Annotated in this window: 35 protein-coding genes, 1 tRNA gene and 1 rRNA gene (1 of these 37 running past the window's edge); 16 read left to right on the top strand and 21 right to left on the bottom strand. The window is 59.1% G+C overall.

Annotated features, from left to right (window positions below):
- Positions 1-321, bottom strand: partial view of a DUF2269 family protein gene (locus LOC68_RS11360; protein ID WP_230218578.1) — the 5' portion only. Its footprint begins 204 nt before the window's first position; 321 of the gene's 525 nt are visible here — the first part of the coding sequence; its start codon is at positions 319-321; its stop codon lies beyond the left edge, outside the window.
- 78 nt (positions 322-399) lie between these two features.
- On the bottom strand, positions 400-1680 hold the full coding sequence (locus tag LOC68_RS11355; RefSeq protein ID WP_230218576.1) for a CCA tRNA nucleotidyltransferase: 1281 nt from the start codon (positions 1678-1680) through the stop codon (positions 400-402).
- A gap of 107 nt (positions 1681-1787) precedes the next feature.
- Here LOC68_RS11355 and LOC68_RS11350 point away from each other — a divergent pair, with 107 nt between their 5' ends.
- Together LOC68_RS11350 and LOC68_RS11345 are read left to right on the top strand one after the other, a co-directional pair.
- Positions 1788-2123 (top strand): rhodanese-like domain-containing protein, encoded by a 336-nt coding sequence (locus tag LOC68_RS11350; RefSeq protein WP_230218575.1) that lies wholly within the window; start codon positions 1788-1790, stop codon positions 2121-2123.
- Between the two features lie 214 nt (positions 2124-2337).
- A tRNA-Leu gene (locus LOC68_RS11345) sits at positions 2338-2422 on the top strand.
- A gap of 69 nt (positions 2423-2491) precedes the next feature.
- Here LOC68_RS11345 and LOC68_RS11340 read toward each other — a convergent pair.
- The 4 genes from LOC68_RS11340 to LOC68_RS11325 all read right to left on the bottom strand — a co-directional run bounded on the left by LOC68_RS11340 (position 2492) and on the right by LOC68_RS11325 (position 9346).
- Positions 2492-5749, bottom strand: coding sequence for an efflux RND transporter permease subunit (locus LOC68_RS11340; RefSeq protein ID WP_230218574.1), 3258 nt, complete (start codon positions 5747-5749; stop codon positions 2492-2494).
- Between the two features lie 5 nt (positions 5750-5754).
- Positions 5755-7197 carry an efflux RND transporter periplasmic adaptor subunit gene (locus LOC68_RS11335; RefSeq protein WP_230218573.1) on the bottom strand — a complete coding sequence of 481 codons (1443 nt, stop codon included), beginning with the start codon at positions 7195-7197 and terminating at the stop codon, positions 5755-5757.
- 1 nt (position 7198) lies between these two features.
- Positions 7199-7885, bottom strand: coding sequence for a CerR family C-terminal domain-containing protein (locus LOC68_RS28525; RefSeq protein WP_230218572.1), 687 nt, complete (start codon positions 7883-7885; stop codon positions 7199-7201).
- A gap of 174 nt (positions 7886-8059) precedes the next feature.
- Positions 8060-9346, bottom strand: a complete 1287-nt coding sequence (locus LOC68_RS11325; RefSeq protein WP_230218571.1) for a PQQ-binding-like beta-propeller repeat protein — start codon at positions 9344-9346, stop codon at positions 8060-8062.
- Positions 9347-9595: 249 nt separating this feature from the next.
- On the opposite strand from LOC68_RS11325, the gene LOC68_RS11320 reads away from it, so the two are divergent.
- Positions 9596-13144: a PVC-type heme-binding CxxCH protein gene (locus LOC68_RS11320; RefSeq protein WP_230218570.1), complete on the top strand. Its 3549-nt coding sequence runs from the start codon at positions 9596-9598 to the stop codon at positions 13142-13144.
- Positions 13145-13663: 519 nt separating this feature from the next.
- The gene (locus tag LOC68_RS11315; protein ID WP_230218569.1) at positions 13664-14485 is read left to right on the top strand and encodes a transglutaminase-like domain-containing protein; all 822 of its coding nucleotides are present in this window, start codon (positions 13664-13666) and stop codon (positions 14483-14485) included.
- A gap of 148 nt (positions 14486-14633) precedes the next feature.
- On the opposite strand, the gene LOC68_RS11310 is transcribed toward LOC68_RS11315, so the two are convergent.
- On the bottom strand, positions 14634-16268 hold the full coding sequence (locus tag LOC68_RS11310; RefSeq protein WP_230218568.1) for an alpha/beta hydrolase: 1635 nt from the start codon (positions 16266-16268) through the stop codon (positions 14634-14636).
- Between the two features lie 314 nt (positions 16269-16582).
- Between LOC68_RS11310 and LOC68_RS11305 the strand changes: the two genes are divergently transcribed.
- Positions 16583-24832: a tetratricopeptide repeat protein gene (locus LOC68_RS11305; RefSeq protein ID WP_230218566.1), complete on the top strand. Its 8250-nt coding sequence runs from the start codon at positions 16583-16585 to the stop codon at positions 24830-24832.
- Positions 24833-24890: 58 nt separating this feature from the next.
- On the opposite strand, the gene LOC68_RS11300 is transcribed toward LOC68_RS11305, so the two are convergent.
- From LOC68_RS11300 to LOC68_RS11290, 3 genes are read right to left on the bottom strand one after another with little or no spacing between them, the layout of a single operon-like run.
- Positions 24891-26105 (bottom strand): hypothetical protein, encoded by a 1215-nt coding sequence (locus LOC68_RS11300; protein ID WP_230218564.1) that lies wholly within the window; start codon positions 26103-26105, stop codon positions 24891-24893.
- A complete protein-coding gene (locus LOC68_RS11295) occupies positions 26092-26604 on the bottom strand; it encodes an anti-sigma factor family protein (protein WP_230218560.1) in 513 nt (170 codons plus the stop codon). The genes LOC68_RS11300 and LOC68_RS11295 overlap by 14 nt, the downstream gene beginning before the upstream one ends.
- Positions 26605-26615: 11 nt before the next feature.
- Positions 26616-27260, bottom strand: coding sequence for an RNA polymerase sigma factor (locus LOC68_RS11290; RefSeq protein ID WP_230218559.1), 645 nt, complete (start codon positions 27258-27260; stop codon positions 26616-26618).
- 684 nt (positions 27261-27944) lie between these two features.
- Between LOC68_RS11290 and LOC68_RS11285 the strand changes: the two genes are divergently transcribed.
- From LOC68_RS11285 to LOC68_RS11275, 3 genes are all read left to right on the top strand, one after another.
- On the top strand, positions 27945-29615 hold the full coding sequence (locus LOC68_RS11285; protein WP_230218557.1) for a DUF1549 domain-containing protein: 1671 nt from the start codon (positions 27945-27947) through the stop codon (positions 29613-29615).
- A gap of 92 nt (positions 29616-29707) precedes the next feature.
- The gene (locus LOC68_RS11280; protein WP_255671282.1) at positions 29708-30955 is read left to right on the top strand and encodes a DUF1501 domain-containing protein; all 1248 of its coding nucleotides are present in this window, start codon (positions 29708-29710) and stop codon (positions 30953-30955) included.
- Positions 30956-31168: 213 nt separating this feature from the next.
- On the top strand, positions 31169-31600 hold the full coding sequence (locus LOC68_RS11275) for a universal stress protein (RefSeq protein WP_230218555.1): 432 nt from the start codon (positions 31169-31171) through the stop codon (positions 31598-31600).
- On the opposite strand, the gene LOC68_RS11270 is transcribed toward LOC68_RS11275, so the two are convergent.
- From LOC68_RS11270 to LOC68_RS11255, 4 genes are all read right to left on the bottom strand, one after another.
- Positions 31597-32337, bottom strand: coding sequence for a DUF1559 family PulG-like putative transporter (locus tag LOC68_RS11270; protein WP_230218554.1), 741 nt, complete (start codon positions 32335-32337; stop codon positions 31597-31599). The two genes, LOC68_RS11275 and LOC68_RS11270, sit on opposite strands and share 4 nt — an antisense overlap.
- A gap of 38 nt (positions 32338-32375) precedes the next feature.
- The gene (locus LOC68_RS11265; protein WP_230218553.1) at positions 32376-33107 is read right to left on the bottom strand and encodes a DUF1559 family PulG-like putative transporter; all 732 of its coding nucleotides are present in this window, start codon (positions 33105-33107) and stop codon (positions 32376-32378) included.
- 21 nt (positions 33108-33128) lie between these two features.
- The gene (locus LOC68_RS11260) at positions 33129-33749 is read right to left on the bottom strand and encodes a DUF1559 family PulG-like putative transporter (RefSeq protein ID WP_255671281.1); all 621 of its coding nucleotides are present in this window, start codon (positions 33747-33749) and stop codon (positions 33129-33131) included.
- Positions 33750-33899: 150 nt separating this feature from the next.
- Positions 33900-34658 (bottom strand): DUF1559 family PulG-like putative transporter, encoded by a 759-nt coding sequence (locus LOC68_RS11255; protein WP_230218551.1) that lies wholly within the window; start codon positions 34656-34658, stop codon positions 33900-33902.
- A gap of 205 nt (positions 34659-34863) precedes the next feature.
- Between LOC68_RS11255 and LOC68_RS11250 the strand changes: the two genes are divergently transcribed.
- The 3 genes from LOC68_RS11250 (at position 34864) to LOC68_RS11240 (ending at position 37250) form a co-directional block, all read left to right on the top strand.
- Positions 34864-35472, top strand: a complete 609-nt coding sequence (locus LOC68_RS11250; RefSeq protein WP_230218550.1) for an RNA polymerase sigma factor — start codon at positions 34864-34866, stop codon at positions 35470-35472.
- Entirely contained in the window at positions 35465-36130 is a 666-nt protein-coding gene (locus LOC68_RS11245) for a hypothetical protein (RefSeq protein ID WP_230218549.1), read from the top strand. The genes LOC68_RS11250 and LOC68_RS11245 overlap by 8 nt, the downstream gene beginning before the upstream one ends.
- Before the next feature lie 247 nt (positions 36131-36377).
- Positions 36378-37250, top strand: a complete 873-nt coding sequence (locus tag LOC68_RS11240; RefSeq protein WP_230218548.1) for a transposase — start codon at positions 36378-36380, stop codon at positions 37248-37250.
- A 52-nt stretch (positions 37251-37302) separates the two neighbouring features.
- Here the strand turns inward: LOC68_RS11240 and LOC68_RS11235 are convergent, their stop codons facing one another.
- The 5 genes from LOC68_RS11235 to LOC68_RS11215 form a co-directional block, all read right to left on the bottom strand.
- On the bottom strand, positions 37303-38415 hold the full coding sequence (locus LOC68_RS11235) for a GNAT family N-acetyltransferase (protein WP_230218546.1): 1113 nt from the start codon (positions 38413-38415) through the stop codon (positions 37303-37305).
- A 289-nt stretch (positions 38416-38704) separates the two neighbouring features.
- Positions 38705-39220 carry a ribosomal protein S18-alanine N-acetyltransferase gene (rimI, locus tag LOC68_RS11230; RefSeq protein WP_230218544.1) on the bottom strand — a complete coding sequence of 172 codons (516 nt, stop codon included), beginning with the start codon at positions 39218-39220 and terminating at the stop codon, positions 38705-38707.
- Positions 39221-39380: 160 nt separating this feature from the next.
- Positions 39381-45743 (bottom strand): hypothetical protein, encoded by a 6363-nt coding sequence (locus LOC68_RS11225; protein WP_230218542.1) that lies wholly within the window; start codon positions 45741-45743, stop codon positions 39381-39383.
- Positions 45744-45746: 3 nt separating this feature from the next.
- Positions 45747-49100 (bottom strand): hypothetical protein, encoded by a 3354-nt coding sequence (locus LOC68_RS11220; RefSeq protein ID WP_230218540.1) that lies wholly within the window; start codon positions 49098-49100, stop codon positions 45747-45749.
- Between the two features lie 601 nt (positions 49101-49701).
- Entirely contained in the window at positions 49702-50133 is a 432-nt protein-coding gene (locus LOC68_RS11215; protein ID WP_230218538.1) for a response regulator, read from the bottom strand.
- A gap of 229 nt (positions 50134-50362) precedes the next feature.
- Here LOC68_RS11215 and LOC68_RS11210 point away from each other — a divergent pair, with 229 nt between their 5' ends.
- The 4 genes from LOC68_RS11210 (at position 50363) to LOC68_RS11195 (ending at position 55352) form a co-directional block, all read left to right on the top strand.
- Positions 50363-51430, top strand: coding sequence for a tetratricopeptide repeat protein (locus tag LOC68_RS11210; protein WP_230218537.1), 1068 nt, complete (start codon positions 50363-50365; stop codon positions 51428-51430).
- 472 nt (positions 51431-51902) lie between these two features.
- Positions 51903-53990 carry an elongation factor G gene (fusA, locus tag LOC68_RS11205; RefSeq protein ID WP_230218536.1) on the top strand — a complete coding sequence of 696 codons (2088 nt, stop codon included), beginning with the start codon at positions 51903-51905 and terminating at the stop codon, positions 53988-53990.
- 171 nt (positions 53991-54161) lie between these two features.
- A complete protein-coding gene (locus LOC68_RS11200; protein WP_230218535.1) occupies positions 54162-54737 on the top strand; it encodes a hypothetical protein in 576 nt (191 codons plus the stop codon).
- A gap of 24 nt (positions 54738-54761) precedes the next feature.
- On the top strand, positions 54762-55352 hold the full coding sequence (locus tag LOC68_RS11195; RefSeq protein WP_230218534.1) for a 5-formyltetrahydrofolate cyclo-ligase: 591 nt from the start codon (positions 54762-54764) through the stop codon (positions 55350-55352).
- Here LOC68_RS11195 and LOC68_RS11190 read toward each other — a convergent pair.
- Together LOC68_RS11190 and aroH are read right to left on the bottom strand one after the other, a co-directional pair.
- Positions 55349-56197 carry a cysteine peptidase family C39 domain-containing protein gene (locus LOC68_RS11190; protein WP_230218533.1) on the bottom strand — a complete coding sequence of 283 codons (849 nt, stop codon included), beginning with the start codon at positions 56195-56197 and terminating at the stop codon, positions 55349-55351. The genes LOC68_RS11195 and LOC68_RS11190 overlap by 4 nt on opposite strands.
- A gap of 441 nt (positions 56198-56638) precedes the next feature.
- Entirely contained in the window at positions 56639-57070 is a 432-nt protein-coding gene (gene aroH, locus LOC68_RS11185) for a chorismate mutase (protein WP_230218532.1), read from the bottom strand.
- 493 nt (positions 57071-57563) lie between these two features.
- On the opposite strand from aroH, the gene LOC68_RS11180 reads away from it, so the two are divergent.
- Positions 57564-57671 (top strand): 16S ribosomal RNA (locus tag LOC68_RS11180); the annotation flags it as partial.

Here is a 57671-nt window from a genome sequence, read left to right as displayed (position 1 = left end):
CATGCTGGCGATGTAGAAGACGACCATTGCCGCCAACATTTTGACGCCGACGACCGGATGGTAGTACTTCTGCGGAAAGTCATACTCCGTCGCGATCAGCACCACGTTGATGATCCCGCTGACCAGCAGCAGAAACGCACAGATCATCACCCACTTCATCCAACGAGCGCGAACGCCGGCTTTCAACAATTCTTTTTGCTCGTCGGCCAGCGGATCGGTCGACGGCGCCAGCGCATATCGAGCGTAAACCGCTCCACCCACCATAATGGTCGCCGGAACGATGTGGGCCCAACGCAGCAGCAGATCGATCGCAAAAGTCATGGGGTCGCCTCGGGTGCGGATAAACGAAAACGTGTCTGTCGACGTCGCTATGATAGTCGCTTCGGGAAAATTGGCCACCTACGCCGGTCGCCAATTGCGGGCCATCTCGAGCGCTTCGTCGAGCGTCCCGATTTGGCCGACCAGCTGCGCATCACGAATCGCTTCCAAGAGTCCTTGGAAGTGGGGCCCCGGTTTCAGCCCGGACCGGATCAAATCGTCCCCGGTCGCAACCGGTTGCGGATTGAGTCGTTCAGCCGACCATTGCAGTCGCTCGCGGACGAACTCCAGATGTTCCATCGACTCCGATCGCGCCACGGTGATCGCTGTCGCCAAGTTCACCAGCTTTTCAATCCGCGGATCGATCAGCAAGCGTTGCAGTCGCGGCCACGGCAGATCTTTCGCGACTCGCAGCAAGTCGACGTGGCGCAACAGCCACTGCAGATCTTTCGTTTCGTCGTTGGTCAGTTTCCACCGCAGGCAAATCTCGACAAGCATCGGAACCGGTTTGCGCGGATCGACGGTTTCCAAGTCGCGAGCGGCGGCGTAGCGCAATAGCGCCGCCAGCCCGGTCGCGAAATCATGTCCCGGCAGGTAGTGCAGCGACCGCAAGGTTTCGGTCCAGCGCGGCGCATGATCAATGATCGGGATGATCTCCGGCAGAACGACCTGAAATAGCCACGAATCGCGCAGGAGCAATACCGCGTCGACCCGCCGCGACGAACAAATCATCTTCCGCATCTCAACGGCGATTCGCTCGGCGCTGACCACGGCGATGTTCCGTGCGTGTCGTTGGATCGCCAGCAGCGTGTTCATCTCGAGATCGAACTGAAACGTCGACGAGAAACGAATCGCCCGCAACATCCGCAACTTGTCTTCGGCGAAGCGTTCGTTCGGGTCGCCGATCGCGCGGACCAGACGTTCTCGCAGGTCGACCTGACCGCCGACGTAGTCGTAGATCACTTCGGCGTCGGGATCGTAGAAGATGCCGTTGATGGTAAAGTCGCGCCGCTTGGCGTCTTCCGCGGCCGAGGTAAAGCGGACCTGGTCGGGACGACGTCCATCGCTGTAACCGAGATCTTCGCGGAAGGTCGCCACTTCAATCTGGCCGCGGCGTTTTCCTCCCTGAACGGTGATCACGCCAAACGAGGCGCCGATCGCCAAGGTTCGCTTCTCACCGAAGATCTCTCGCACCCGTTCGGGAGGCGCATCGGTCGCAACGTCAAAGTCTTTCGGCGTGCGTCCCAGCAACATGTCGCGCACGCACCCTCCGGCCCACAGCGCCTGGTGGCCATGGTGTTTCAGCGTACGGACGACTTCAAGCGAGAAATCGCGTGCGTGATCGGGCGAGGGTACGTTCATGTCGTGCTAATTTTATCAAGTCCAGGGCAGGTCTGGACGGACCTTGGCCGATCCGACTACGATCGGTGTGTCTATTTTTGAGGGAAATCCTAGGAGCTCATCGTCCGATGTCCGACGCCCCGATCGAAATATCTGTGCGAGAAGTGAAAAATCTGCTCGATTCCGGCGACAAGTTTCTGCTGCTCGATTGCCGTCAGCAGAACGAATACGACTTCGCCAAGATCGAGGGCGCCGTCCTGATTCCGATGAACGAGCTGCCGGAGCGGATTTCCGAGCTGGAGCCGTTCCGCGAAACACCGCTGGTCGTCCATTGTCACCTGGGTGGGCGTAGCCTGCGAGTCACCCACTGGTTGCGGCAAAACGGGTTTCCCCAGGCCCAAAATATGACCGGCGGAATCACCCAGTGGAGCGTCGAAATCGACAAGTCGGTGCCGACCTACTAGGAGGTGGCGACCCGCAAAGTCAAGGTTCGCCCGCAAAATCGGCCTATTTTCGCCGCCGCTAGCGGAAGTTGCCCCGCGAACCCGATTCTCTTGGGAGGGGTCCTTTTCGCGAAACGATCGTCGATTATAATTCACCTCTTGCCAACGGCTCTCCGGAGCCAAGTAAAGCGAATTGCGGTCGACTCAGGCGCCAGCCTGAGAGCCACAACAAGCTGCCGAAGTGGCGGAACTGGCAGACGCGCTAGGTTCAGGTCCTAGTGGGGGTAAACCCCGTGGAGGTTCGAGTCCTCTCTTCGGCACTAAGAAAAAAGGCGGCCCAATTCGGGTCGCCTTTTTTGTTTTCTTGCCGCAGTTGCCGACGTCAAGTCTTAGCTCACCTCGACCGGCACTAACTCTTCACGCTTTACCGGCGGCAGATCGTCCAGTTCGTCACCCTCATCGTGATGCAGCTTCTGACCGCCGAGGCAGGCGTAGATCAGATAGAGAACCGGGACCAGGTACAGAACCAGAAAGGTCGACGCCATCAGGCCGAAGCAGAGGCTGACCGCCATCGGGATCAAAACCTGGGCTTGCAGCGAGGTCTCGAACAACAGCGGCGTCAAACCGGCGATCGTCGTGATCGAGGTCAACAACACCGGGCGGAAACGGCGGCGACCAGTGTCGATCAGCGCATCGTAGAGCGGCAGACCATCTCGGAGCCGATGGTTGATAAAGTCGACCAGCACGATCGAGTCGTTCACCACCACCCCGCATAACGCCACCAAGCCGAAGAAGCTGAAGAGCGTGAGCTCGAGCCCCAGCAACAGGTGACCACCGACGGCCCCGATCAAACCGAACGGAATCGCGATCATCACGATCAGCGGCTGGAAGTAGGAGTTGAACTCGATCGTCAGCAGCACGTACATCGCCATCATGGCGACGGCCGAGCCGATGAACAGACTGCCGAGCGATTCCCGCTGCTGTTCCTTCTGACCTTCCCAGCGAATCGTGACGCCGGGGTACTTTTTCATCAACTCCGGAACGTACTCATCCTTCAGGTTTTCAATGATCGCGTTGGAGTTGGCGACTCGCTGGTTCACGTTCGCCGAGACCGTAATCGAGCGTTTTTGATCCAAGCGATTGATTTCGCTCAACGGACGAACGATTTCGACATGAGCCAGCTCGGTAATCGGGCGTTCCGATCCGTCGCCGGTGCGGACCCGGATCTGATCGAACTCGGCCAGCGAGCGGCGATCTTCACGCGGGTAGCGAACCATCAATTTCACTTCGTGCCGTCCACGTTGCAGACGCATCACTTCGTCGCCGTAGTAGGTGGCCCGAATCGTTTCGGCCAGGTCCCGTTCGCTAACGTTCATCGCTTTGGCGCTATCCTTCAAGCGGAGACGCAGCTCCATCTTGCCAGGCGAAGAGTCGTCCTCGATGTCGTAAACGCCGGCCGACTTGGCCAATTCGGTCTTCACGTCTTCGACCGCCGCTTCCAGTCGGGCCATGTTGTCCGGATTGGTCAGCAGCTTGAATTCGATCTGCTTGCCGCCGGGGCCAATTTCCTGCGAGTCGAAGACGAGCGAATCGGAACCGACGATCGGCCCGGTCGCGTCGCGCCATTCGTCGACGATCTGCGAGCTGCTGACCGTCCGCGAACCGGGCGAAGTGAGCCGCACGACCACGGCGCCCAAGTGACTGCCAAACGCGTCGGTCGTCTGCCCGGGCCCTTGCCGGAGCTGAGCGAAGCCGACGTTGCGGCGGATCAACTGGACGACGGTCTCTCCTTCCGCTTCGTGATTCGCGTTGACTTGCCGAATCGCCGCTTCGATCTTTTTGGTCGCTTCGTCCGCCATCATCGCCGGCGTTCCATCCGGAAAAGCGACGTTGCAGACGATCGTTTTGCTGTCGAGCGACGGCATCAGGTTGAGCGGAACGAAGCCGGCGTACACCACCGAGATCGAAACCGCCAAAATCGCGATCGCCAGTGTGACGACGGTCACCGGATTGCCCAGCGAGAACCGGAGCCCCGGCTGATAAACGTGCTCAATAAACCAATCGAGCCGCGCCGAGGTCCAATCCCCCACTTTGTTGAACGCTTTACCAAGCGGGCGGAACGGATAGGCGAAGAAGTCAATCAGGTTGTTGACCAGGTCTTCTGAGTCGTCATCGTGCGCCAAGTGACACGGCAAAATGAAGGCCGCTTCCAGCAGCGAGATCACCAGAATCGCGATCATTGCCAGCGGCATCACCGCCATGAATTTCCCCATCACGCCGGCGACGAAGAACATCGGGATGAAAGCGAGAATGGTGGTCGCGATTGACATCGCCACCGAGGGCAACACTTCCGCCGTTCCGTCGACCGCCGCCCGATGGAAGCTCTTTCCCATCTCGCGGTGCGCGTAGATGTTCTCGCCGATCACGATCGCATCGTCGACCACGATACCGAGCGCCATCAGGAAGGAGAACATCGTCAGCATGTTGAGCGTCTGCCCGAAGTAAAGCAGGATCGCACAAGCGCCGAGCATCGAGATCGGGATCCCCATCGAGACCCAGAACGCGAGCCGCGTATTCATGAAGAGGGCCAGGATGACCAGCACCAGGATCAGCCCTTGCCAGCCGTTGGAGGTCAGCGTGTTCAGACGATCGCGAACTTCTTCCGACTGATCTCCCCAGGTAACCAGGCTATAGCCTTCCGGAATGACGTCGGCATGCTCTTTAACGAACTTCTTCACTTCATCCGTGATGACGAGCAAGTCTTCCTTCGACGTGCGATTGACCGAAATCGCGATCGTCGGGCGACCGTCGACGCGCTGGAACGAGGTGACGTCGTCAAAGTCGTCGCGAACCGTTCCGAGATCGCCAACCGCCAGCACGACGCCATCCGGAGTCTTGATCAGCGGCAGCTTGGCGATTTCGCGGCCGATATCCCGTTTGTTTTCACCGCGGACCAGCACTTCCTGCGAAGCGGTTCGGATCAAACCGCCGGGCATTTCCAAGTTTTCGTCACGGACGATCTCCGACACCTTCTTCAGCGTCAGGCCATAGCGACGGAGCGTCGCTTCCGCGATTTCGATATCAATCTGGTAGCTTTTGGCGCCGGAGATTTCGGCCTGGGAGACGTTCGGCAGCGCCAGCAATTCGACGCGCACCTCTTCGGCCAAGTCGCGCAGTCGCCATTCCATCTCGGCGCTGGGATGATCTGACTCCGGCCCGAGAACGCCGACCGTGATCGCCGATTCGCGCAGCGTGATCTGCTGCACTTCGGGATCTTCGGCCAACAGCGGAAAGCTGGGAATCCGTTCGACATCGCCGCGGATTTCGTTCAGTACCCGCTGGGCGTCGACGTCGGCGTTCAGTTCGAGAATCACCGCGCCGTAGTCGTTGGTCGCCACCGAGGTCATCTTCTTGATGCCGACGGTATCTTTGACCGCTTCTTCGATCTTTTCGCAGATGCCGCTCTCGACTTCTTCCGGGCTGGCGCCAGGATACGGCACGCGGACCAACACGATCTCGAGCTCAAACTCGGGGAAGGTCTCGCGCCGCAGCATGACGAAGCTGAGAACGCCGACCGCGATCACGCTGATCATGATCATATTCATCGCGGGCGTATTGCGAATCGCCCAGCGGACTAAATCACGCATATAGCTTAGCCTTCCACTTTCACCGGGAGACCGACTCGGGGATATCCCATCGGCGTAATCACGATCTGATCATCTTCGCGAAGATCAGCGTTTTCGCCGTTGATGAGCGCGTAGTCTTCTTGAATCACGAGCACTTCGACATGCTCGATCGCCAACTTGCCGTCCCGCACCAGCCACAACACAAACTGCGGACGGGACTCGTCAGTGTGGCCGCTCACCTTCGCCATCTGCTCTTCCGACATCGACTCTTTCAGCGCCTGGGCCGAGTAGAGGGAGAGGGCCGACTCCGGCACGCGCCAAATCGGCATGTCAGGCTGAACTTTGACTTTGACGTCGACGAACATCCCTCGTAGCAGCGCCGACGGACCGCGGGCCTTTACCAGTTGGCCATCAAGCCGGACTTGATCGGGGTTGGAAACGCGAATCAAAACCGGAGCGGTACGCGTCCGCTCATCAAGTCCAAGTCCGTCGAAGCGGGACAATACCCCTTCCCATTGATAGTGACGCCCGCCTAGTTCGTACGAAATGGTGACCGGCGCTTGCGGAAGCCGATAGTCTTCCGAACCGCGAGCGGAAAGAGGATCGACCGTTTTGCCGATCTGCTTGCGCCAGAGCCACGACAGTTCGTCCATTCGCAGGCTGCAGCGAACTTCGGCGGCGCTGGTGTCTTCGATCGTGTAGAGCGCGGAACCGACCGGCACATACGAATCTTGTTCGACGTTGTCGCTAATAATCACGCCGTTGACCGGCGAGACGACTTTCGTATGCTCAAAGTCGAGCTTCGCTTGCTCCAGCCGAGCCTGAGCCAATTCTTTGGCGCGTTCCAGACCTTGCTTGCGCGTCGACATGCTGCGGACCTGGTTTTCCAGTTGCAGCAATTGATTTTGGGCGGTGATCATCGCCTGCTGTTCGTCTTCGACCTGCGACGGCGTGGTCGCATTGCGAGCAAGCAACTGCTCCATCCGCTGGACCTGCTTCTTTTGCAGATCGACGTTCTGCTTTGAGAGGACGATCAGCTCTTGCGTGTTTTCGATTTCGACGTCCGTTTCGCGAATCGCGACGTCGGCCTGTTCGACTTCTTTCGTCAGCCGCTCGACTTCCAACGCATATTTGCGCGGATCGATTTCCAATAGCGGTTGTCCCTTGGCGACATAGGCGCCGGCCCGGAGCGAGTCGTCCCGAAACGTAATGCGTCCGGCGACCTCGGACGACAGATTGATCTCACGATAGGGAACGACGACGCCGTCGACGTGGAAGTTCAAACCTTCCTCGCTTTTGATGATCGGAGAGGTCGTCACCATCAGCAGGGGCCGTTCCACCTCCTGCTTTTTCGGCGGTTGGCGCATCATCACAACCGCGAAAATGATTCCCACCGCCGCGGCGATGATGGCTAGCGGCGTGATGACTCGCGTGATCGTGGATGCCGGCGAACTCGATTGTTCACTCATCTCAGAGATTTCCCTTTACGCTTGTTTCCGCCGAGTCGGACGCCAGTGCCTGACTCTCAAGCGGCGGGCCCCACTCGCCATGTTGTAGCGCGGTGAGGCCAAATCGGTAGATATATTCCGCCAATTCTTCCGTGCCAAAATGCTCATCCAGCATCTGTGGGGGGATGAGCATCTGCAGGACCGGCTGGTTGAACCGGTAAAACAAACATTGGCCGATCATGCTGAACGCCAACTGATGCAGTCGATATTCCGGCACATTCGGCCCGACGATCTCCTGCATGATCTCTACCAGCAGCTTGTGATGCGGCCGGAAAAACTCCTCCACCAACTCTTCCACCACGCCGGTCGGTTGCGAGAACTCGCGCATCATGAGCCGGTGATGGACGTTGGTGTCGGTCTTCGATCGCATCCGGAGAAGCGATACCCGGATGAAGTCCCGCAGGCGATTCTCCGGCGGTTCGTCCGGGCCCCAATTCGGCAGCGGGTACGCATCGTGCGCTCGCAGGTGGGCCTGCTTGAACACGGCCGAATAGAGCTTCTTCTTGTCTCCAAAGTAGTAATTCACGGCCGCCAGGTTCACGCCGGCTTTCGCGCAAATGTCGCGAATCGTCGCCGCTCGAAATCCCTTTTCAGAGAACTCTTCGAGCGCCGCGGCTAAGATCTTGCTGGTTGGGTCGTCGGTTGCCACTGACTAGCTCCGCTAATGGTATCCTTCCTAATTAAAACAAGCGTATGAAACAATTGTTTCAGGAAAAACGTCAACTGGGCAAGATTTACCGATTTATCACCCGAAACCATGAAAAAAGGCCCGGATAAACCGGGCCTTATGGATTTACGGAGGTGATGATGTATCAATTTGACATCACTTCTGAGTCAAATCGTAGATCATCAGCTTGTCTTGTTCTCGCAAGTACAACTTGCCATCCGCCACCACTGGGTGGGCCCAGCTTTCGCGTTCCTGGTACTCTGGCATGAACTTCCCTTTCAGGACGTATTCCTTCGGGGTCGCTTCGACCAGCGCCAGTTCGCCTGATTGATAGCGGAAGATGAAGTTGCCGTCGGCGTACAGAACGGCAGCCGAGCCCTTCCCTTCGCCGCGGATGTTGCCGCCCCACTGCACTTCGCCGGTCTTCATCTCGATGCAGATCGGGAAGCCTTCGTTGTGCTTGGTGCCGGCGTAGATGTAATCGCCCAGCTTCACCATGCCGCCGTGATGGTTCTGGAAGGTCTTCGGTTCGAGGAAGTAAACCTCTTCCGCGGTGACGCCGGCGCCATCCTTCGACAGCTTCACCAAACCGGCGCCGGTTTGATAGCCCGACGAAGCGAAGACGTAGTCGCCGTCGACGATCGGGGTCGGAATCACCGCCACATCGTTGGCGACCGGGTTGTAGTTGTAGAGGAACTTGCCGTCCTTGGCTCGTACGGCGACCAGGCCTTTGCCCGTCATCTGCACGTACTGCTTCACGCCGGCGCCGTTACCGATGACGATCGACGAGTAGCCAGCTTCCGCCTTTCCTTTGTCGCCCAGCTGCGCGTCTTTGGTCGCCCAGACTTCTTTGCCGGTCCGCTTATTCAGGGCCAGCATCAACGCTTGTTCCGATCCAGGGGTGCAAATCAGCAGATTGCCGTCAACCAGCGGCGATTCGGAGAATCCCCAGGCCGGACGCTTGGCGCCATATTCCTTTTCGAAGCTGCGGGTCCAGATCACCTTGCCGCTCTTGCGATCCAAGCAAGCGACCGTGCCGTCCGACAATACGACGTACAACTGGTCACCGTCAATCGTCGGAGTCGAACGGGAACCGCCGTAACCATGTTCCGGAATCGAGTCGGTGACCGGCGTCTTCCACGCAACTTTCTGGGTCGCCAGATCGACCGCTACCACCCCTTGCGACTTATCGAAGTTGCCGGTGGTGTAGAGCATGCCGTCGACAATCGAGACGCTGGCGAAACCGCCCCCCAATCCTTCGACCATGCCGAGCAGCTTCGGCTGCGCCGATTCCCAGTCCTTTAACAAACCAGTCGAATTCGCTTTTCCCTCACGATGCGGACCGCGCCACTGCAGCCAGTTCGGGTCTTCCGGTTTGGCCGCCCATGCGGACGAACCAAGAAGCGTCAGCGCGACCAGCGCAAAAATGCGTACCAATTTCATGCAAGATCTCCGAGCAGGCAGAGTGGTGGATGGAGCGAAACAGGCGGGAATGTCCGGATTACGTCGAAAAATCCAGGCGATGTGAGTCTAAGCCGCGGCAAAGCCGGTGACAAGCTTGCTTATGGGGGAACCTTTCGCGTAAAAAAACTCCGAAGGCTGTGATTTTTTCACGATTGCATCTCCCTCCAGCCCCCTAAACAATCGAACAAAGTCACGCCTTGTCCCCCTCACTCGCCGCGGTCGATCGTCATGCCCTTTCCATTCCGCCCGCTGTTGGCCGCCATCTTAGTCGGTTCGCTCACTTCCTTTCTGTTGGCTGACGAACCGTTTATTCCTCGCAAACAATCGGCGATTCCCGGCCCTCCCCTCTCGCCAGAGGAAGCGGCCGCCAAGATGACCGTTCCTCCTGGCTTTACGGTCGAGGTAGTCGCGGCCGAGCCAGACCTGATCAATCCAGTCGCGATGACCTTTGACGACCAAGGCCGGATCTGGGTGACCGAATCGCTCGAGTACCCCCGTCATTCCCCCGGTCCCGGCCGAGATCGAGTCAAAGTCCTCGAGGACACCGACCATGACGGCCGCGTCGACAAGACGACGATCTTCGCCGAAGGCTTGAACATCCCCTCCGGCATCGCCGTTGGATACGGCGGCGTCTGGGTCGCTAACTCGCCAGACCTCCTCTTCCTCCAAGACACCGACGGCGACCTGAAGGCCGACAAACAGGAAGTCGTCGTCACCGGCTTTGGACGAAGCGACACCCACGAACTTCCTAACTCGCTGACCTGGGGTCCCGACGGCGCGCTCTACGGACTGAACGGCGTCTTCAATCCATCGCACGTCACGCAAAATGGCAAGACGTTCGATTTCACCTGCGCGATGTTCCGCATCGATCCCCGTACCCGCGAGTTCTCGCTCTTCTGCGAAGGAACGAGCAACCCGTGGGGAATCGCGTTTGATCCGGAAGGCAGCGCCTTCGTCAGCGCCTGCGTGATCGATCATCTGTGGCATCTGACCGAGACCGGCTACTACCATCGCCAAGGGGGCCCTTATCCGCCGTTCACCTGGAAGATCGAGTCGATCGTTCAACATAAACACCAAATGGCCGCCTATTGCGGGATCGAATACTTCGATAGCGACGCCTATCCCGCCGAATATCGCGATCGGCTCTACATGGGAAACATCCACGGCAATTGCGTCAACGTGGACGAAGTGACCCGCGACGGATCGACCTACTTTGGTAAGCCTCACCCCGATTTCGTCACCGCCAACGACGTCTGGCATATGCCGGTCGATCAAAAGATCGGCCCTGACGGCTGTCTCTACGTTCTCGATTGGTACGACCGGTATCACTGCTATCAGGATGCGATGGCTCGTCCGGCCGAAGTCGATCGGCTGAAAGGGCGCCTTTATCGGATTCGGTACAAGGAGACGCCGCGGGCCGAATCGTTCGACCTGGCGAACGAGGATGACGAACAGCTGATCGAGCGACTCCGTAGCGGCAACCGCTTCTATCGCGACCGCGCCCAACGCTTGCTGAGCGAACGCAACGAAATTGCGGCACTCGAGGAACTCGATGCACTGGCGCTCGACAAGTCAGAGCCGAGGAAAGCTCGCCTGCACGCCGTCTGGGCGATTGCCGGAACGACCTGTCCGAGCGAATCGTTCATCCACGCGTTACTCCACGACGAAGATTCCACCTTCCGCGCCTGGGGCATCCGAATCGCCGGCAATTTTGGCAAGGTTTCGCCTCGCGTTGCGGAGAAAATTATCGCCGCCGCCAAGGACGACACTCCCGACGTCCAACTGCAAGCAGTGATCGCCGCCGGCAAGTTGAAAGAAATTCCCACCATCCCGACGTTGATCGCCGCGCTGGGCAACGCCGGCGACGACAAGTTGATTCCGCACATCGTCTGGCAAAATCTCCATCCGCTGCTGGAAACCGACAGCGGCGAACTCTTCGCTCAGCTCGAAGATCCGAAGCTGGCCGCCAATCCCAACGTCGCCGCGTTGCTGCCGCGGATCATCGATCGCATTCTCGCAGCGCCGCAGGTCGAGACCGACAGCATCATCAAACTGGTGAAACTGGTCGCCGAGACTCCGTCGCTCCATTCCGCTCTCAACAGCTCGCTGGCCACTCTCGCCGCTCGCGTCCAGTCCGGCGAAATCGACGGCGATCGGCTTGCCGCGATTCGCTCGCAGTTGGAACCGGTACTTCAGCCGATCCTCACTGCCGGCGACAAACACCCGTCCTATTTCGACGCCGCCCTCCTCGCGGTTACCTGGAAAAACGCCGACGCCCAAACCGCCGTTCGCGCCGCTTATCGAAACGCATCGACGCCCGACGCCAAACGGGCCGCTGCACTCGCCGCTCTCGTCGCGTTTGGCGACGACCAGATCGTCCCAGCTGTGCGTGACGTCCTAGTCGCTCGCGAAAACACGTCGAAGCAGCTGCAATCCGATTCGATCGCCGCACTCGGCAAACTCGACAATCAACAGGTCGCCGAGATGCTGGTCGCCACCTATCCACAGCTCGCTTCCGATCTGCAGCCGAAAGCGCTTGAAGTCCTCACGCAGCGCGTCGCGTGGAGCCAAAAACTTCTCGCCGCCGTCGCCGCCGAACGAATCGCCAAGGACGCTCTCAACATCAATCAGGTCCGCCGCCTGCAGGAAAGCCCGGATAGCGACGTGGTCGCTGACGCGATCAAACTCTGGGGACAGATCCGTACCGAGCGTAATCCGCAGCGGGAACTGGTGATCGCCGACATGCGGCGTCTGGTTCGCAGCCGTGACGGGGATCCTCACGCTGGCGCCGTCGCGTTCCAAAAGCTGTGCGGTCAGTGTCACAAGATTTACGGCCAAGGGCAGGAAGTCGGTCCCGACATTACCACCAACGGCCGCGGCTCGTTTGAACAACTCCTTTCCAGCGTCTTCGATCCCAGCCTGGTGATTGGGCCTGACTATCAGGGACGCATGGTTCTGACCGCCGACGGCCGGACATTGACCGGCCTGATGGTCGAAGACAATGACCAGCGGGTAGTGCTCAAGCTGCAAGGGGGCAAACTCGAAACGATTCCTCGCGACGACGTCGACGCGATCCGCGTCAGCAAGTTGTCGCTGATGCCGGAAGGCGTCGAGAAACAGCTGAGCGAACAAGAGCTGATTGACCTGTTCGCATATCTTTCGCTGACTCGTCCGCCGGGCGATCCCAATACCGAGCTGATCCCCGGCGCCGAGGCGATTGACGTCCGTCGACTCCATTTGCCTTCGTCGCTGGTCAATCAACTCGCATCCGCCGAACTTTCCAGCAATGCCACCGAGCTCGGCAAGGGCGCCCGCGGCGCCGCGACCGATCTGGTCTACCTGCCGGAGAAAAACGCCTACCTCCACAATTCGCAGTGGCATGAAGTCGGAGTCGGCGGCGGAGCCGATCTCGGCATCGTTTCCGAAGGCAAGCCGGTCTTCTACGAGGCGACCTGGAAAGCGCCGGTTGCGATCAACCTGATCACCCTCTCCGGCGTCTACCCAAACCAGCCGCAGCCCAACACCGCCTGGAAGATCGAAGTCCGCAGCGGCGGCGATTGGCGTCTGCTCGACCGCGGCGTCGGCGGTTGGTACGACAATGGCCGCTACGTCTGGGGCGCCCCTGGTACCGCCGAAACATCGATCGACGGCTTCCGCGTCAGTCTCTTCAGCCCCGACGAAAAGACGCCGATCCGCAGCGTCCACTTCCGCGGCGAAGAAGGAGTCTCCTGGTTCGTCGGCTCCGCCCCGGCAGATGCCATCATCGTGAAGGATTAATACCCCGAAGCGCCAGCGAGGGAAATGCGGCCGAGGTGGCAATTTAGGTAAGCCATTTTTCAAGGTCCAAAAATAGGACCGGACCCTTTCCATTTTTTTTGATCGAACGATTTCACGCATTCGTCTCCCCATCACTCCGTCGGATGTGGAAGCGACAAATAGCCCTAACTCCCGTGTAGAAAACGACCTATCGTTTTCTACCAAAATCTCCATGACTCGATCACGAGCCAAAACCGGACCGTACCAAGCGGTCCTGTTTTTTTGGGACCGCGGAACGAGGGTCCCAAAAATGAATTGCGCAGTTCTCGTACGAATTGTCAAAGAGCCGAGCGCCGGAAGGTGCGCGCGGTTTCGCCAACCTGCACTCGACCGGAAGTCCGTGCGCTTTGTCAATCGACAAACATTGGCGACGATGCGAGCGAATTTCGATCGCGCATCAACGAGCGTTACAATGCGACTAGAGCTATAATTTCCGCTTCGCTCGATAGCCGTACGCACGAATGCCCCGAAGGGGAAAACATGCTGATCCAAGTTGGCTACGAGATTGCGTTTCAATTGCCGCAGCCCGCGCCGATGCTGTTGATGCTCTATCTGCATCCGACGCGCGAGCTGACGACGCGGCAGCCTGACCGCTTACTGCTGACCCCGAGCGTGCCGGTGCAGGAGTATTACGACTCGTTCGGCAATCGTTGCGGGCGAATCGTTGCGCCGGCTGGGCAGATGTCGTTTCGCAATCAGGCGCTGGTCGAAGATTGCGGCTTGCCCGACCTGCAAGCGCCCTACGCAACGCAGGCCGAAGTGCAAGACTTGCCGTCCGACGTCCTGATCTATCTACTGCCGAGCCGCTACTGCGAAGTCGATAGCGAGTTAAAAGATCTCGCCTGGTCGTTGTTTGGCGCGAGTCCTCCTGGCTGGCCGCGCGTACAGGCGATTTGCAACTACGTTCACAACCACATTCGATTCGACTATCTGCAAGCCCGGGCGAATCGAACCGCCCTGGAAGCGTATCGCGAACGGGTCGGCGTTTGCCGCGACTTTATGCATCTGGCGATCACCTTTTGCCGCAACTGCAACATCCCGGCTCGCTACTGCACTGGCTACCTCGGCGATATCGGCGTTCCCCCGAGTCCCGATCCGATGGACTTCAGCGCCTGGTTCGAAGCCTATCTCGGCGGACAGTGGTACGCCTTCGATGCGCGAAACAACATTCCCCGCATCGGTCGCGTGCTCATGGGACGCGGCCGCGACGCCGCCGACGTCGCGCTGACGACGACCTTTGGCGTGAGCGAACTCGCGTCGTTCCGCGTCTGGGCGGATGAAGTAGTAGGGACGCCCTACTAGCCCGAGGCGCAAGCCGAGGGAAAGCTTAGCGCGGCGGAGAAAGTGCTCGCTATTATTTCCGAGCACGAATCGGTTGCGGCCCCGGTCTAAAACGGCCGATCACATTCCCTCGGCTTGCGCCTCCGGCTAATGTTGCGCAACGTACGGTCTATCTTGAGACCGCTCCGCCGGCGTTGGCGACTCCGGCGCCGCTCGGTTCAAAGACCCAGTACATCCCGCCCGGTCCGGAAACGGAGCGTAGCCATTGTCGGTGCGCCGCTGGTTGCGGCTGGTGGAGCAGGGTGAAGATGTCGCAGATGATCGAGTCGTTGTCGCCGTAGTAGGCGTGGCCGATCAGGCTGGTGTCGATCGCCGAGACGTCGATCGTGTCGACGCCGGGGACGATGACGATCTCTGGGCGGACGTCGCCGGCGCGGGGATAGCCGTTCACGTTTTTCGAGGCGAGTAGCGCCAAGTCGTTGGCCGACGCGTAAAGGGTCACCTGGTTCGAGGCCCGGACGATCTGCGGGGCGATCTCTTCTTTGAAGACCTGGGCGTCAACGTCGGGCGCCGCAAGCACGACCTGGTTAAAAAGCTTCGTTTCTTCTTTCATTTCGGCGGCGATCTCTTCCAGCGCCGCCCCCATCGCCCGGTTCCCCATGCTGTGAGCGATCAGATTGATCGACTGAGCGTCGCTCTGCTGGGCGACCTTCAGCAAGAATTCTTTCAGATGCGAGACGGTCCAAAGCGAGTTGTCGCGGTCGGTCGCGTAGCCGAACAAATCGGCTTGCGACGGCCAACTGTAGAACATCGGGACGCCGGTAAACTTCAGGTCATACGCCATCTGGGCGGTGCGGCGAGCGGCGTCTTCAAACGAGACGTTGTAGCCATGGACGAAGATCAGGATCTCGCGTCGCGGCGACTGGGCGACCATCTCCCGCAGGTCGGCGAAGAACGCCTCTTCCTCTTTCGAGAGGACGTCGAGCAGCACGACATGCTTTTCTGGACGTTCGGTCAGTTCCAGCTTCAGGATCGATGGAGCTTCAAGCTGCCCCACTTCGTGCACTTCCGGAATGCTGACGTGACACGCGCCGAACTGCAATTCGCCGCGACCGCCGCTGAACATGGCGCTGCCGCTAGCAAGGGCGCGTAATTCCTTTTGATAGTCGAGCCCGGCGTCACGCGCGACGAACAGCCCCAAAGCGACCGCGACGATCGCCAGCACGCCGCCGACGCGGACCATCTGGTATTTCCACATCAGGCCAAACAGGGCGAGTCCGCCGAAGGCCAAGCCAATCGCCGGATAGAAATGGCCGACAATGCCGGCGCCGCTGGCCAGCTCACGATCGGTGCCGTACAGCACTTCGACCACTTCGTAGCCGGGCGTATCATCGGGAACGCTTTCGGCTGCCATCATCGGCGCCATCGCTGCGTTGGGCGCGGCCATCGCCGCTTCCGCTTCTTCGGCCGCCATCTCGATTGGCGTCCGTGCTCCCATGCTGGCCGGAGCCCGCATCATTCGCGGAGACGCAGTTGGCGCCGGTTCGGCCGTGGAACGCATCATCATCGGGGCAGCCGACATTTCCTCGGGCGCAGCTTCGACGGCGGCGATTTTCTCGCGCGGAACTTCGACTTCGGCCGGTTCGACGGCAACCACGCCGTGATCTTCGGCCGGGGCAGTCGCTTCGACCCCATCGCCGCCATCCTCAGCCGTTTGCTCTTCCGGCGCAGCTCCGCAGCCGAGAATCAGCATCGCCATCAGGCAGCCAAAGACGCTCCACGCAGCAAAAATTCGTCGATCCATGACGCTTCTTTCCTTCATCCGTTCCTCACTTGGCGTACCCTTGAGACAGGGCGCCGGGGCGTCGATCATAAAGGCTTCCCCCTCCCCTGGCCAGACGAATTGAGGACCGGTGATGTTCGGTTTGTAACGCCAATTCCAGTCAGTACTTAGCTCACAAAGAGAATCTTTCCCCAGCGGCGCCAGTTGCTGAGCGAATTTGTAAATTTCAACTACGATCAAAAAACCGCCGCCCCCCCAAGCTCGTCTCCCTGGGCGGAACCAACTTTTCTCCAACTATTCTTGCGCTCCAATCGCTGCGTATTAGGGAACCCACTATGCGACGCTGGACTCTCGCCCCCGCTCTTTGGTTATTGCTGCTCTCGCCTGGTCTTCTGCTGGCCCAAGACGACGCCGCCGAAAACAAACCGGCCGACGCCGCTCCGGAGGCCGAAACCGGCCCGGCGAACCAGTCGAGCTTGCTCTCGGTTCCGAAACCGGTCCGCGAAGCGATGCAGGATCGAGACTACGACCGAGCGATTACCGCCATCGAAAAGGCGATCGCCGACAAGCAGGGAGACGCCGCCTACCTGACCTATCTGAAAGGGCGAGCCTACTACTTCGCCAAGAAGTACAAAGAGTCGATCGCGGTGATGACCGAGCTGACCAAGCGTTACCCGGATAGCGATTGGACGCGGAAAGCCCGGTTTGCGATCGGGGTCGCATATGCTCGCGCGGGAGATTATCGCGCCGCGGAACTCGCCTACCAGGCCGAGGCCGAGTATCTGATCTCGCTCGAACGGAAAGAAGAGATCGCGGCCATTTATCTGGAATTCGCCGACGCCTTTTACGCCCCCAAAGCGGACAACAAGCAGCCCGACTACCAGCGAGCCCTCTCCTTCTATCAAAAAGCGGCCGAAATCGGCCCGATGAAGGAGACCAGCACGCGGATCCAGCTGCAGATCGCCCGCTGCTACAAGCAGATGAACAACCCGGGGCAAGCGATCAATCTCTACCAGGCGTTCATCAAAGCGAACGAAGATGACTCGCTGTTGCTGCCGGCTCGATATGAACTGGGCGAAGCGTACCTGGCGGCCGGCAATCGGGTCGAATCGCGTCGCACGTGGGAAGATCTGTTGTCGCTCAACGGCACCGCCAAGTCGGAGCTGATTCCACTCGCCTCGTTCCGCTTGTCGGAAACGTACGGCATTCCCAACCCCGGCAACAAGGATGACCTGGAACTAGGGGTCGCCGCACTCAAAAAGTTCCTGACGACCTATCCCGACCACGAGAAAGTCGCGACCGCGCATCTACGGATCGTGCAGAGCTATCTGAACCAGGGACGGACCGAAGACGCGCTGGCCGCGGTCGACGAATTCCTGGCCCAGGACAAGCTGGCCAAGACCGACGAGTACGCGTCGGCCCAATACTTGAAGGGTTTGGCCCTGGCGCGGCAGAAGAAGTTTGACGATGCGATCGCCGCCTGGCGAACCTACTTGCAGCAACACCCGACGCACGGTCACTGGAGCGAAGCGCAGCGTCAGATCATCAACGCCGAGTACGCCAAAGGACTCGACGCGATGGAGCGGGAAGATTACGACGCCGCTCGCGCCGCGTGGGGCGAATTCCTGGTGAAATACCCGATCGACGAACGAAATCGGGCGATCCAAAACAACTTCGCTCAGATGCTATTCCAGCAGAAGAAATACGACGAAGCGATCGCCGCGTGGCGCCAGGTCGTCTCAAAGTACCCGCAAACCGAGGAAGCGTCGGTCGCCCAGTATCGGGTCGCCCAAACGTTGGCCGAGAACCTGAATCGTCTGGCCGACGCGATGGAAGAGTACAAGAAGCTGAACTGGGGCTCGCAAGCCGGTCCGGCTCAACAGCAGATCGCACTGTTGTCGAACAAGTCGCTGGCGATCAGCACCGTCCGCGTTTATCGCAGCAACGAAACGCCGCGGATCGGGCTGAAAACGCGCAACCTGGAATCAGTCGACGTGCAGATCTACAAGGTCGACCTGGAAACCTACTTCCGCAAGATGCACCTGGCGACCGGCGTCGAATCGCTCGACATCGCGCTGATCGATCCCGATTCGCAGTTTGAGCACAAGGTGGCCGACTACGAGAAATATCGACTCTTCTCGAGCCAGGTCGACGTGCCCCTGCCGGGCGAAAACAAGGTGAAGGCGGGCGTGATGGCGATCACCGTCAGCGGCAAGACGCAGGAAGCGACCACGTTGGTCCTGCAAAGCGATCTCGACATGATCGTGAAGAGCTCGCGTGACGAGGTCTTTATCTTCACGCAGAACATGCGAACCGGCAAACCATGGCCCGGCGTCAAGCTGCTCCTTTCCAACGGCAGCGAAGTCTTCGCCGAAGTCGAAACCGGCGCCGACGGCGTTTATCAGGCCGACCGCAAAGAACTGCGTGATCCGGCCGACCTGCGGGTCTTTGCGATCGCCGACGGGCACATCGCGTCGAGCGTCGTTAACCTGAATGGTCTCGGCGTCGCCCAAGGGTTGGCTCGCGCCGGTTACTTGTACACCGATCGCCCCGCTTATCGCCCCGGTCAGCTGGTTCACTTAAAGGGGATCATCCGGGACGCGGTCAACGACATCTACGTCGTTCCAACCAAGCGCGATTACAAGCTGGAAGTCTACGACGGCCGCAATCGCCTGGTGATGGAAGAAGAGATCAAGCTGAGCGATTACGGCTCGTTCCAGTCGCACTTGCTGTTGCCGAGCGCAGCCGCGCTTGGGGATTACCGGATCGTCGTTTCGGACGAAAAAGTGCGGTATGAAGGGTCGTTCGTCGTTCATGAATACCAGCTGCCGTCGGTCTTCCTGTCGGTGGAGTCGGATCGCAAGGTCTACTACCGCGGCGAGAAGATCACCGGCACGATCAAAGCGGCCTATTACTACGGCGCCCCGGTTTCTGGCGCCGAGATTTCCTACTCGCTCAACGGCGATCGGACGTTCAACGCGACGACCGACGACAAGGGGGAAGTGAAGTTCGAGTTTGAGACTCGCGACTTCCGCCAATCGCAAACGCTGAACCTGGCGGTGCAATTGCCGGCCCATTCGACCGCGACCAACCAGCCCTTCTTCCTCTCGGCCCAAGGCTACACGATCGAAGCGAAAACGGTTCGCCCCGTCTACCTGGCCGGCGAAACGTTTGAAGTCGACGCGACGGTCAAGGACGCCGAAGGAAAACCGATCGCGAAGGACCTGACGCTGAAGGTCTTCCAACTCTACAACGCCAAGGGAACCAGCGAAAAGCAAGAGAAGCTGGTCGAGGAATTCCCAGTCAAGAGCGACGAAAAGACCGGCGTGATCCGTAAGACGCTCCAACTGCCGGACGGGGGCGACTATCGCGTTCGCCTGGAAGGAACTGACCGGTTCGACAACGTCGTCTCGGGTGAAGTGGCGGTCAAGATCTCCGGCGAAGAGGACAAGATCCGCCTCCGCATTCTGGCCGATCACCACACGCTGAAGGCGGGCGAAAAAGCGACGGTGAAAGTTCACTGGCGCGAACGTCCCGCTTTGGCGTTGTTGACGCTGGAAGGGGCGAAGATCCTGGAGTATCGCCTGATCCAGCTGAAGAAAGGGGACAACGAAATCGAAATCGACGTCGCCTCGAAACTGGCGCCCAACTTCCAGATGTCGCTGGCGGTGATGATCGATCCGACGAAAGAGCAAGATACCGAAGAAGTGCCGGTCCGGTTCCACACCGCGACTAGTCCGTTCCAGGTTGAGCGCGATCTGCAAATCGCGATGAAGATCTTGGGGGACAAGCATAAGCCCGGCGACAAGATCGAAGTGGAAGTCTCGACGACCAACGCCGCCGGTCAGCCGGTTGCGGCCGAGTTGAGCCTGGCGATGGTCGAGAAAGCGCTCTACGAACGCTTCCCCGAACGGATCGCCGCGATCGAAAAGTTCTTCGGCGGCGTCAACCGTAGCTTCGCGATGCGGACTTCGGCGACGATTGAATTCTGCTATCACCCGCAGACCAGTTCGATCGACCGTCTCCTGTTGGCGGAAGAAGAACGCCTGGAAACGCTAGCCCGCGAAGAGGAAACTCTGGAAGAGTTGAGTGATCGCGATTTCGACGGCATCGCAATGGGCGTCCGCCCAGCGTCCGATCGATTCGCCGGCGGAATGGGCGGCTTTGGCGGCGAAATGGGTGGTAGTGGCTTCGGCGGCGGCGGAGGAGGCTTCTTCGGCGGTCCAGGCGGTCCAGCTCCTCCGATGCCCGCTCCCGCGGCCAATCAGCCGATGGTCGAATACGGGACCTATCCGCAACTGGAACAGCAGAATCGCCAGCTGGCTCAAGCGGGCGACAAGCAGCAGATGAACGGACACTACATGGAGCTCTCGCGCCGCCGCGAAATGCGAGCGGACGAAAAGAAGCGGGCGGATTTGTACTTCTATGACGCTGCCCCGCAAGGGGGTCAGGGTCAGCTCGACAACGCCTGGATGATGCAGCCAGGCGAACTGAAGGACCTTGGCAGTCAGCGCGAAGTCCAGATGCTGGCGGCGGACGGACGTTTCTCGAATCTCAACTTCGCCATCGAACTTGGCGAAAAATGGGGCGCGGAAGCCGCTGGAGAACGCCTGAAGAAAGCGGCCGCCGATGGCGAGCGGATCTTGATCGGCATTCCGGCGCAGGAAACCGGTTTCTGGGATCCGGCCGTCATGACCGACAAGAAAGGGAAGACGAAGATCGAAATCACCTTGCCGGAACGTTCGACCGCGTGGCTGCTGAAATCGCGCGGCGTGACGATCGATACCCTCGCCGGCGAAGCACAAACCGAACTGGCGGTCAGCAAGTCGCTCTTCGGCGAACTGCGAGTTGCGGCGGCGTTCGTCGATGGGGACTCGGCGCAGATCCCGGTCACCGTCCACAACGACCTGATCGACAAGGGGGAGATCACCGTCACCTTGAAGACGACGATCGGCGCCAAGTCGCAAACCGAGACCAAGACGCTGAAGGTCGAAAAGAAGGGAATCGTCGATTTGGCCTTCCCGGTTCGCTTCGCGCTGCCGGTCGCCGGTAAAGAAGACGCCGAACCAGGCGCCGAAATCGAGTTCTCGCTGACCGTTGCGGCTGCCGAGACGACGGATCAGCAGTTGGCCCTCGTGCCGCTGCTTCCGGCCGGTATGCCAGTTTATGCGATCGCTTCCGGAACGTCGGCCAGCAGCACTTCGGCCTTCGTCCAGCGTCCTGCCAAGATGCCCTGGTCGAGCCCGCGGATGCAGATCGTGATCGGTCCGACGGTGCAACAAACGCTGTTTGACGTCCTCAGCACGGCGCCGACGCTCCGTCAGCTCGACAATCAGCGGTTCGCGACCGGCATCGACACCAACACCAGCGACCTGATGGCGGCGCTCGCCCTCCAGCAGCTGATGAGCAAGGGACGCGATGCGTCAAACCCGCAGATGCAATCGCTCGACGAGACGATTCGTCGCCAACTCCGCTCGATCGTCGCTTCGCAAAAGGATGACGGTTCGTGGAACTGGGCCGGTCCGTCTGGCGCCAGTAACGCGTATACCTCATCCCGCGCGATGTGGGCCTTGTCGCTGGCTCGCAATGCCGGCTATCGAGTCGACAAAGACGTCTTCGATCGCGGGCTCAACTACTTGAAGAACCAGCTGACGCAGTTGGGAGTCGCCGACTACGAAAGCCGCGCCGTCCTGCTGCATGCGGTGACCGAAGCGGGGCAGGAGGATTTTCCGCTCGCCAATCAGCTCTACCGCAATCGCAACTCGCTTTCGACCGCAGGGCTGGCTTACCTGGCCCTGACGTTCGCCCAGATGGATCGCAAGGAAACGGCCGGCGAGATCATCGCCTTGGCGAAGCAAAAGCTGAGCGGCGGCGGTATCACGCCGCTGTCGTGGAACTCGGCCGAGGTTGAAACTCGCGGGCTCTACGCGTTGTGCTTGTACAAGCTGTCGCCGCAGCAGGAAGAACTGCGCAAGGAAGTCGAATGGCTGATGCAGCATCGCTGCGGAGCCCGCTGGGCGCCGGAGAAAGCGGTCGGCCCGATCATGCTGGCGGTCTGCGGCTACAACGCCACCAAGCAATTGGCGGCCGACGCCTACGATCTGACGGTGATGGTCAACGACAAGCCGCTAAAGACGCTGAAGTTTGACGCCAACTCGACGACGCAAACGCTCGACGTCCCGGTCGACATGTTGACCAACAAAGAGAAAGAAACGATTCGCTTCGAGCTGAATGGCCGCGGCGAGTTCTCGTACGAATGCGTGTTGGCCGGCTTCGTCGCCGCCGACAAGCTGGAAAGCACCGCCAACAACTGGACCGTGCGCCGCTACTACACGCCGGCGCCGATCGAGTTCGACGGCCGCCCCGTTTCCAGCGGCTTCGGCCTGCTGGCGGGCAGCTACTCCAGCTTCCGCAACACCATGACGCAACTGCCGGCCGCCAAGAAGGGGCACGTTACGCTCGAAATGTGGCGAAACAACGTCGCCGGCAATTCGCGCGACCAGCAGATGCCTTACTTGATCGCCTTCGAGCCCCTTCCGTCCGGCGTGCGCGTCGACGAAAAGACGGTCACCGGCCCGTTCGAGCGATTTGAAATCCAGCCCGGCGGCATCCTGTTCTACCTGGGCGGCAATCGCGGCCTGGGGACGATTCAGTTTGACGTCATCGGCTCGATCCCCGGCGACTACCAAGGTTTGCCGACGATCCTCCGCGACGCCTACCACCTTAGCGATATGGTGGTCGCCAAGTCGCAAGAGCTGAAAGTGCTGCCTCTGGGCGGAAAGAGCGAAGACAAGTATCGCCTGACCCCGCTCGAACTGTACGAGCTCGGCCGACTCAAGTTTGACAAGCATGACTACGCCGGCGCTCAAGCGCACCTGACCGAGCTGTTCAGCAACTGGAATCTGCAAACCAACTACTTCCAGCAGACCGTCCGGATGCTCCTTGATATCAGCCTGGAACAAGGGAACTCGGCCGAAGCGGTTCGTTACTTCGAGATCGTGATCGAGAAGTATCCGGAACTGGAAATCCCGTTCGCCAAGCTGATGAAGATCGGCAAAGCGTATCACGAGATCGGCGAGTACGAACGGGCCTACCTGGTCTATCGGGCGACGGTCGAAGCCAGCTTCATGGTCGAAAGCCAAGTGGCCGGCTTCCTGCAGGACCAAAACGAGTTCCTCCGCAGCGTCGAAGTGATGACCTCGCTGCTGCAGAACTCGCCGCCGGAACCGTACGTTGCGACCGCCGAATACGCGCTCGCCCAGCAGGTCTCGGCCAAGGCCCCGAATGCGGCCCAGGATCCGCAGCTGAAGGAGAAGAACATCAACCGGGTCACCCTGGTCCGGCGTTCGCTTGGCATGCTCGAGAACTTCCTGACATCCAATCCGGAAGATCCGTCGGCTGACCAGGCCGCCTTCTCGTTGGCGACCGGCTTGATTGAGCTCGACGCCTATCAGCAGGCGATTTCGGTCTGCGGCGACTACACGCGTCGCTACGGAGAAAGCAACTTCCTGAGCAGCTACTGGTACATCACCGGCTTCTGCCACTTCGCCCTCGGTCAGCACGAGAAAGCGCTGCAGATGTGCGAACAGGTCGCTGAGTACAAACGCCCCGCCACCTTGTCCGGCAGCCGCCAATTGGCGGAAGAGAACAAGTGGCGAGCCGTTTACATCATGGGACAGATTCACCACGCCCTCGGCCAGGCCGCCGCGGCGATCACCGACTACGAAAAGGTCAAAGATCGCTTCGTCGACGCGGCCCAGTCGATCGATTACTTCCTGCACAAGCAGATCGCTTTGGCAGACGTTTCGACCTTCACGCCGGACGAAGCGGTCAACGTGGAGCTGAAGTTCCGCAACATCGCCGCTTGCGACGTGAACGTCTATCGGATCGACCTGATGAAATTCGGCCTCCTCCGCCGCAACTTGCAGCAGATCACCGCGATCAACCTGGCTGGCATTCGCCCCTACCACGAAGAAAAAGTGGAGCTGGGCGACGGCAAGGACTATCGCGATCGGACGAAGGAGCTGAAACTGCCGCTCAAGGAAGAAGGCGCCTATTTGGTGGTCTGTCGCGGCGAAAACCTGCATGCCAGCGGGCTCGTCCTGATCTCGCCGCTAAAGGTGGAAGTGCAGGAAGAATTTGAATCGGGCCGCGTCCGGGCGACGATTCGCAACGTCAAGACCGACGCCTACGTCGCCGACGTCCACGTGAAAGTGATCGGCTCGGCCAATGACGAGTTCGTCTCCGGCGACACCGATCTCCGCGGCGTCTTCGTCGCCGACGGCATCCAAGGCCGCTCGACGATCCTGGCCGAAGCGGAAGAAGGAGAATACGCCTTCTACCGCGGCGAGAAATCGCTCGGCGAAGTTCCCCTCCCGGTTCCCAACGCCAAGCCGCAAGAGCCGAACGCCGGCTATGGCGGTCAGATGCAGGGAAAAGGCTCGAGCAACAAGGCGAAGCTCAACGACGAACTCCTGCGAGGGATTCGAGCTGGCAACGACATGATCCAGCAAGAGCAACGAAAGAACCTGGACAACTTCTATCGCAACGACGTCAAAGAAGGGATCCAGAACTTCAAGTTCTAAGCGAGATCGCGAGTGAAAACGAAAAAGGCCGGTGCAAACGCATCGGCCTTTTTTTGCACTACGTCGCTTCGGTCGTCGCCGGCTTCTCTTCGGCTGGCTTTGCGTCCGCGGGCTTCATCGGGTCGCCTTCTTCGCCCCGCTTACGATCGTTGCCGCGACCGTCAGGGCCACGTCCCCCATCGGGGCCGCGACCGCCGCCTGGTCCGTTCCAGTCGCCGCGGCGACCAGGTCCCATCCCGTCGCCGCGCGGTCCGCCGGGTCCACCACCGGGACCTCCGGGTCCACCTGGACCGCCGGGGCCCATGCCATCATCAAAGCCGCCTGGCCCATCGCCGCGACCAAAACGATCCTGAGGACGCATCCCTCCGCCGGTGCGACCACCCCCAAAGAAGCTGAACATCAAGTGCCGCGAATACTCTTCCCGCAATTCCTTGTCGAACGCTTCTTTCGGAAGCGTCGCCAGATGGCTGCGGCGTTCGGCCGGCAGCTGTTCAAAATACTTACGGACATCCTCTTCGCTGGCGTTTTCCAGCATCTGCGAGTGGAACGCTTTGAAGATCAATTGGCGAAGAATGTCGCGTTGAGCGTCGACCGGCAGTTTCTCCATCAGCCCGCGAGTTTGCGGCGTCAGATCGGCCATCAATCGCTTGATGTCTTCCTGTCCCGGCAGCGGAGCTTCTCCTTGCCGATCGAAGTTCATCTTTCCCCAGACCCAAAAGAGGCGCCGCTCTTCCGGCATTTCGTCCAGACGCTCACGCATCCGCGAACCGTCGCTGAACTGCGAGTCGAGGTATTTCTCGATCGGCTGCCGGTTCGTCTTCATGAAGTCGACCAGCCAGCCCCAGATCTTGGGCATGTCTTGTTCGTTGGCGCCGCGGAGTGCGTCGCGCATCATGCCGAAGCGACGGCGGCGCGACTCTTCTTCCAGCTCCGACTTGATCGCCGCGACCCGTTTATCGATCGGCAGCTTTTCAATTTCAGCCCGTTTGACCGGATCGAGAGACTTCAGCCATTCGTAATAGCGATTCATGACGTCGCGCAGCTCTTGGCCGTCGCCGCGCGTCTCGAGCGCCGTGTGAATCTCTTGGCAATGTTCGCGTCCTTCGGTCGAGAGGCGTTCCCAGCGCTGTTGGCTGGCCATCAACTCTTCCTTTTCGGCCTGCGACATCTGTTCGATCCGCTGTCGGCGATCGGTCAGATCGTCCCCCAGGGCGACGCCGGAGGCGGCCAGCAGCAAGCAGGTCGGCAGCGCGAGTCGCTTAAACGCCATCATCCACCTCCGAAACGAACAGCCCTTCTTTGCGCAGCTGTTCCAGGAACTCGACCTCGTCCACCTTTTGATAGCGGTCCATGTTTTCGATCAGCGGCAACTCGGTCAGCAGCTTTTGATTCTCGCTGGTCGCCGAATAGTTGACCCACGCGAAACCGGCGACCGCGGCGATCAGCGACGCCGCCAACGTGATCGTCAGCACGCGCCACGTGCTCGACTTGCGGCGATCCTGGATCGTTTCGAGCTCTTGCGACGCGGCGAGCGAGATCATCTCGACCGTGGTGTGCACGAACGAACCGCTCGCTTCCATTCGAGGCAGCGAGTCGAGCATGTCCCAGGCCCGTTCCAGACGCTGCAAGCGCTGACGGTAGTCGTAGTCGTCGGCCAGGCGGGCTTCAACGACGATGCGTTCGTCGTCCGAGAGCTCACCGTCAAGATACGCGACAAGCTGCTGCTCGGCGTCGTCGACTGGTACCAAATTGTCGTCGTTCGGCGTACTCATAAAAATGGCGCTCACTCGGCTGGCGGTTTCGCCCCTTGCTCCAGGTAAGGTTCCAGGGCCGTTTTCAGATTGGCCCGGGCCCGGGAGAGCAGAGACTTGATCGCTTCAACCGACATCCCCATCGTGGTCGCGATATCGGCGTAACTCATTTCCTCAAATTTCGATAACAACACGGCCATTCGCTGCCGCTCATTCAGCGTTTCCATCGCAAGCCGGACCACTTCCCCCATCTCGGCTCGATCGATCATTCGGGTCGGCATTTGACCGCTCGCCGCTTTGGCGATGCGATCCAACGGATTTGCCGGTCCGATTCCCCCCTCGTCATTGCCGTCGACCTGAACCTCCTTGCGGCGGGCCATGCTCCGGCGAGCGTTGCTGGCCACGTTGTTGGCGATCGTGTAGAGCCAGGTCGAAAACTTCGATCCCGGCTTATACGACTTCCGCGAACGGTAAACCCGCAGAAAAACCTCCTGAGCCAGATCCTCCGCCTGCTCTCGACGCCCCATCAAGTGGTGCATGAGGTTAATCAGCCGGTTTTGATAGCGCAGCATCAACTCCTCGAAGGCCGCCGCGTTGTCGTCGCGCACCTCGAGCATGAGCCGGACGTCCGGATCTTGCAGTTCGTAGCGTTTAGCGGTCGATTCCGTGATCGACAAGCGGCGCTCCTGGCCTGTTCGGCAGTTGTTTCGAATGCGGAGTTGTGAGAAGCCGGGCGGTCCTCCCAACAGTGGTCGCCCAGCGGACCGACTTCTCGCCTATTGTAACCCCAGCGCAGCTGAGAAGTTTTCGCGCGCCAAGAATTATTCGCGAGGCGTTTCGTTTTGGCACGCCCATTGCATTTATGTTAGCTGTTCCAGGGATGAGAAGAAGCCAAGTCGATAGGGTCGGGACAGAGAAGAGGATTCCTATCAAGGGGCCGGCGTTGTGAAGAGGCGATCCGGTCCATAGAGCGAAAAACCTTACCGTTTAACGCTTTGTGGCTTTCTTTGGGACATGAAAGAGGCAAACGGAAGCTGCTGAGGCGCAGTTTCCGCTTTCAACAAACTAGGCGGGCTGATCGATGAGATCAGCCCGCCTGTTTTATTTTGCTTGTATCAAAATCACACACTGCTCGATTTTGCAACAGCTCAGCCTGTGGCAACCTGCCCACAAAACCCCCGCTTTTGAGCGGAATGATCAGGCCATTTCGATCTTTTCTCTGCAATTCCTGAGTACCAACGTTTAAACTGAACGTTTCTGGTATTAGATTGCTCGCTCGTTGGAACTCTTGAGACAAACGTCTCAATCTTCAACACGATTCAACCTCTACTTTTCCCGTCAGCAACTCAAGGCATTTCCCCATGGCGACTTTTTCTCGTTTCGGCCTGGCAATCTGTCTCACGGTGGCCTGGGTCAGCGTCTCGATGGCCGCTCGGTCTTCGGATGACTATGGCATCCCGCAAGTGGCCGAGATCAACGAACAGGTCAGCGCGGTGTGGAAGGACTACGGAATTACGCCGGCGCCGGAAGCGCAAGATTTCGAATGGGTCCGCCGCGTTTACCTCGACGTGATCGGCCGCGTTCCGTCGGTCGAAGAACTCGAAGAATTCCAGCGTGATCGCAGCAAAGACCGGAAGAAGAACCTGGTCGAAAAGCTGCTTAACGACACCGCCTACACCGAAGAATACGCTCGTAACTTCACCACCATCTGGACCAACGTCCTGATTGGTCGCACCGGCGGGACCGAAAACAACACGCAGATCAATCGCGAAGGGATGCAGAAGTATCTCCGCGACAGCTTCGCCCGCAACAAACCGTACGATCAGATGGTCCGTGAGATCATCACCGCCGAAGGGGCGAACTCGCCGGGCATGCCGAACTTCAATGGCGCCGTGAACTTCTATATGGACAAGCTGGCCGACGACGGCGTCCAAGCGACCGCCAAGACCGCCCAGATTTTCCTCGGCGTCCAAGTGCAGTGCACCCAGTGCCACAACCACCCGTTCAACAGCTGGAAGCAAGACAAGTTCTGGGAACTGAACGCCTTCTTCCGCCAGACCCGCGCTCAGCGTGACCGCGGCATGGATACGAACAACGGTCGCGGCATGGCGATGAGCTTGGCCAACGTCGACTTCCGCGGCGAAAGCGGCAACCCGACCCAAGCCGAAGTTTATTACGAACTGCGTAACGGCCTGATGGAAGTCGCCTACCCGGTCTTCATCGACGGCACCAACATCAACCCGAACGGTCTGGTCTCGCAGGTCAATCGTCGTGAAGAGCTCTCGAAGTTCGTCACCGACTCGAAGGAAATGCAGGAAGCGATCGTCAATCGCGTCTGGGGCCACTTCTTCGGACAAGGCTTCACCCGCCCGATCGACGACATGGGCCCGCACAACCGCCCCTCGCACCCGGAACTGCTCACCTACCTGGGCGAAGAGTTCCGCGGCTCCAGCTTCAACATGAAAGAGCTGGTCAAGTGGATCACGCTGAGCCAGGCCTACAGCTTGTCGAGCAAGATCACCAAGGGGAACGAAGTGGACGATCCGAGCATCGGCGAATCGCCGAAGTTCAGCCACTTCTACCTCCGTCAGATGGAAGCCGAACAGCTGTACGAATCGCTGATCGTCGCCACCCAGGCCCACAAGACCCGTGCCGACTACGCGGAACAAGAACGCTTGAAGAGCATGTGGATGCAGCAGTTTACGACCGCCTTCGGCACCGACGAAGGGGACGAAGCGACCACGTTCAACGGCTCGATTCCGCAAGCGTTGATGATGTTCAATGGCGACCTGATTCAGGATGCGACCAGCACCAAGCCGGGAAGCTACATCGCCACGCTCGCCGCCAATGGCGACGACGGCAAAGAAGCGATCCAGCACTTGTACATGGCGACCGTCGCTCGACGTCCGTCCAAGAACGAGATGCAAGCGGCCGGCGTTTTGGTCGCCAGTCACAAAGGCAACGTCGCCGCCGCCCTGCAGGACGTCTTCTGGGCGCTGCTCAACAGCAACGAGTTCATCCTCAACCACTAAGCCGACGGCCAACGCCCTCGCTTTTTCCGATACATTTTCAAGTCAACAACGAGATTCAATCCAAGGAAATAAACATGTCCATTCCCACCGGGATGTCGCGACGTCACTTTATGAAGCATATGGCGGGCGCCTCGGCCATGGTCGCTCCGGCGATGATGATGGGTCAGTCGATCCGCGCTCATGCCGCTGACCTCACCAGCCGCGGCAAGAGCTGCATCATGCTCTGGATGGGTGGCGGTCCAAGCACCATGGACATCTGGGACCTCAAGCCGGGCCAAACGACCGGCGGTCCGTTCAAGCCGATCTCGACCTCCGGCGACCTGCAGATCTGCGAACACATGCCGAAGACCGCCAAGGTCATGAAGCACCTCTCGGTCGTTCGCTCGATGAGCACTCGCGAAGCCGATCACAACCGCGGCCGCTACTACATGCACACCGGCTATGTGCCGAACCCGAACATCGAACACCCGGGCTACGGTTCGGTCATCGCGCATGAGCTGTTCGATCAACGTCCGTATTTGGAAATCCCGCCGTTCGTTTCGGTCGGCGGCGGTAGCGTTGGACCGGGCTTCCTCGGCATGACCTGGGCCCCGTTCACCGTCAGCAGCAACGGTCAGGTTCGCAACCTGAAGATGCAGGGCATGAGCGACGAAACGCTCGGCAAGCGTCTCGAGATGCTGAAGCTGGTCGAAAACGGCTTCATCAGCCAACGCCGCGGACCGGCCGCCGAAGATCACGCCAAGATCTTGAACAAGACGGTCAACCTGATGACCAGCGAACAGATGAAGGCCTTCCGCGTCAGCGAAGAGCCGGATGCGATGAAAGAGCTCTACGGCACCAACGGCTTCGGCCAAGGCTGCTTGCTCGCTCGTCGTCTGGTCGAAGCGGGCGTCCCCTTCATCGAAGTCGACCTCGGCGGTTGGGACAACCACGCCAACATCTTCAACACCCTGTCCGACACCAAGCTGCCGGTCATGGATCAGGCGATGTCGGCCCTGGTCACCGACCTCGAACAACGTGGTCTGTTGAAAGACACCACCATCGTCTGGATGGGCGAATTCAGCCGCACCCCGCGGATCAACGGCAACACCGGCCGTGACCACTGGGCCCGCAGCTGGAGCACCGTCGTCGGCGGCGGCGGCATCAACGGCGGCATCGCCGTTGGCAAGACCAGCGAAGATGGTACCCGCGTCGAAACCGAACCTTACTCGGCCGAAGACTTGATGGCGACCGTGTGCCGAGCGATGGGCATTTCGCTCGAAACGACCTTCACCAGCAAGAACGGCCGGCCGATGAAAATCGCCAACGGCGGTAAGGTGATCAAAGAATTGGTCGCCTAGTCGGACAGAGAGCACCTGGCCGATCGTTTCGCGAGAAACCTTCGGCTGCAAGCGCACATGGACGGATAGGCGCTGCAAACCGCCCCACGAGCCAGCATTGCACTTTGCAAAAGGCCGGCGTCTTTTACAGACGCCGGCTTTTTTTCTGCGCTCGGATCTGCGTAAAATCTAGGTAAGGGATATTACTTTGCTGGACGCATCAAGGAGCTTCTCATGACCTGGCTCGCTCACCCTCCGATCGTTGTGCCGTTTGACTTCTCGCCTGTCTCGAAGGAAGCGGTTGGCCGTGCCATTGGTCTGATTGGGAGTCCCAGCGGAGTCCATGTCGTGCATGTGCTGGGCGAGCTCTCGCCGGCCGAGCCGGGCGAAGTGTGGCACACCGTCGATCACGCCACCCGAACTAAGCATGCGACCGAAGCGATCATCAAAGAGCTCGGCAACGAGGTGACGGTCAAGGTTCTGTTCGGCGACGCCGGCCACCAGATCACCGAATACGCCGACGAAATCGGCGCCAAGCTGATCATCATGCCGTCGCACGGCCGCAGCGGCATCTTGCGAGTTCTGCTCGGCTCGGTCACCGATCGCGTCGTCCGACTGGCCCACTGTCCGGTGCTGGTACTACGACCAGAAAAGCCAAAGAGCTAGTCGTTGCCGGCTCGCGTAGTCCAACCTTTGAGCGTTGGCAATTGCTCTTTGGGCACGACGGAAATTGATCCGTCCCCTCTCAGCACGACGATCTCTTGCATCGGCGCATTGCCGACGGTGAAGCCATTGACGAACTCCTCCGGCGACGTATCGTCCGGCTTCGTCCAAACGACCGGATCGGCGCAGTTTTCAACCACCGCCGCCGAATTGGAGATCCCGTCGGTCACGTCGGCGAAGGAGACCTTCGGGACGGTCGGATCAAACAGGGCGCCTGGTCCAGCGATCGCCTGGAATGTGGTTTTCGTGCCGTCGTCGTCGCTGACGCGCGGATCCGCATAAACTTCCGGCCGCGCCGCCATCATCATGCTATTCGTGGGGCCATCCCATGGCTCGTCAAAATCGTACGACTCGTAGAGATCCTGACGCTCGAGAAACGGCAAGATCAGCACCCGCCACGAGTGCATCGGCTTGCCGTTCTCATCGGCGACGTAAACGGGCGGCAGGGAGTGGTAGACCTCGTGATACATGTGCAGCGCCAGTCCGATTTGCTTCATGTTGTTGCTCACGACCGCCTGTTGCGCCGTATGTCGCGCCGCGGCGATCGCTGGCAACAAAAGCGCAACCAACACGCCGCCGCATACGAACAGGAAGAAAAAGCCGCCGCCCACCACGATCAGCACAATCACCAAGGCGTTCGCCTTACCATGTCGTGGGCGTTGGGGAGTTCGCTTTTTCATGAGCATTTCCTCGCTAGTACGTTCTAAAAACTGGCCGGCTAATCGCCGGCGTCGCGGGTCGTCCACGATGGGGCGGCGCCCAGTTCCGAATGATTAATCAACTTGCTGGAAGTATCCGCATTCATCACCCACACTTTGCCACCCGGCGCCGCTTGTAGCGGTAAACCGGAGAGAAACTCTTGCGGTGAAATATCGTCCGGCTCGGTCCAGATGACCGGCTTTCCAAAATTCTCCACAACCATCGCCGTCACCGCCGTTCCATCCGTAATCTCAGCCAACTTCATCTTGGCGACCGTCGGATCAAAACAGGTTCCGGGGCCGGCGATCGCCTGGTAAGGGGTGGTTTTCGGATCCTCGCCCGGATTTCGCGGATCGGCGTAAACGACAGGGCGCTCTTGCATCAGCAAGCGATTGTTGGGGGCATCCCATGGCTCGTCGAAATCGTAGCGATCATAGAGGTCGCCGTATTCAATAAACGGCAGGATCAACACCCGCCAAGAGTGAATCGGCTTGCCGTTCTCATCGGCGATATAGGCAGGAGGCAGCTCGCCATAGGTATCGTGGTAGTTGTGCAGCGCGAGCCCGATCACCTTCAAATGCCCACTCGAAGCCGAGGTCGTGGCGGCTGCCCGCGCATCGGCGACCGCCGGCATTAACCACAAGACGAACACCCCACCAATCAATAACAACACGACCAGGACGAGGGCGATCACCGCCGTCGCGTTGGATTGGCCTTGTCGAGATTGCGGGAGGTGCGCCGGTTTTCTCATGAACTGCATTTTCGAAGAGGGCTAAAGGCGCCAGTTTGGAGGCGTTTCGCCGCCGCTACGCGTGGCGGCCGATTTTAATTGCGCCGCCGTCTTGCTGTAGACGTTCTGCCTTGTTCCATCGGCCATCAAAATCACAAACATACCTCGCGGCGCGCTATCGAGCAGCACGCCTGATTCGAGGTCCGAAACGCTCATATCGACCGGCTTCGTCCATGGGACCGCGTGCCCTAGATTCTCGACCGCAAGTAACGTCGCTGTCGATCCGTCCCGAATATCAGGAAACGCGACTCGACCAAACTGGGGATCAAAGATCATTCCGTCCCCGACAACGACTTGATAAGTCGTCAAGCTCGGATCGTCCGACCTGAACCGCGGATCACGGAAGACCCACGGCATTTTGTCGAGAAGTTTTCGATTATCTGGGGCATCCCACGGTTGCGAAAAGTCATACTTTTCGTAGAGCTCTCTTTCATCAAGAAAGGGCAACAGCAACACGCGCCACGAGTGCAGCGGCTTACCATTCGCATCCGCCACAAACGCCGGCGGAAACGAGCCGTAAACGTCGTGGTAATCGTGCATCGCCAATCCAATGCCCTGAAGCGCATTGGACGTACTAAAGATCCGCGCCGCATCACGCGGCATGTGATTTGCGTACCAACTGACGACGAAAAACAGCAGCAACAATGTCGCCGTGACCACGAAACAGACCAACGGCCACGGAGACCATGGCGTTGCAGCGGAATCACGACAATTGGACATCGGCTCGGAATTCTCGCTGGCGAGGAATCAGTATCACCAATGGGCCGCCTCGCCACCTTCGCGCGTCGAGATCGCCTTGATCACGTCCGGCTCAATGGTTTCGCTGAAGAACTGCACCGAGCCGTCCGCCATCAAAACGTTCGTTCCGCCGACGGGGCCTTTCTCGAAGGGAATCCCCTGCACGAAGTCGCTGATCTTCGTATCGTCGGGTCGCAGCCACGGGACCATCTTGCCGGTGTTTTCGACCACCAGCGCGGTGTTGGAAGTGCCGTCTGTGATTTCGCGGAAGAGACTTCCCCGCGTTTCATTCATGACCGTTCCCTCGTCGGAAATCGCCTGGTAAGACGTGGCGCCTTCTCCTGGAGGGCTATCGATGGTCGGGTCTGCGTAGACCATCGGCATCTGCGACATCAACAAGCGATTGTTGGGGCCATCCCACGGTTCGTTGAAATCATATTGGCTGTAAAGAAACTGTTCTTCGATAAAGGGAAGAATCAGCACGCGCCACGAGTGCATCGGCTTCCCGTTTTCATCATTGATCGTCGCCGGCGGAAATGTTCCATAGGTGTCGGCGTAGTTATGTAGCGCCAAACCAATCTGTTTCATGTTATTCGTCGACTGCATGCGGCGAGCGGCGGCACGAGCCTGTTGAACGGCCGGAAGGAGCAACGCCACCAAGATTCCACCGCACAAAAGGACCATGAAACCGACCACCGCGAGGACGATGATCACCACGGGGACCGCCGAGTTTCCAGAGCGACGAACGATACGGGAAGAGACGAATCGCGACATAAGGGAGTTCCTAACGGCCAAAGACGGTTCCAAGCCCGAATCTTACCGCACAATTGAGGGGAAGGGAACTATTTCTTGGTGGGGTTTGGATTGCTGAAAAGCTTCGATTGGGAAAGAATCTAAGGTATCCCTCCGGCGCGATTGGCGCTATCACTTGATAGACGGCCGATTCCGCTCCCATTTTCCCTCCCCGCCGCTTCCCACCATGACCCAGGCGCCCGACCGAGAACCGACCGACGGCGAATTGCTGACCGCCGTTTTGTCTGGTCAGCGAGAAAAGTTCGCCGAGATCGTCCGGCGCTATCAATCGCCGCTGCTCCGCCTGGCGATGAGCCGACTGGGACGCCAGCAGGAAGCGGAGGACGCCGTTCAGCAGACGTTCTTGAACGCCTTCCGTTGGCTTGATACGTACGACTCGCGGTATAGCTTCCGGACCTGGCTCTGGACGATCCTGATCAACAACTGCAATCGGCTCCATCAACGGACCGCACGGCGGGCCGAGAACGAAATGGGAGATCTGCCGGCGATCGCCTACCAGGCCGATGACGCGGCGGCCGATCCGTTGGCCGCGATGATTACGGCCGAGCGGCGTGAGCATGTCCGCCAACTGCTGACCGAACTGACGCCGTCCCAGGCCGAGGCGGTTCGCCTTCGCTTTTTTGGCCAGATGAAGTTTCAAGAGATTGCTGATTCGCTGGGATGCAGCCTGCCGGCCGCCAAGGCCCGAGTTCGTAAGGGAATGATTCGTTTGACCGAGCTTCTGTCGGCCGAGGCGATTGACGCCGGCCCGGTTGGAGAGCACTTCCATGATTAGTCGTTCCGATTCCATTCGCCTGGCGACTTGCGATGAGGTTTTTGAGATCCTCACTCGCGCCCCGTTTCCAACTGGTGACGCCGGCACGGACAACGCCGTCGAGCGTCATCTGTGCTGTTGCCATGATTGCCGCACTTTGGCCGAAGCCCTCCGTCCGGCGACCAGCGAACTGGCCGAAACCTTGCCGGAAGAAGCGAGCCGCTTGCCGCAGGTCGACGGCGATTTTTGGCGCACCGCCGAAGCTGGCTGGACCAATCCGCCGATCCGTCCGTCGCAGGCACAAGCTCCCTGGCTCAACATCGCCGTTCCCGTGGCGGCAGTCCTTGTCGCGCTGCTAGTTGTCGCAACCTTTTGGGGCTCGCACGCTCCGGCTGCTCCCGGCGGCGCCGGTCGCTCGTTGGCCGATGTGAAACTGGAAGCCGAACGCTATCTGGCGAATCTTTCGCTCCCGGCGGTCTGCCAGCCGCGCAAGTCCGCGCGGCCTTCGGAGGGAATCGTGCAAGTCGCCGCGACGCTGGAAGGCCCGTCGCTCGCCCATCTGACCTGCTGCAGCGAGTGCCACCATCACAGCCGCGATCCGCAAGCGAAACCGGCCGCGTCAACTCCGACCGCCATCGCCGCAGTGACCAATAGCTGTCTCGCGTGTCACGCGCAGTAACCTGCAAATCGCAGCGAATCTTCCCACTAGCCCGCAGCGCAAGCGAGGGGATGTGCGCGGCTATTCAACGACGCTTGGTCTTGGCTTCTTCTTTTGGAAGCAATTAGAAGTGCAGCACTGCCATTAAATTTGCGCACGCATTCCCTCGCTTGCCAGCTTTTTGCGCCAGTCGCGATAAGGTATTGCGCAAAAAGAAGTTGGCGTTCATGTTAGTCTCTTTCAAATACCACTAAGAACGAGACCGAGCATGGAACGCCAACTCTGGAGATCGATTCTCGCTGCGTTTCGCGAGATTGGCAAGCCGCGGTTTGATCCGCGCAGCACGTTTACCGTCATCGAGGTCGTGCGGGTTTGGTTCTGGGCGGTGATTCATGACCGCCCGATTAGTTGGGCCTGCGAACGCGAGAACTGGCCGATTCATGAGCGACGTCAACGGTTGCCGTCGAACGCGACGATGTCGCGTCGCATGCGTTCGCATGACGTCCGTTCGTTTCTCAAAGAGGTTGAAGATCGCGTGCTGAGATCTACGTCGACCGCGTGTCGAACCTGGTTTATCGACGGCAAGCCCCTCGCGATCAGCGGCTGCTCGAAAGACAAGCAAGCGACGTACGGTCGAGCGACCGGCGGTAAAGCGAAAGGCTACAAACTGCACTTAATCTTCGGAAAAGACGGCACGATCGGCGACTGGAGAATGGCGTCGATGAAGGACGACGAACGGGAGATCGCTCGCCGAATACTGCGTACCACAACCATCCAAGGACGTCTGGTCGCGGACGGCAACTACGACTCGAATAAGCTGTTCGACATCTGCGACGAGCGGGGCGACATTGAACTGATCGCCCCGCGTCGTTACGGACCAGGCAAAGGGTTCGGGCATCGTCCGCAAACGGCCGGCCGACTGCGTTCGAAGGAAATTCTGGAAGACTCGGATCCGCGAATCGCGCAACAGATCCTGGACGAACGCGTGGCGATCGAACGCTTCTTCGGCAACTTAACGAATTGGGGCGGCGGGCTCGCATGCCTACCGGCCTGGGCCAGAACCTACCGCCGCGTCCGCCGCTGGGTCCAAGCCAAACTGATCCTCAACGGCCTCAAACGGCGAAAACCGCAAGCGACTTAGAGCGACTCGTGCAAAAAGCTGTTGCGCTGCGGGCTAGTTTTCGCCGATGCTGCTACAGCAAATCGGCCGTTTGCTGGGCTCGGGTCTGATCGGCGTTTCGGGTCGGGCGGCCGTTCTTCCACCAATGCGTCAGCCGTAGCATCTGGCTTTTCGGCTCAAACGACGGGTAATGGGTCACGCGGCCAATCGGGGCGAGTCGCGTCAGCCAACTCCGCTTGGCGTGAATCGATCCGGCGCCCAGGTCGATCAAACGATCGCGGCGGTTGCAGCTATCTTCGATCGTCAACGCGGTCGCCACCGTGCCGATCCCCAGTTCGTGGATCTCCGGCATGCTGCCGCGGCGCAGTCCATAAACGTCGCCGCAGCGATGATAGTTGTAAAGAAACGCCGCTGGTCGACCATCCACGTAGATCAGGCAGAGATCGAGCATCCCCAGTTCGGCCGCGGCCTTATGCGTTTCCCGAAAGAAGCCGCTCACGTCGGGCTGCGAAAGGGTGTTGCCGGTATGGGCCGATCCTTGCCAGCTGGACAATGCGATGTGATACGCCTGACCGAAGAGATCCCAACGGGGATCACCGTCGCCAGCCGCGAGACCGGCAGGTCGGTAGCGGACCATTTCCATCCGCCCCTGACGCCGAATCCGCCGCGTCTTGCGACGAATCTCGCTCCGAAACTTCGGACTGCGCGTCCCCAGGTATTTTTCCCAACTCTCCGGCAGATCAATCAGCGACGTTTCGTTCCAAACGCCGCGATGCGGGGCGAGTCCGCCGCTCGACATGGCGCCATACGAATGATCTTCTTCGATGTCGTCGATCGGCACCCAGCGGAGATCGAACAGATCCCAATCGCGGGGAGTCTCCCGCAGATGGCGGCATGCGGCGCCAAGGACCTTGTGTCGATCGACGCCCAGCGGTCCGTAGTAGCTTCCCCATTCCGAGAGCGGATAGGTCAACACGCGAACGTTCCCCAACCGAGTCGACTCAACGACGACCGTCAGCGGAACGATGCCGATAATCTGCTCCGCTTCCAGGACCACCAGAACGCGCAGATGTTGATCGCGGCCAAAATGCCGCCAGTAAATTCGAAGCCAATCCAGCGTTTGGAAGAAGCTCGCGTACGGAGTCTCGAGCCATAACTTCCGCCAGTTGGCGCGTATCGTCGCCAAGGCTTCGATTTCGTTTATTTCAACAACGCGGAGCATAGATCTGCGAATAGGCGAGAACGGGCTGTAGCTATTAATAACCTACGCTCGTTTTCGTCCTGGATACGGACTGCCGCGATAGGAATCGGTCGTTTTCGTTCCTTCCAACCCGACTAATCGCGCCGGTCCGCGTATCGCGCATAACCTGCGCTGACTCCCCGCTACAGAGCGACCGCCGCTGGAAGGACAAGAAATGCAAAAGACGCCTCGAATCGATGCGTCTCTTGCGGATATTTCGTTTTGCGAACGGGCGTTAACCGGCCAGCCGAGCGATCGGCGACGCGGTTTCGGCTTCGACCGGTTGCTGGAACCGATATTGCATCAGGTAAGCGTCTTCGGTCGTGTCTTCGTAAAAATCTCGTAGGACCGAGATCGCCCGGAAACCTTCTTTGCGGAAGAAGAGCTGGGCGTCGAGGTTCGTCTCGCGAACTTCCAACAAGATCTGCGACCGGCGATGCGGCGACAATTTGCTGGCCAGCTTGGCGACCATCTGCGAGCCGATCGCCAGGCGACGGCAGGCCGGATCGACCGCAAAGTTCATCACGTGCAGACGCGTGCGATGAAGCTGATAAATCATGAAGCCGACGATGCGCTCGTCATGCTCGGCCACCATGCCGATGCAGTTGCGCTGGCGAAGGCATTGAATGAAGTCGTCTTCCCCCCAGGGAAACTCGAAACTGGCGCGTTCAATCTGCAACACTTCCGCCATGTCGCGGCGGATCATCCATCGAATGTGAACCGGCAGTTCTCGTAGTCCAGAGAGAATCATTCCGGCCTCCTTCCATGTTAGCCAGCAGAATCAGAAGATGATGTCGTTCATCCCGAAATCAAATTGGAGCAGGTACGGTAACAAATCGGATTCAATCCGCCAAGATGAAGTATCGGCCGCCGGAAAAGTACAACGTTGCGAAATTCCCCGCAAACGGACGCTAGCGTCGAGATTTGCTGACGCTACGTTCAAGTTTCCCCAGAAAAGACCTTCCGGAATCGTTCCCTCCATTCCGCGCCAGACGTAGCGGAGAGGCGGCCAGCACAAAGACCGCCGCAATGATCCAGCCGACAAACGCAGGCTGCAGAAACAGCCCCCACGCGATTCCTGCGGCCGCTCCCAAGGCGTGCGGCCAACGCGACATCCAAGCGGCCGACAATTCGAGCCATTCCGGCTGACGCCAAATCAGGGTGAGTAGCAACAGCGACGCTAGCAAACCGCCGATGAGCAACAACGGCCGCCGCCAATCGAAATCCCACGTCGCCGGTTTCCGGCTCAGACGCACTGCGTCCGCTTTACCGTACAACACGTCGCTCCAAACTTCGGGAGTTGACTGCGGCTCGATCCCGGCCTTGGCGACCTCCGACTGCAACAGGGTCAGCTCATCGCCAGAGGTGATCTCACTGAAATGTCGCTGCGGGTCAAAGTGTTCTCCTTGAACTTCCATGAGCAACGCGGCCAGTGCGTGCCAGGCGTTATCGGCTTCCTGCAAACGCCGTTTTTTCCAAGCGGCGATCTCGACTGCCGAAGCGTCGCTGTCACGAATCCCCCGCTTCCAGCGGCGCCAGGCCTCGGTGAAGCGATCGGTACGCCACTCAACGACGGTGAGCGGATCAAAATCGCATTGCAGTGGGTGCTGGCTCTCGATTCGCCAAATCGGGGTCGGCGTCGTCGTACGCGAGTCGAACGTAATCACGTCGAGATCGCGAGCCCCAGGCGTCGCCGCCGGGTAAACGTATGAAACGACAAGCTTTTGCGTTAGCGAACGGGACAACAGCGGGACCGTCACCGCTCCCTCAGCGTCCGATTCAGCGGCGACCACCTTCCCTTCGATCGACGTCGCCAGGAGCTTCGCTCCGGCAGGCAGTCGAAACGTAAAGAAGTCGCTCCCTTCCGGAGAAAGATAAATCGACGTCGTCGTCAGGTAATTCGGTTCGGCCGCCACCTTCACATCGTGCTGCAACGCCACGACGCGCGGCGTCTCTTCGGTCGGCAATAGTCCGGCGACGCGGCACTCATAACTGCCAGAGAGCGACTGATAGACCTGGCTTCCAGCCGGGACGTGCATCGCGAACCAACTGTCCGGAAACGCGACCGATTGCAGTTCACGCGTCCCCCACACGATTTGCTGCGAGTTAAACGAACGGGGGACCGCGACATATTGCGGCGGGTATTGGCCCAACAGGCGAACCGGCCGAATCACCAAGTCGCCGATGTTCGGCGTCTCGACGTCGGCGATCAGACTCAGCTGAAATTCATCCGGCAGGGGACGCAGCGGACGCAACTGCCAGATGACGCCTGCGGCGCCAAGCGGCCGCTGCGTGACGTCGAATCCGATCAGCGAACTCGTTTTCAGCTGGTAATTGGCTGGAGCGAGAAACTCGATCAGATCGGGGACGGTTCGTTTCAGTCGTAGGCGACAGTCGACTCGCACCGTCCAGCCGTCTTCGCCTCCCTTGGCGGAGAGCAGCATCTCTCCCCCGAGCTCAACATTGTTGCGCTGGACGGTTAACTGCATGACCCCTTTGGGGTCCAGCACGCGAAAACTGCCGAACGACTGCCCCTGCCCTGATTCCAACGGCGGCGCCGCTTCGCTGGCCGCAGTGTCAAACATCGCCGGGCCGATCTCCGGCAATCGCCGCAGACGAACGTCCGGGTCGTGGGAGATATGCAAATAGGAAGAATCGATCTGAGCGTCGATGACGCGCGGCACCTTCACCTTTAGCGCGGCCGCCAGATCAGTGGCGAAATGCCCTTGGATGCGAATTTCGGCCAGCGCCCGCAGCGGCGAGGCGAAAAAGAGCGACAACCGAGAGGTCGGCTCGTCATATTGCCAGACGACATTACGAACCACGCCGTCCGAGATAAACGAGACGTCATCGACCTTCCAGCCAGGCGTCATTTCGAGCGCCAACGACGAAACCTCGCCTGCGAGCGTTTCGATCTGCAAGTCGAGCCGATAGTCGGACGTGAGCGAGCCGACATGAACGTACTCGTTGGCCGTGATGAACAGCTTCGACGGAACCGGCGTCACATCGACGATAGCCGGAGTGGTCGATTCGTTGCTCAGATCAAATGCGCGGCGTAGGCCGTCGATCGGCACGGGCCACGCATCGATAAACTCAGGGGTAGTCACGGTCGCCAAGCTGCTGGCATCTTTTCTCCAGACCGCCTCAACGCTAGTCGGCGCCGCAATCGCGGCCCAGCGCTGCGTCGTTTCGGCGTCGGTAACGGAGACGTTCGGAAGGTCGAACGCGCCTATGCCGTTCGATTGGTCAAGCGTAAACGAAAGTTCCAGCGCCACCGGCTCGGCGACCGGCGGCTCAAACGTCGCCATCAGTTCATTTCCCGCGACTTCGATCGAAACGCCGGGGGTTTTGACTTCGTTCCAACGCAAGCGGGGATCGAATTGAACGCGACAAGTTCTTATTTCGCCGCTGATCGGCGTCAGCTGCAGACGGCTGATCAGCGTTGGCGACGGTTGCCCCAATTGCAGCAGATCGACTTGGCGCGCATGGAATCGACCGTCGTTCGAATCGGCGTTGGGCGCCCAACCGATCTTGCGGACCGCTCCGAGCGGAATACTGGTGAAGGTCGAAAGGGACTCAAACGGCAGCGGCTTGCCATCGGCGAGAATCTCGGCGATCGGCTTGCTGGCGATCGACTCATAACGCAATTCGGCGTTCAAGCAAGGAGGCGTCTCCCACGACACGGTCCGATCAGCCGGAAGCTGGGCGACGATCTTCACGCGATGATCGCCAGCGTCGTCAAACATGACGCTCAACTCTTTTTTCTCGGCGAGATCGATCATCGACAGCGGGATCTCGTCGACCAGGACCGATTGCACTCCGGCGAGGAAATCAGCGCTCAGCGGAAATGCGAAAGTCGTCCCATTCACCGTCGAACTGATATCGAATAGCCCAGCGACGCTGAACGTATCGGGCATGTTCGCTGTGGGAGGGGAAATCCGCCACGACGCCGCCGTCACGTCGACCGGAAGCGGCGTATAGATCGGACTCTTGGAAGCGGTAAACAGGTAATCGTAGAGCGGCTGCGGCAAGTAGACGTCGCCAGTCGGTTTCTTATCGGCGTCAATCGGGATCCAAATTGGATAGGCGACCGGCTTCGCTTCGGCGGCGGCTGGTTGCTGCGCGAAGAGCGAACCGCTCGGCAACAGCACGGCCAGCACGAACAACATCCCAGCGGCAGAGCGGGCATTCCGTGAGTCGCTGGCTTCGACCTCGTGCCACGAAGTCGCGAACCAGCGGACGATGCAGCCAGCGATCAATCCTTGCAAAATTCCGGCGGTGATCGGCGCCAGCGTCGTTGGCAGCACGATCGCCGCAAAGGCGACGCCTAGGGCCGCGATCAACAAACCGACCCGCCACCGTGGAACCAGCCAACCGGTCAAGAATGAGATTCCCAAGAGTGCATAACCCAACGAAACGATCTGCTGCGGATCAACCGCCCAGATCGACGACGTCGAACCTGCCAACTCCATCGAATGACGCTCTGCGCCGTTGCCGGAGCGAGCGTAGAGACCATGCAAAAACATGCTTCGCAGGTGAGCCGAAAGCGATTTATTCCAAGTGTAGAACGTCAGCTGCGACGTCACGGCCTGCGACGTCGATTGCAAAATGGCGAAGCTGGTCGTTGGCCGCCGCAACACGAACGGGCGAAACAGCGGAAAGCTGGGAGCGGTCGATTCGTAACGGATCGAGCAAACTTGCGGACGAGCTCCTCCTTGCACTTTCACGGCGAACAGGCCCTCTCCGAGCGACGTCTCGACGACCGGATGACCATCGAGCTTCACCGCCAACAAGCGGCAGCCGGTGGGAAAGCCAAACTGCAATTCGCCGGCGCTCGCGGCGATCAAACGGAAGTCGGCGTCGACCAGCACCGAATCGCGCCGCAGATCGAATCGATATTCGGCCAGCTCCGCATAGGGCGCCAAGTCGAGCGGCTTGGCGTCGATCTTGACGACGGGGCCCCCTCCCAACTCGTCGCTGACGCGCGAGACGTCGACGCCGCGATACCGGAACTCGCGATTCTGCAAATGGTCTTCGCTCGGCGATTTGTTGTCGTAGATCGGCGACAGCGGAAACGCTTCGCCGACCGTTAATCGCCAGGAACGAGGGGCGGCGATATCAAGCTGATTGGTCTGCGTCGCCACTTGCGGCGTCGCGAGCAAAATAGGCGTCGCACCGTCGGAAATTGGTCGCGTGATATCGGTCGTCAAGGTCGCAGGCAAGCGAGTCCCGGGAGGCAACCGCAACTCGTACGCCGCCAACTTCGACGTGGCGGCGCCCTTGTTCACTAGCGGCGTGCAGACGACGTCCCCTCCGTCGCTGAGTCGCCATTTCGTCAACTCCTTGGCCGCTTCGGTCGCATGCAACAGAATCGGTTCGTTGAAATCTCCAGCGCCGCCGATCTCGATTTGAATTCGCTCCTTCATATCCTCATCGCGCAGCAGCACGTCGCAATGAATCGCGACTTTGTAGCCGACGCGCTTCGGCACGGCCAGGACGACCGGATCTCCGTAACGGGGCGAACGTGATGCGAACAGGAGCGAACTAGGGGGCGTTTCGCCTGGCAGCAGTAGTTTCGTCCCTTCAGAAAGCGAAGCGGGATCGATCAGCAATTCAGCCGATTCGGGCGAAGGACGAAGTTCGATCGTCTCATCCGCGGAAACGCGAATCCAGTCGGCCTGGATTTCACCGTCAAGCTGCATCGGCTTCAATTTGCGAGTATCGTATCCGACTTCCGATTCGCGACGAGGACGCGAAAACCGAGCGTTAATCGTCACCGCCTGCGAAGGGGAGATCGGCTCTTTCAAACGCACAATCAACTTGCCGTCGTCATCGACATACCAGCGATCGAGCATCGCCTTGGCCGCCGGTTCGGTCGTCAACGAGTCGACGTTCCAACCGCCGAGCAGCCCAAACTCGAGGTCAAGCGTTTCTCCCTCCGCCAAGGAAACGGTCGCGGTGGTATTGGCGGTGATTTTCGTCGGTCCGATTTTGACCGAGTTTCCGACCAGGAAGTGCAAGTGAGGTTCAACTCGCGTCAGGGCGAATTCAATCGACGAGGAAGGAGTGAACAAGACGAACTGGGCCGTCTGTTCCTGTTCGTTTTGCGGATCAAAACCGACCTGCTTCGCCTGCCGAGCGTCCAGAGTCGTGATTCGCCAATCGTCCCCAGGCGCGATGGTCACCTCGCCTTCTTGCCACATCGCCGCATCGACCGACAACAAAGGCGCCTTCAGTCGCGTAGGAGAACTTTCGACCGGAACGACGCCGGTGAACTCAAACTCCGACAGACGCTGGTCGTTGTCAGGCAAACGAATGGTGAGTCGGCGTTTTCCCCCTTCATTCGGCGGCGATTGCTCCCAGGCGACCGGTTGCGGTCGTCGCTGCGAGTCGAACAGATGGACGCCGGTCAAGATAAGCCGCGCATCGCTCCAGAGTTCAAACTTCCGCAGCGGCTCGGCGGTCGAGACGCAAATAAAACGAGTCGCGACCGAGATGCTCGCAGCCCCCACGTCATATCTGGCGTGCTGCGCGACATGGACCGGCGACGCGCTGTTGGAGTCGCGACGATCGACAATGCGGAACTTGATCTGCCCCAGCGCGTCGGGCAGCAACAACCACTCGCTCGGCTTTTCTTCATCCTCGGAAACGACTTCCTGTACGATGCCGACATCGGCTTGCACTTGTTGATCAGCGCCCATCTGAAGCCGCAAGCTCGACGAACCGGCCGGGGGCAAGCGGAGCGAAAACTCTCCCGACTCGGACGAGACCGCTCGCCAGCGAAATTTTGGATCGGCTTGCGTCGCCCAGATGCCGACCTCGCCGTCGCTGAGGCCGGGACGACTGATCGTCGTTTGATTGGATATCGACATCGGCGCGAGCGTTTCGAGCGGCGAGAACTCGAGATTCGTCCCCTGAAACGAAACGAACTGCTGCGTCTGCCCAAAGTCCTCGTTGGCGAGCGACAATTCAAACGTCGCTTCCCCTTCGAGCATCGTTTCGGTGACGCGGCCGACCAATTCCGTCCGACGAATGCGGGCGACGTCGCTCGGACCGCCACGCGATTCATGAATCGCTTTCACGGCGTTTTCAAAATCGCTGAGCCGAATCACCGGGGCGTAGATAAACCCGTTGCGCGGCCAGAGCTTTTCCTGTCCGACCGGCACGTAAAGACGGCGGTACTCGATCGCAGGAACGGCATCATCGCCCCAAGCGAAGGAGCCCAAACTCGCCGTGAACGACAGCGCAAAGATGATTAGCGCGAATGGCCGCATCGGTTACGCCTCCGCCGACGACGACTTCAGCAATGCGGATCCGGCCTGGGTCGAAACCGGTTCGGGCGGCTCCGGCGGCAAGGCGCGCACTTGCGATTCGGAACCGGCGCGACGCACCACCGTGCGTGACGGCCGACGCGTTCCGAGCGCGAAATAGAGGACGATCGAAAACAAGCTGCAGGCCAGACCGACTGCCGCCATGCCGCCGATCAGTACCGCATGATGCGGGTAGAAAATCGCCATCGCCGCAGCAGCAGCGACCAACACGCCGACCACCGACGCACGCCGCATCTGAGGCAAGTAGAAGAGCCCCAGTCCCAGCGTCAACGTGATCCCGCCAAATGCAGCCATTAAGGTTCGCCGCCGGACGAACCACGGCTCGATCGCTTTCGGAGCGCCGATCGAACTGTAGAGATATTGGCTCATGCCCGGGGGGAACTCTCTTTGATTGCTGGCGCCGGCCCAGCTTTCCAGCCGATCCTGATGGATCCGCTCCACCGGCATGTAGCTTCCTCCGGTCCACTCCCAGTTCATTTCTTCCGTCAGCCCCGGCGCCGAAAGACAGAACCAGTCGCTCGGACAGGCGAGCTGATAGTAGACCGGCTCCAGGAAGACCGCTTCTTCCAAAACGGGAGGCTCCAGCGGCTGGCCGCTTTCCAGACCCTTGTCTTCGATCTCGTACCAAACTTCCAGCGTGTCCATCGCCGTCGTATGCGACAGTTCCGACGGATCAATCTGCAGCGTGATGCGACCATCCTCGTTGGCGACTTGCCGCGACTTCCAATTCGTTTCGTACGTTTCCACTCCCGCGGGAAGCTGAAGCGTCAGCGTCGGCTGACGCGTCTGCAACAGGAAACAAGCCCGCGTCCGTCGATGGTCTGACGTCAACGCATCCTGGATCCAGCACCGTTTGACGCGTGTCCGCAAATCGCCGACTCCGCCTGGTCGTTTTGAGAACTCGAGGGTGACGGCAGTTGGCGCAGCGTTTTCGCTGGTCGCGACCGATTCCAATTGCAGCAACACGTTGGGACTGTCGCTGCGAACTTCGGCCCAGGCTGGATCAGGCGCAACGACGTTGATCCCCGAGTGTGACGAAATCGTCAGTTCGGTAGGACGCACGACCATTTTGACCGGGCCCGACGACGACGGTTCCGTCGCGAGCCAAACCAGCGGAATGGTCGTGATCATCGGCGCCATTTCGCCGGAACTGGCCAGCGCGGCGCCGGGCGAACTCACCTTGTACTCGATGGTCAGTTCCGCTTCGGACGGTTGCCCCAAGACGTCAATGCGTAGAGCCGATTCCGTTCCGTCCGGCGGCGACTGCAGTTGAGCGTACCCAACCTCTTCGCCATCCAACCGGATCACCAGATCGGCCAGTGCCGAACGGGGCGCGCCATGCAGCAACAGATTGCCGATGCCGCCGTAAAACGCATTGATCTTAAACGTCTGCACCACCTGGCAACGCGAATCGAGCGGCGTCGTTTCGAGCGACTGCAGCGGCGGTTCGATATCGATCGCCGCCCGCGGCACAACGAACAACTGCTGGTCGATCTTCTCCAGCGCTAACCGGAGCGACTGCATTTGCTCGGTCGGATTCATCCGCAGGTAAAGCTTCTGCGAGCCGACGTTTTCGTCCTGAGCCAGCACGTCCAATTGGTAAGGGGAATCGGCGGTGAAGTCCGGATCAACTTTCAAATTGGGAGCGGTCAGGATCGTGATCGAAGCGGCCGTAGGTCGCGCGATCTGCGGACGGATCATCGGCAGTGAGGCGATCCCCTTTTCGTCGGCCTTCAAGGGAAACGTAGCCGTGAGGGAGACGCGCGCCAACCGCGCCGCGGAGTTGGTGCGGTCCATTTCTGCGGTCAGCAGCGGCACGATCCACTCGTCGCCGACCGTTTCGACCTGCGCCCAATCGACGTCGCTCTCTTTGAACTTCACGACGCTTTGCCAACCGTTCAGATCAAACCGGATCGGCTCGCTGTACGACTTGGGGACCGAGAAAATGAAATCGGCGTCGACTTGGGCGACCGACTCATTGATCACCAATTGATAATTGGCGCTGGTCGCCTGCAGCGTCGGCTGATTCGTGGTCGCTTTGATCTCAAGTTCGGCCGGTTGCGCGGCGTAAGAAAATGCGGCTCGCTCTTCCTGCCCTTCGGCAACCGCTTCACGGCGATAGTTTCGCATGCTCCAGTTGGCGATCACATTTTCGCTGTAGTTCAGCCGGAGATGTCCTTCCTGCTCTTTCGCCTGCCAGACGTCGAACAGTCCCGCGGTAATCCGATTCTCCTTTGCGTCGGCGATCCCGGCCTGACGGGTCTTCAACTCGATCTCGCGCGTCTGGGCCTTGTTCGCGTTGTTCGCCACAAATTCGACGCGGATGTAGCGTTGTTCGAGCCCTTCCCCTTGCGGCAGAAAAACTTCGCGCAGTTGATAGTCGACCGTTTGCGAAGGAGGAAACCAATCGGCGTCGTCGGCGATCCGAATATCGAACGAATCGATCGGCACGCCGTTGAGGGACGTCACTTGCAGATTGGCGGTGGTCTTCATCTGCAAATCGTCTTCGATCGTCGCCTCGATATCGCCAACGACGCGTAGAATCGGCGCGTCGTCCTGCATCGCACGGCGATTGGGACCCCAGTTCATTTGCAGCGTGCTGCCGCCAGACGTTTCGACCGTGACGATCGTCCCCTCGTCGGTCTTTTCGGTGGAAGTGACGATGGCGCTGCCGGTCGCCGTACCAAGGGCGTTACTGGTCGCCGTTGCAAGCACGTCCGGCGGAAGCGTCAGCTTCATTTGGAACTGCACCGCCGACGACACGTTCAAAGTAAAACGAACGTCATCGCCGTTCGTTTCGGTACGAACCGCGGCTTTCACGCGGACTTGGACCAAATGGGACTCTTCTTCTGAATCGTTCCGCATCCAGAGGACGTATTTGCCGGTGCTTGGATCGGGTTCGCTGTAACAACGCGAATCGTCCGACATGGTCGGCGACTCGTGGATCGCGGCCCCCGCCAATCCGAGCGAAGCCTTAATCCACCCCTTCTCAAGCAGCTCGAAGTGATAGGTCAGATCGAGTTCGACGTAGCCGTTTTTCGCTTCGCCGGTGACGTCGACCAGTTTCAGCAAGTATTTGGGGGGACTGTTAGCTCCCGTCTTCGTCCGGATTTCGTCGAACCACTTTCGATATTCCTCATACGACGCCTCGGGAACGAACTGATACTCGCCGTTGGCTTGTCGGAGATAAAAGAGGGTCGAACCATTGTCTTCGACCGTGGCCCGAGCGGCGCCGGGCGCGGGCGTCGTCTGCGCGGCGGCGATACCCGCATACAGCAAGCACGCTATGGCTGCAATCATTGCGGCCAGCTTGGCGCAGGTCGGCCTAGCGGGTGTTCGAAGCATGGACGTTCGAAATTCTACGAAAAGCGAGGAGATCACTTCGGCGTCAAGACAAGCGAGGATAAGACGCCTCTTTAAATTTATTCAGAACCGCCCCGCATGGCCCCACTAATTTCGCTAGGTAAGCGAAACGTTAAAGAAACCCCTGACGACTAGCTAGATTATAGCAGTTGGGGCGTTAAGGGCGATCTTCCGGTACAACCAGACCGAGAAAAAAGAGCTGGCAGCTCCCCCTTCCTAAGAGGGAACTCAGCCAAGCGGATTACCGGTCCGCGCAGCACAAAGCGACGACCGTTCGGCCGCCGCTTTCGGCAATTTGCATTGGTTTGTTTGGAAAGGCAATTCGGCGAACGAATTACTTCTTGCGGTGACGAATCTTCGCACGCATGCGACGCTTCTTACGACCGATTTTCCGCCGACCTTTTCCCGTTTTCTTCGTTCCCACGAACTTCTCCGGACGTTTCAGGGCCGCTTAAGGCCCCGCTTCAAAACTTAGTGCTGAGTGGAAGGAGGATAGGATATCAAACATCCCGCCCCCTTTTCAACCACCTACACGCACTTACCAGGGAGAAGTCTCGTCCAAAGCACGTTCCAGCAGGGCGATTACCGCCGCTGGATCATACGGTTTTTGCAGGAAAAAGCGGGCTCCATGGCGACGAGCCGAACGCACAATGTCGGCCTGATCCATGCCGCTAATCAAGATAATCGGCAACTGATGGGTCGATTGAGCGTCGGAGAGCTCTTCGCAAATGTCCAGTCCGCTAGCGTCGGGCAGATCGATGTCCAAGAGCACGGCCGAGATCGGCTCGCTCGCGGCGTATCGCCGACATTCGTCGCCAAGTCCGGTGTCGAGCGTCTCGAACCCGTTCTTGCGCAAGATTAGCGTCAGCAACTCTCGCTGCGACCAATCGTCGTCGCAAATCAGAACTCGTCCCCGCGCTGCGCCGAATTCAGAAATCGGATCGAGTTGCGGGTTGCTCTCCATAATCATTGTTCTGCCTCCGTAATGCCACTTCCACGCCGCTAAACGCTACCCCATTCGCGTTTGCTGTCAAAAAGAAACAGTTGCGAAAAAGAAACATCCTGGGCTCGTCGCGCCGTAAATACGCCGTAATCGCTCCGATCGCTACAAACCAAACTGGAATGAGGGGTATTTTCGCTGTAACCTGAAGAGAAAACGTTCGCAGCCGTCGCAATTTATCTCAGCCCCGGAAGTAAACATGCGCGCACTCCTCCTGACTTTCATCGTCGCCGTAACGCTAACGTTCTCTGGCATTTCCCCTGCCCTGGCGGATGACGCCCCACGAATCAACGAGTTGGTCCGCAGCGCCGCCGATCTGGCCAAGTCGGCCAAAGGGGAAGAAGAATATGGCGCTATCATCAACATCTGCAGCGAAGCGGAAACGCTCGATTTGCCGAGCGAACACGAACAATACTTCGCGCAACTGAACGCCTGGGCGCACAACAAACGCGGTGAAGCGATCGCCGAAAAAGGCGCCGCCACAACCGATACGGAAGAGGCGGCGAAGCTCGATGCGGCCGCCCTTGCCGACTTCGACGCGGCCGTCAAACTGCAACCGAAGATGTCCTCCGCCGTCCACAATCGCGGCGTCAGCCTGGCCGCCGCCGGAAAGAGCGAAGAGGCGCTCCAGGACTTTACCCTGGCGATCGAACTGAATCCGAAGTACGCCAATTCCTGGTTCAACCGGGGCGAACTCCACTATCAGGCCGGGAGGATGCAACAAGCGATCTCCGACTACAGCCGCGCCATTCAGCTGAAACCGACCGACTCCGGGGCGTTCAACAGCCGCGGAAACGCCCAGTACCTGGCTGAGAATTATCAGGCCGCCCTCGCCGACTTCGGCCAGGCGATCCGCGTTTCGCCAAAAGATCCCTTGGGATACGCCAATCGGGCCGACGCCTACAGCGATCTAGGCTATTGGGACCGCGCCCTGCGAGATTACCGCATGGCGCTTCAGCTAGATCCCCAAATGGCCCGCGTTAAACAGGGAATGGCTTGGGTGATGGCTACGTGTCCACAAGCCAATCTCCGCGACGCGGAGCAAGCCCTGCAATTGTCGGCCGAAGCGGCGGCCCAGCTCGACGCGCCAGACGCACGGTACTTGGACACCGTGGCCGCCGCCCAGGCGAACTTCGGGCAATTTGACGAGGCGGTCAAAACGGCGGAACAAGCGAAAGCGATCGCCACCGAGCCGCACGCCAAGCAGATTGACGCACGGATCAAACTCTACAGTTCCAAGCAGCCGTTTCGCGAACCTTCTCGGTAATTCCCGCTTCTGAGTAAAAAGTAAATGAATTTTGTCTACCCGGATGGAAGATTCTTGGCTAGACTTTGCGGACGAGACGGGGATAATGGGAAGATGGATGCCATTGACCATCACTGTCTATAAATGACAGTGACTTCCCTGGCTAAAGCCGTAGCTCTGAAGCACTTACGATTTTGCGAGACGCGATTCCTATGTTTTCCTTGGTGGAAACTCGACTGCCCAAACGCCGTCCGATCACGGTCGGTCCAGGAATTCGCGCCTAGCCCGGCGTTCGACGTGCGCTGCCAACGGACGGCACAAGTGACCTAGTCCGTTTCGCCCAATCCATTAAGATTGTCTCGCGCAGGTCTCTCGCTACGGCTCCGTCCCTTGGGACTTCTCTCCCCCGACCTGCGTCGGATCCCACAGATTTCAGAGCGCTCGCGCTTCCGTTGTTTTCCTTTAACCTCGACCTTTTTTGAACTCTTTTACTATGAACCTCGCCAAACTGCGAAACATCGGCATTTCCGCTCATATCGACTCTGGAAAAACGACCCTTAGTGAGCGCATTCTGTTCTACAGCGGTCGTATTCATAAGATCGAAGACGTCCGCGGCGGCGGCGACGGTGCGACCATGGACCACATGGAGCTCGAAAAAGAGCGCGGCATTACGATTACCAGCGCCGCGACCAGCGTCGAATGGAAAGGTCACCCGATCAACTTGATCGACACTCCTGGCCACGTCGACTTTACGGTCGAAGTGGAACGCAGCCTCCGCGTGCTCGACGGCGCCGTGTTGGTGCTTTGCTCGGTCGGCGGCGTGCAGGCCCAATCGTTGACGGTCGATCGCCAGATGAAGCGCTACAAGGTTCCGCGTCTGGCGTTCATCAACAAGATGGACCGCACTGGCGCCAACCCAGACAAAGTCATCCAGCAGATGCGCGACAAGCTGGGCGTCGACGCCATCGCGTTCCAGATTCCGATCGGATTGGAAGACAAGCTGGAAGGCGTGGTCGACCTGGTCGAAATGAAGGCGATCTACAACGAAGGCGCCCAGGGCGAAATCGTCAAAGAAGCTGAAATTCCGGCCAATCTGCTCGAAAAGGCGAAAGCCGCTCGTCAGCACATGCTCGAATCGCTCTCGCTCTACAGTGATGAGTTGATGGAAATGTTGCTGGCCGAGGAAGAACCGTCGACCGAATTGATTCACAAAGTGACCCACGATGCGGTCATTGGCCTGAACATCACCCCGGTCTTCATGGGCTCGGCCTATAAGAACAAGTGCGTGCAGCCGCTGTTGGACGCGGTGACTCGTTACCTGCCCTCGCCGTTGGAAATTGAATACAAGGCGAAGGACGTCACCGATCCGACCAAGTTGATCCCGCTCACTTGCGACAACGACGCGCCGTTCGTCGGCATGGCGTTCAAGATCGTGGAAGATCCGTACGGTCAGTTGACCTTCATGCGGATTTACCAGGGCAAGATCGAAAAGGGCAAAGGCTACGTCAATCAGCGTACCGGCAAAAACGATCGCTTCTCGCGTATCGTGCGGATGCACTCCGACAAGCGTGAAGAAATCGATTTCGCCACCGCTGGCGACATCGTCGCCGTGATGGGCATCGACTGCGCGTCAGGCGATACCTACGCTTCGGAACGAAACTACTGCTCGCTGGAAAGCATCTTTGTGCCGACTCCGGTGATCAAGATTTCGGTCGCGCCGAAGAGCCGCGACGACAGCGACAAATTGGGCAAGGCCCTGCAACGTTTCCGCAAGGAAGACCCGACGTTCCACGTCTTTACCGACGAAGAAACGAAGGAAACCCTGATCGCGGGCATGGGCGAATTGCACCTCGAAGTTTATGTCGAACGCATTCGCCGCGAGTACAAAGTGGAAGTCGTCACCGGTCCGCCGAAGGTTTCGTACCGCGAAGCCCCGACCAAGGCCGTTGAGTTCAACTACAAGCACAAGAAGCAAACCGGCGGTTCTGGCCAGTACGGCCATATCGTCGGCGTCATGGAGCCGATGGAAGATGGCGGCGACGGCTTTGTGTTTGAAGACAAGGTCTCGCAAGGACGTATTCCGAAGGAATACATCCCGGCGGTCCAGAAGGGCTTCGAAGACGTGCTGGCGAAGGGCCCGGTCGCCGAATTCCCGGTGGTCGGCCTGAAGGTGATCCTGCAAGACGGTTCGTACCACGACGTCGACTCGTCGGAAATGGCCTTCCGCATTTGTGCTCAGGGCTGCTTCCGCGAGAACTTCATGAAGATGAAGCCGACCTTGCTCGAGCCGATCATGAAGGTCGAAATCGAAGTGCCGGAACAATACCAAGGTCCCGTTACCGGCGACGCGATCGCCAAACGCGGCATGGTGACCAGCACCGACTCGAACGGCGAAACTTCGGTCATCACGGCCGAAATCCCGCTCTCCTGCATGTTCGGTTACTCGACGGTACTGCGCAGCATGACGCAAGGCCAGGGTACCTTCAGCATGGAATTCGATAGCTACAAGCCGACGCCGTCGAACATTCAGGAAGAAGTCGTCGCCGAACGCAAACGTGAAAAAGAAGCCAACGCGAAGTAAGCTTCGCCTATAGGCTTTCGTAATACGAGAAGCCCCGCTCGCCTAGTGCGAGCGGGGCTTTTTCTTTTCGAATCCGCAGTTCGCCCGATTGCTCGCGACGCCGCCCAATATCGATTACGCTACTAGCAAGTGCCAGTCGACCCACAGATACTTTCAGGCGGATCCACCAGCGTGGCGACCATTTGCAGCAATTGCGGAGAAGAGCTGATCGGCGCCGTCAATCGTTGCTGGCGGTGCGGTCGCGAGTTTGAGATCGACTCCCTCTCGGACGTTCCGCCCGTTCGCCGGATGCGGATTTTGCCGGAGTACCTCCACGCTCGTCCCACCACGTCAGAGGCGGCGAAACCAGCCGACACCTTGGCCGATGTCGCAATCGCCGCAACGGCGCAAGAAGACGTCGTCACCGCGGAACTGGTCGAGAAACCGGCGGCCGCGCCGCTCCGACTCGATTCCCCGTTTCAGATCGATTCTGTGCCGACGACGGAGCGGATCATTCCCTGGACCGCAATCGCCCTTAGCGTCGGCGGTCTGGGCGCACTCCTCTCCCTCGTTTCAATCGTCGGGGTACCGCTGGTCCTGGTCTCGATCGGCATCATTATCTGGCGAGCCGGGTCGATTCCGGCGCGGCATGCCTGGCTCTTGCTGCTGATCGCAATCTTGATGCTCTTGATTGGTTCGTTTCGCGTCAGCATCGCGATGCATGACCATTTCTTCGGTCGTCCCCTTTTTCCCTCACTGATCCCTTAGCGTTTTTTCGGAAACGATCGCCCCGTGACGGAAGCCACGCCCAGCAAACAAACGCTCCGCCAGACTTATTTAGCAGCCCGCAATGCGCTGAGCGATCGCCCCCACCGCAGCCAACAAATTTTGCAGCGTCTCTGGGACTGGGAGCCGTTTCTGCACGCCGAGACGATCCTCTGCTACGTCGCCGCTCGTAGTGAAGTCGATACGCGGCCGCTGCTCCCAGAGCTGCTGACGACCGGAAAACGGCTGATCATCCCCTACTGCATCGACGACCAGCAGCTGGGCCTTTTCCACCTGACTGACTTGTCCGAAACGGAGCTAGGCCGCTTCGGCATCCTAGAACCGCGGGCTGAACTTCGAGATTCGCACGCGTTATCGCCCGAAGTTGTCGACTTGGCGATCCTCCCTGGCGTCGCCTTCGACGCATCAGGCAACCGACTCGGGCACGGCAAGGGCTACTTTGATCGCCTGCTCGCGCAGCTCGGGCCAGAGACGAAGAAATGCGCCTTAGCGTTTGAATGTCAGATCGCAGCGGAGATTCCGACCGAAGCGCACGACTTGCCGATCGATACGCTGATTACCGAAGATCGCCTGATCGACTGCCGCCGCTCGCCCTAGCGAATGACGTACTGATCACGCAGATTGTTGCCGATCAAACCGGCATGGCTTGCGTCTTCGGTCGAGAAATAGAGCGCTTTCCCTTGCCACAACCGCTCCAAGGATTCGCGCGGCCAGATCTCGATTCCGATGCTCGGATTCGGATCGGCGATTAAGACCTGGCTTTCGTTGATCACGCCCAGGCAGATAACCGAATGCATCGTGCCCGGAGTCCAGCCTTCCTCGGCTTCAATCCCGTGAGCGTTGCCGATCGCTTCCCACTGCTGAATGCCGACCTGAATCAGAACCGGCCGATCAAGCTTCGCTAACTGCTCAAAGCTGATCTTATCGGCGTTCACCTGCAGATCGGTTCCGGCCGTCTTCAGCTTCAAACCGCGGTAGATCCCCTTCCAGGAAGTTCCCTTCCGTGTGAAGCAGAGTTCGGCCATCTCCTGCTCCGAAGCAGGCAAACCATACTGCCCTAGCAGCGTCGCCGCACATGCAGCCGAACAGGTTTTTTGCGTCGTTTGAAAGCAAATCCCATCGGCGCTCCAGAGATCGCCGCACTGCGGCGCGGCGCCAAGCACCAGGTAAACCGCCGAAAACCCGCCGACGCAAAGCATCGCCCCCATCGGCAGCGCCCGTCGTGCACCCTGGTCTTTCAGGCGATTCGAGACGACCGCCGCCATCGCAGCGGCACCGATGGGAAACCAGTTCCCTAGCACCATGAGCGAGGAAAACGGCAGCCATTTCGACATGACTTCGTTGTCCCATAGGAACCAGGCATAGCCGGTAATGGCCAGCACAACCACCGCTGCAGAAATGTCGAGAACGACCGGCGACCAGTTTCTAGAGATCGACCGCACAGCGAAGAACGCTGTTAACGAAAGGCAGGCAACTATCGCGTATGCGATGTACATGTCCGTCACGGCATCGTCTCCTGTCAGAATCGGCAATCCTTGCCAACACAGCAACTTGCTACGGCAAATTCGTCGACGTGTGAATTCGAGATGAGCGGTTTTTGAAGATATCGTTAATTATAGGCAATCGCAATCTAAATTAGTCAAACTTGGTCATAAGATGCGGTAATTTCGGGCGGCTGCCCTATTAGCAATCGCGATCCTGCGACAAAACTAGGCAGTCAGAGGTATTACGCAACTGGTTAAGAATGTGTTGCGATTCGCGTGCCAAGAGAGGGTCGATTTCTGGAGGGGCACGCTAGCAGAACAGGGGCATGAAGCGTCGCAAACCCCTTTTCACTAATAGGTTGCAACTAGCATCAGCCAGCTGCGATGCAAACAGACGTCCTATTTGACGCTCGACATCTGAGCGTCGATCCACTCCTCGAGCGCCTTCCAGTCGACCGGCGGCAGATCAGAGAGATCGGGACGAAGCCGAACTGCCTGCTTGATGTAGACGTGTCGGATTTCCTTTTGACACTTGTCCGTGTTCCAGTGAAGCATGATCCGAATACACATCGGCAGCGAACCAGGCACGCTGATTTCGTAAGTACAAATCAGCGGAACGTCCATCCAGCCGAGCTGGCGGGCGGCCAAAGCAGGGAACTCGGCGTTCAGATCGCTGGTGACCGTAAAGATGACGCTGCCGACATCTCTTCCTTCGATGCCGTTCTGGCGAATCATAAGGGCTAATAGTTCACGCGTCGCGCGCAAGATTTCGTCACGGTCATTGTGATCGACGGTGGTGGCGCCGCGAACGCCTCGGCAGGCAATCGACATAGGAATACGCTTCAACAAAAAGATGATCGGAACAAGGGTCAAGCATACTCCTGAATTGAGGCGCATGAAAGCCGCAAGACGGTCAAGTAAAACGATCGAAAATAGGACGCTCGCGAAAAATTCCGAACGCGAAAGGCCCGTATTTCTAAGGGTTTACGACACGTTTTCACGAAATCTTCCCGAAATGGCTCTGGGCCCGTTGACGCCCGTCGCCAATCCGATAGGATAGACCGTCTCACTTGAAGGCAATGGCCCTGACAGTGAGAAAAACAAAACCGAGAGACAACGTTTCTCGGAGCTTGATCTTTGACAATTTGGTTGTGACCTCTGTTGAGTTCGGCGTGAGACTGTGCTTCGCAGAACTGTCCTTCGGGACGGCTTTGTAGAAGCTAATCACAATGAACTTGAATTTGAATTGTTTTGCAAAGAGCAGTTCAAACCATTTAATTTTGCTACATAGCGAAAGGCTTCGGCCGATCGTTCAAGCATATAACAATTGAAGGGTTTGATTCTGGCTCAGAATGAACGTTGGCGGCATGGATTAGGCATGCAAGTCGCGCGATATCTTGGGAGCTTGCTCCTGAGTGAAAGCGGCGAAAGG

Source organism: Blastopirellula sediminis (genome assembly GCF_020966755.1).
In the GTDB taxonomy this organism is placed as follows: Bacteria; Planctomycetota; Planctomycetia; order Pirellulales; family Pirellulaceae; genus Blastopirellula; species Blastopirellula sediminis.
This window is presented reverse-complemented; position numbering and strand designations above follow the sequence as displayed.

What these genes read in the sequence shown, in the direction of transcription:
- LOC68_RS11355 (WP_230218576.1), bottom strand. Translation starts at nt 1,680, where the DNA reads ATGAACGTACCCTCGCCCGATCACGCACGCGATTTCTCGCTTGAAGTC.
- LOC68_RS11350 (WP_230218575.1), top strand. Translation starts at nt 1,788, where the DNA reads ATGTCCGACGCCCCGATCGAAATATCTGTGCGAGAAGTGAAAAATCTG.
- LOC68_RS11340 (WP_230218574.1), bottom strand. Translation starts at nt 5,749, where the DNA reads ATGCGTGATTTAGTCCGCTGGGCGATTCGCAATACGCCCGCGATGAAT.
- LOC68_RS11335 (WP_230218573.1), bottom strand. Translation starts at nt 7,197, where the DNA reads ATGAGTGAACAATCGAGTTCGCCGGCATCCACGATCACGCGAGTCATC.
- LOC68_RS11325 (WP_230218571.1), bottom strand. Translation starts at nt 9,346, where the DNA reads ATGAAATTGGTACGCATTTTTGCGCTGGTCGCGCTGACGCTTCTTGGT.
- LOC68_RS11320 (WP_230218570.1), top strand. Translation starts at nt 9,596, where the DNA reads ATGCCCTTTCCATTCCGCCCGCTGTTGGCCGCCATCTTAGTCGGTTCG.
- LOC68_RS11315 (WP_230218569.1), top strand. Translation starts at nt 13,664, where the DNA reads ATGCTGATCCAAGTTGGCTACGAGATTGCGTTTCAATTGCCGCAGCCC.
- LOC68_RS11310 (WP_230218568.1), bottom strand. Translation starts at nt 16,268, where the DNA reads ATGGATCGACGAATTTTTGCTGCGTGGAGCGTCTTTGGCTGCCTGATG.
- LOC68_RS11305 (WP_230218566.1), top strand. Translation starts at nt 16,583, where the DNA reads ATGCGACGCTGGACTCTCGCCCCCGCTCTTTGGTTATTGCTGCTCTCG.
- LOC68_RS11300 (WP_230218564.1), bottom strand. Translation starts at nt 26,105, where the DNA reads ATGATGGCGTTTAAGCGACTCGCGCTGCCGACCTGCTTGCTGCTGGCC.
- LOC68_RS11295 (WP_230218560.1), bottom strand. Translation starts at nt 26,604, where the DNA reads ATGAGTACGCCGAACGACGACAATTTGGTACCAGTCGACGACGCCGAG.
- LOC68_RS11285 (WP_230218557.1), top strand. Translation starts at nt 27,945, where the DNA reads ATGGCGACTTTTTCTCGTTTCGGCCTGGCAATCTGTCTCACGGTGGCC.
- LOC68_RS11280 (WP_255671282.1), top strand. Translation starts at nt 29,708, where the DNA reads ATGTCGCGACGTCACTTTATGAAGCATATGGCGGGCGCCTCGGCCATG.
- LOC68_RS11275 (WP_230218555.1), top strand. Translation starts at nt 31,169, where the DNA reads ATGACCTGGCTCGCTCACCCTCCGATCGTTGTGCCGTTTGACTTCTCG.
- LOC68_RS11270 (WP_230218554.1), bottom strand. Translation starts at nt 32,337, where the DNA reads ATGAAAAAGCGAACTCCCCAACGCCCACGACATGGTAAGGCGAACGCC.
- LOC68_RS11265 (WP_230218553.1), bottom strand. Translation starts at nt 33,107, where the DNA reads ATGAGAAAACCGGCGCACCTCCCGCAATCTCGACAAGGCCAATCCAAC.
- LOC68_RS11260 (WP_255671281.1), bottom strand. Translation starts at nt 33,749, where the DNA reads ATGCCGCGTGATGCGGCGCGGATCTTTAGTACGTCCAATGCGCTTCAG.
- LOC68_RS11255 (WP_230218551.1), bottom strand. Translation starts at nt 34,658, where the DNA reads ATGTCGCGATTCGTCTCTTCCCGTATCGTTCGTCGCTCTGGAAACTCG.
- LOC68_RS11250 (WP_230218550.1), top strand. Translation starts at nt 34,864, where the DNA reads ATGACCCAGGCGCCCGACCGAGAACCGACCGACGGCGAATTGCTGACC.
- LOC68_RS11245 (WP_230218549.1), top strand. Translation starts at nt 35,465, where the DNA reads ATGATTAGTCGTTCCGATTCCATTCGCCTGGCGACTTGCGATGAGGTT.
- LOC68_RS11240 (WP_230218548.1), top strand. Translation starts at nt 36,378, where the DNA reads ATGGAACGCCAACTCTGGAGATCGATTCTCGCTGCGTTTCGCGAGATT.
- rimI (WP_230218544.1), bottom strand. Translation starts at nt 39,220, where the DNA reads ATGATTCTCTCTGGACTACGAGAACTGCCGGTTCACATTCGATGGATG.
- LOC68_RS11225 (WP_230218542.1), bottom strand. Translation starts at nt 45,743, where the DNA reads ATGCGGCCATTCGCGCTAATCATCTTTGCGCTGTCGTTCACGGCGAGT.
- LOC68_RS11220 (WP_230218540.1), bottom strand. Translation starts at nt 49,100, where the DNA reads ATGATTGCAGCCATAGCGTGCTTGCTGTATGCGGGTATCGCCGCCGCG.
- LOC68_RS11215 (WP_230218538.1), bottom strand. Translation starts at nt 50,133, where the DNA reads ATGATTATGGAGAGCAACCCGCAACTCGATCCGATTTCTGAATTCGGC.
- LOC68_RS11210 (WP_230218537.1), top strand. Translation starts at nt 50,363, where the DNA reads ATGCGCGCACTCCTCCTGACTTTCATCGTCGCCGTAACGCTAACGTTC.
- fusA (WP_230218536.1), top strand. Translation starts at nt 51,903, where the DNA reads ATGAACCTCGCCAAACTGCGAAACATCGGCATTTCCGCTCATATCGAC.
- aroH (WP_230218532.1), bottom strand. Translation starts at nt 57,070, where the DNA reads ATGTCGATTGCCTGCCGAGGCGTTCGCGGCGCCACCACCGTCGATCAC.